General features: G+C 59.3%; 56 protein-coding genes, 1 other RNA gene, 1 pseudogene and 1 riboswitch (2 of these 59 running past the window's edge). Of the genes and pseudogenes, 21 read left to right on the top strand and 37 right to left on the bottom strand.

Going from position 1 to position 55,806, the window contains the following annotated elements:
- The 7 genes from CQ009_RS22950 to rsmI all read right to left on the bottom strand — a co-directional run.
- On the bottom strand, positions 1-1,091 hold the 5' portion of the coding sequence (locus CQ009_RS22950; RefSeq protein ID WP_105708797.1) for a UDP-N-acetylmuramoyl-L-alanyl-D-glutamate--2,6-diaminopimelate ligase. The gene continues 373 nt to the left of window position 1, outside the view; 1,091 of the gene's 1,464 nt are visible here — the first part of the coding sequence; the start codon lies at positions 1,089-1,091; its stop codon lies off the left edge, out of view.
- The gene (locus CQ009_RS22945; protein WP_177330985.1) at positions 1,091-2,830 is read right to left on the bottom strand and encodes a penicillin-binding protein 2; all 1,740 of its coding nucleotides are present in this window, start codon (positions 2,828-2,830) and stop codon (positions 1,091-1,093) included. The genes CQ009_RS22950 and CQ009_RS22945 overlap by 1 nt, the downstream gene beginning before the upstream one ends.
- Positions 2,830-3,123, bottom strand: coding sequence for a cell division protein FtsL (ftsL, locus tag CQ009_RS22940; RefSeq protein WP_007917008.1), 294 nt, complete (start codon positions 3,121-3,123; stop codon positions 2,830-2,832). Before ftsL ends, CQ009_RS22945 begins: the two co-directional genes overlap by 1 nt.
- A complete protein-coding gene (gene rsmH, locus CQ009_RS22935; protein WP_163024099.1) occupies positions 3,120-4,067 on the bottom strand; it encodes a 16S rRNA (cytosine(1402)-N(4))-methyltransferase RsmH in 948 nt (315 codons plus the stop codon). The genes ftsL and rsmH overlap by 4 nt, the downstream gene beginning before the upstream one ends.
- Positions 4,064-4,519 carry a division/cell wall cluster transcriptional repressor MraZ gene (gene mraZ / locus CQ009_RS22930; RefSeq protein ID WP_007917012.1) on the bottom strand — a complete coding sequence of 152 codons (456 nt, stop codon included), beginning with the start codon at positions 4,517-4,519 and terminating at the stop codon, positions 4,064-4,066. Before mraZ ends, rsmH begins: the two co-directional genes overlap by 4 nt.
- Before the next feature lie 402 nt (positions 4,520-4,921).
- Positions 4,922-5,275: RNase P RNA component class A (gene rnpB, locus CQ009_RS22925), an RNA gene on the bottom strand.
- A 73-nt stretch (positions 5,276-5,348) separates the two neighbouring features.
- A complete protein-coding gene (gene rsmI, locus CQ009_RS22920) occupies positions 5,349-6,254 on the bottom strand; it encodes a 16S rRNA (cytidine(1402)-2'-O)-methyltransferase (RefSeq protein WP_064392869.1) in 906 nt (301 codons plus the stop codon).
- Between the two features lie 177 nt (positions 6,255-6,431).
- Here rsmI and CQ009_RS22915 point away from each other — a divergent pair, with 177 nt between their 5' ends.
- The 4 genes from CQ009_RS22915 (at position 6,432) to CQ009_RS22900 (ending at position 9,878) form a co-directional block, all read left to right on the top strand.
- Positions 6,432-8,243, top strand: a complete 1,812-nt coding sequence (locus CQ009_RS22915; RefSeq protein ID WP_105708796.1) for a penicillin-binding protein activator — start codon at positions 6,432-6,434, stop codon at positions 8,241-8,243.
- Positions 8,243-8,605, top strand: a complete 363-nt coding sequence (locus CQ009_RS22910) for a YraN family protein (protein WP_105708795.1) — start codon at positions 8,243-8,245, stop codon at positions 8,603-8,605. Before CQ009_RS22915 ends, CQ009_RS22910 begins: the two co-directional genes overlap by 1 nt.
- Before the next feature lie 104 nt (positions 8,606-8,709).
- Positions 8,710-9,303 (top strand): phosphoheptose isomerase, encoded by a 594-nt coding sequence (locus CQ009_RS22905; protein ID WP_008082788.1) that lies wholly within the window; start codon positions 8,710-8,712, stop codon positions 9,301-9,303.
- The gene (locus tag CQ009_RS22900) at positions 9,300-9,878 is read left to right on the top strand and encodes a BON domain-containing protein (protein WP_007917023.1); all 579 of its coding nucleotides are present in this window, start codon (positions 9,300-9,302) and stop codon (positions 9,876-9,878) included. The genes CQ009_RS22905 and CQ009_RS22900 overlap by 4 nt, the downstream gene beginning before the upstream one ends.
- 104 nt (positions 9,879-9,982) lie before the next feature.
- Here the strand turns inward: CQ009_RS22900 and CQ009_RS22895 are convergent, their stop codons facing one another.
- From CQ009_RS22895 to rplM, 7 genes are all read right to left on the bottom strand, one after another.
- Complete coding sequence (locus tag CQ009_RS22895) at positions 9,983-10,396, bottom strand: ClpXP protease specificity-enhancing factor (protein WP_064392872.1); 414 nt, start codon at positions 10,394-10,396, stop codon at positions 9,983-9,985.
- Between the two features lie 16 nt (positions 10,397-10,412).
- A complete protein-coding gene (locus tag CQ009_RS22890) occupies positions 10,413-11,030 on the bottom strand; it encodes a glutathione S-transferase N-terminal domain-containing protein (RefSeq protein ID WP_007961620.1) in 618 nt (205 codons plus the stop codon).
- Positions 11,031-11,175: 145 nt separating this feature from the next.
- Complete coding sequence (locus CQ009_RS22885; RefSeq protein WP_064392873.1) at positions 11,176-11,958, bottom strand: cytochrome c1; 783 nt, start codon at positions 11,956-11,958, stop codon at positions 11,176-11,178.
- Complete coding sequence (locus CQ009_RS22880) at positions 11,958-13,169, bottom strand: cytochrome bc complex cytochrome b subunit (RefSeq protein WP_064392874.1); 1,212 nt, start codon at positions 13,167-13,169, stop codon at positions 11,958-11,960. Before CQ009_RS22880 ends, CQ009_RS22885 begins: the two co-directional genes overlap by 1 nt.
- Positions 13,169-13,762, bottom strand: a complete 594-nt coding sequence (gene petA / locus CQ009_RS22875) for a ubiquinol-cytochrome c reductase iron-sulfur subunit (protein ID WP_007917031.1) — start codon at positions 13,760-13,762, stop codon at positions 13,169-13,171. The genes CQ009_RS22880 and petA overlap by 1 nt, the downstream gene beginning before the upstream one ends.
- 270 nt (positions 13,763-14,032) lie before the next feature.
- A complete protein-coding gene (gene rpsI, locus CQ009_RS22870) occupies positions 14,033-14,425 on the bottom strand; it encodes a 30S ribosomal protein S9 (protein WP_008080273.1) in 393 nt (130 codons plus the stop codon).
- 14 nt (positions 14,426-14,439) lie between these two features.
- Positions 14,440-14,868, bottom strand: coding sequence for a 50S ribosomal protein L13 (gene rplM, locus CQ009_RS22865; RefSeq protein ID WP_007917032.1), 429 nt, complete (start codon positions 14,866-14,868; stop codon positions 14,440-14,442).
- 245 nt (positions 14,869-15,113) lie between these two features.
- Here rplM and CQ009_RS22860 point away from each other — a divergent pair, with 245 nt between their 5' ends.
- The gene (locus tag CQ009_RS22860; protein ID WP_064392875.1) at positions 15,114-16,154 is read left to right on the top strand and encodes an NADP(H)-dependent aldo-keto reductase; all 1,041 of its coding nucleotides are present in this window, start codon (positions 15,114-15,116) and stop codon (positions 16,152-16,154) included.
- 105 nt (positions 16,155-16,259) lie between these two features.
- On the opposite strand, the gene CQ009_RS22855 is transcribed toward CQ009_RS22860, so the two are convergent.
- Complete coding sequence (locus CQ009_RS22855) at positions 16,260-17,396, bottom strand: acyl-CoA dehydrogenase family protein (protein ID WP_064392876.1); 1,137 nt, start codon at positions 17,394-17,396, stop codon at positions 16,260-16,262.
- Between the two features lie 250 nt (positions 17,397-17,646).
- Between CQ009_RS22855 and CQ009_RS22850 the strand changes: the two genes are divergently transcribed.
- Positions 17,647-18,543, top strand: a complete 897-nt coding sequence (locus CQ009_RS22850; protein WP_177330986.1) for a GlxA family transcriptional regulator — start codon at positions 17,647-17,649, stop codon at positions 18,541-18,543.
- Positions 18,544-18,754: 211 nt separating this feature from the next.
- Here CQ009_RS22850 and zapE read toward each other — a convergent pair whose 3' ends face one another.
- The 3 genes from zapE to CQ009_RS22835 form a co-directional block, all read right to left on the bottom strand.
- Positions 18,755-19,849: a cell division protein ZapE gene (zapE, locus tag CQ009_RS22845; RefSeq protein WP_038361044.1), complete on the bottom strand. Its 1,095-nt coding sequence runs from the start codon at positions 19,847-19,849 to the stop codon at positions 18,755-18,757.
- Positions 19,850-19,939: 90 nt separating this feature from the next.
- Positions 19,940-21,295 (bottom strand): tryptophan--tRNA ligase, encoded by a 1,356-nt coding sequence (locus tag CQ009_RS22840; protein ID WP_034156484.1) that lies wholly within the window; start codon positions 21,293-21,295, stop codon positions 19,940-19,942.
- Between the two features lie 24 nt (positions 21,296-21,319).
- Complete coding sequence (locus CQ009_RS22835; protein ID WP_105708805.1) at positions 21,320-21,949, bottom strand: alpha/beta hydrolase; 630 nt, start codon at positions 21,947-21,949, stop codon at positions 21,320-21,322.
- Between the two features lie 144 nt (positions 21,950-22,093).
- Between CQ009_RS22835 and CQ009_RS22830 the strand changes: the two genes are divergently transcribed.
- Positions 22,094-22,528, top strand: a complete 435-nt coding sequence (locus tag CQ009_RS22830; protein ID WP_064392879.1) for a YhcB family protein — start codon at positions 22,094-22,096, stop codon at positions 22,526-22,528.
- 226 nt (positions 22,529-22,754) lie between these two features.
- Here the strand turns inward: CQ009_RS22830 and CQ009_RS22825 are convergent, their stop codons facing one another.
- The 7 genes from CQ009_RS22825 to CQ009_RS22790 all read right to left on the bottom strand — a co-directional run bounded on the left by CQ009_RS22825 (position 22,755) and on the right by CQ009_RS22790 (position 34,008).
- On the bottom strand, positions 22,755-23,489 hold the full coding sequence (locus tag CQ009_RS22825; protein WP_064392880.1) for an OmpA family protein: 735 nt from the start codon (positions 23,487-23,489) through the stop codon (positions 22,755-22,757).
- Between the two features lie 111 nt (positions 23,490-23,600).
- Positions 23,601-24,245, bottom strand: a complete 645-nt coding sequence (locus tag CQ009_RS22820) for an MBL fold metallo-hydrolase (protein WP_105708794.1) — start codon at positions 24,243-24,245, stop codon at positions 23,601-23,603.
- A 51-nt stretch (positions 24,246-24,296) separates the two neighbouring features.
- Positions 24,297-27,032 carry a LuxR C-terminal-related transcriptional regulator gene (locus CQ009_RS22815; protein ID WP_105708793.1) on the bottom strand — a complete coding sequence of 912 codons (2,736 nt, stop codon included), beginning with the start codon at positions 27,030-27,032 and terminating at the stop codon, positions 24,297-24,299.
- A gap of 344 nt (positions 27,033-27,376) precedes the next feature.
- Positions 27,377-28,741, bottom strand: coding sequence for a DUF1329 domain-containing protein (locus CQ009_RS22810; RefSeq protein ID WP_095050635.1), 1,365 nt, complete (start codon positions 28,739-28,741; stop codon positions 27,377-27,379).
- Positions 28,742-28,768: 27 nt separating this feature from the next.
- Positions 28,769-30,658, bottom strand: a complete 1,890-nt coding sequence (locus CQ009_RS22805; protein WP_064392884.1) for a DUF1302 domain-containing protein — start codon at positions 30,656-30,658, stop codon at positions 28,769-28,771.
- Positions 30,659-30,994: 336 nt separating this feature from the next.
- Complete coding sequence (locus CQ009_RS22795) at positions 30,995-32,677, bottom strand: fatty acid--CoA ligase (protein ID WP_064392886.1); 1,683 nt, start codon at positions 32,675-32,677, stop codon at positions 30,995-30,997.
- Between the two features lie 146 nt (positions 32,678-32,823).
- On the bottom strand, positions 32,824-34,008 hold the full coding sequence (locus tag CQ009_RS22790) for an MFS transporter (protein ID WP_105708792.1): 1,185 nt from the start codon (positions 34,006-34,008) through the stop codon (positions 32,824-32,826).
- Between the two features lie 85 nt (positions 34,009-34,093).
- Here CQ009_RS22790 and CQ009_RS22785 point away from each other — a divergent pair, with 85 nt between their 5' ends.
- Positions 34,094-34,858: a helix-turn-helix domain-containing protein gene (locus tag CQ009_RS22785; protein ID WP_064392899.1), complete on the top strand. Its 765-nt coding sequence runs from the start codon at positions 34,094-34,096 to the stop codon at positions 34,856-34,858.
- A 96-nt stretch (positions 34,859-34,954) separates the two neighbouring features.
- Here the strand turns inward: CQ009_RS22785 and CQ009_RS22780 are convergent, their stop codons facing one another.
- Entirely contained in the window at positions 34,955-35,584 is a 630-nt protein-coding gene (locus tag CQ009_RS22780) for a LysE family translocator (RefSeq protein WP_007912807.1), read from the bottom strand.
- Positions 35,585-35,675: 91 nt separating this feature from the next.
- Here CQ009_RS22780 and CQ009_RS22775 point away from each other — a divergent pair, with 91 nt between their 5' ends.
- The 3 genes from CQ009_RS22775 (at position 35,676) to CQ009_RS22765 (ending at position 38,508) form a co-directional block, all read left to right on the top strand.
- A complete protein-coding gene (locus CQ009_RS22775) occupies positions 35,676-36,641 on the top strand; it encodes a 2-hydroxyacid dehydrogenase (protein WP_064392888.1) in 966 nt (321 codons plus the stop codon).
- A 32-nt stretch (positions 36,642-36,673) separates the two neighbouring features.
- A complete protein-coding gene (locus CQ009_RS22770) occupies positions 36,674-37,672 on the top strand; it encodes a class I SAM-dependent methyltransferase (RefSeq protein ID WP_105708791.1) in 999 nt (332 codons plus the stop codon).
- A gap of 40 nt (positions 37,673-37,712) precedes the next feature.
- A riboswitch (yybP-ykoY riboswitch) is annotated at positions 37,713-37,835 on the top strand.
- An 88-nt stretch (positions 37,836-37,923) separates the two neighbouring features.
- Complete coding sequence (locus CQ009_RS22765; RefSeq protein ID WP_007912813.1) at positions 37,924-38,508, top strand: TMEM165/GDT1 family protein; 585 nt, start codon at positions 37,924-37,926, stop codon at positions 38,506-38,508.
- Between the two features lie 125 nt (positions 38,509-38,633).
- Here the strand turns inward: CQ009_RS22765 and CQ009_RS22760 are convergent, their stop codons facing one another.
- Positions 38,634-39,449 (bottom strand): M48 family metallopeptidase, encoded by an 816-nt coding sequence (locus tag CQ009_RS22760; protein ID WP_105708790.1) that lies wholly within the window; start codon positions 39,447-39,449, stop codon positions 38,634-38,636.
- 104 nt (positions 39,450-39,553) lie between these two features.
- Here CQ009_RS22760 and CQ009_RS30530 point away from each other — a divergent pair.
- Positions 39,554-40,948: pseudogene (locus CQ009_RS30530) on the top strand (HAMP domain-containing protein); the annotation flags it as partial.
- A gap of 12 nt (positions 40,949-40,960) precedes the next feature.
- Positions 40,961-41,803: a methyl-accepting chemotaxis protein gene (locus CQ009_RS30525; protein ID WP_371850969.1), complete on the top strand. Its 843-nt coding sequence runs from the start codon at positions 40,961-40,963 to the stop codon at positions 41,801-41,803.
- A 206-nt stretch (positions 41,804-42,009) separates the two neighbouring features.
- On the opposite strand, the gene CQ009_RS22750 is transcribed toward CQ009_RS30525, so the two are convergent.
- From CQ009_RS22750 to CQ009_RS22740, 3 genes are read right to left on the bottom strand one after another with little or no spacing between them, the layout of a single operon-like run.
- On the bottom strand, positions 42,010-42,633 hold the full coding sequence (locus tag CQ009_RS22750; protein ID WP_105708788.1) for an SOS response-associated peptidase: 624 nt from the start codon (positions 42,631-42,633) through the stop codon (positions 42,010-42,012).
- 36 nt (positions 42,634-42,669) lie between these two features.
- Positions 42,670-42,930, bottom strand: a complete 261-nt coding sequence (locus CQ009_RS22745; protein WP_105708787.1) for a putative signal transducing protein — start codon at positions 42,928-42,930, stop codon at positions 42,670-42,672.
- Between the two features lie 9 nt (positions 42,931-42,939).
- Positions 42,940-43,122 carry a CPXCG motif-containing cysteine-rich protein gene (locus CQ009_RS22740; RefSeq protein WP_064392893.1) on the bottom strand — a complete coding sequence of 61 codons (183 nt, stop codon included), beginning with the start codon at positions 43,120-43,122 and terminating at the stop codon, positions 42,940-42,942.
- A 142-nt stretch (positions 43,123-43,264) separates the two neighbouring features.
- On the opposite strand from CQ009_RS22740, the gene CQ009_RS22735 reads away from it, so the two are divergent.
- A complete protein-coding gene (locus CQ009_RS22735; protein WP_176470129.1) occupies positions 43,265-44,428 on the top strand; it encodes a 1-acyl-sn-glycerol-3-phosphate acyltransferase in 1,164 nt (387 codons plus the stop codon).
- A 90-nt stretch (positions 44,429-44,518) separates the two neighbouring features.
- On the opposite strand, the gene CQ009_RS22730 is transcribed toward CQ009_RS22735, so the two are convergent.
- Entirely contained in the window at positions 44,519-44,797 is a 279-nt protein-coding gene (locus CQ009_RS22730; RefSeq protein WP_105708786.1) for a hypothetical protein, read from the bottom strand.
- Between the two features lie 193 nt (positions 44,798-44,990).
- Here CQ009_RS22730 and CQ009_RS22725 point away from each other — a divergent pair, with 193 nt between their 5' ends.
- A complete protein-coding gene (locus CQ009_RS22725) occupies positions 44,991-45,197 on the top strand; it encodes a hypothetical protein (RefSeq protein ID WP_008083982.1) in 207 nt (68 codons plus the stop codon).
- A 266-nt stretch (positions 45,198-45,463) separates the two neighbouring features.
- On the opposite strand, the gene CQ009_RS22720 is transcribed toward CQ009_RS22725, so the two are convergent.
- Positions 45,464-46,048, bottom strand: a complete 585-nt coding sequence (locus CQ009_RS22720; protein WP_007912832.1) for a YajG family lipoprotein — start codon at positions 46,046-46,048, stop codon at positions 45,464-45,466.
- Between the two features lie 205 nt (positions 46,049-46,253).
- On the opposite strand from CQ009_RS22720, the gene CQ009_RS22715 reads away from it, so the two are divergent.
- Positions 46,254-46,487: a hypothetical protein gene (locus tag CQ009_RS22715; protein ID WP_007912834.1), complete on the top strand. Its 234-nt coding sequence runs from the start codon at positions 46,254-46,256 to the stop codon at positions 46,485-46,487.
- A 709-nt stretch (positions 46,488-47,196) separates the two neighbouring features.
- Positions 47,197-48,705 (top strand): malate dehydrogenase (quinone), encoded by a 1,509-nt coding sequence (mqo, locus tag CQ009_RS22710; RefSeq protein ID WP_105708785.1) that lies wholly within the window; start codon positions 47,197-47,199, stop codon positions 48,703-48,705.
- Between the two features lie 125 nt (positions 48,706-48,830).
- On the opposite strand, the gene CQ009_RS22705 is transcribed toward mqo, so the two are convergent.
- The 3 genes from CQ009_RS22705 to CQ009_RS22695 all read right to left on the bottom strand — a co-directional run bounded on the left by CQ009_RS22705 (position 48,831) and on the right by CQ009_RS22695 (position 50,380).
- Positions 48,831-49,118, bottom strand: coding sequence for a PA4642 family protein (locus tag CQ009_RS22705; RefSeq protein WP_064387623.1), 288 nt, complete (start codon positions 49,116-49,118; stop codon positions 48,831-48,833).
- Positions 49,119-49,181: 63 nt separating this feature from the next.
- Entirely contained in the window at positions 49,182-49,661 is a 480-nt protein-coding gene (locus CQ009_RS22700; protein WP_064387624.1) for a hypothetical protein, read from the bottom strand.
- 161 nt (positions 49,662-49,822) lie between these two features.
- Positions 49,823-50,380 carry a hypoxanthine-guanine phosphoribosyltransferase gene (locus CQ009_RS22695; RefSeq protein ID WP_064387625.1) on the bottom strand — a complete coding sequence of 186 codons (558 nt, stop codon included), beginning with the start codon at positions 50,378-50,380 and terminating at the stop codon, positions 49,823-49,825.
- Positions 50,381-50,543: 163 nt separating this feature from the next.
- Between CQ009_RS22695 and upp the strand changes: the two genes are divergently transcribed.
- Both upp and CQ009_RS22685 read left to right on the top strand, forming a co-directional pair.
- A complete protein-coding gene (upp, locus tag CQ009_RS22690; RefSeq protein WP_007912842.1) occupies positions 50,544-51,182 on the top strand; it encodes a uracil phosphoribosyltransferase in 639 nt (212 codons plus the stop codon).
- A gap of 2 nt (positions 51,183-51,184) precedes the next feature.
- Positions 51,185-52,459, top strand: a complete 1,275-nt coding sequence (locus CQ009_RS22685) for a uracil-xanthine permease family protein (protein WP_105708784.1) — start codon at positions 51,185-51,187, stop codon at positions 52,457-52,459.
- A gap of 102 nt (positions 52,460-52,561) precedes the next feature.
- On the opposite strand, the gene hemH is transcribed toward CQ009_RS22685, so the two are convergent.
- Positions 52,562-53,587 (bottom strand): ferrochelatase, encoded by a 1,026-nt coding sequence (hemH, locus tag CQ009_RS22680; protein ID WP_105708783.1) that lies wholly within the window; start codon positions 53,585-53,587, stop codon positions 52,562-52,564.
- Between the two features lie 13 nt (positions 53,588-53,600).
- Positions 53,601-54,503 (bottom strand): TIGR01777 family oxidoreductase, encoded by a 903-nt coding sequence (locus tag CQ009_RS22675; RefSeq protein WP_105708782.1) that lies wholly within the window; start codon positions 54,501-54,503, stop codon positions 53,601-53,603.
- Positions 54,504-54,700: 197 nt separating this feature from the next.
- On the opposite strand from CQ009_RS22675, the gene CQ009_RS22670 reads away from it, so the two are divergent.
- Both CQ009_RS22670 and CQ009_RS22665 read left to right on the top strand, forming a co-directional pair.
- A complete protein-coding gene (locus tag CQ009_RS22670; RefSeq protein ID WP_064387629.1) occupies positions 54,701-55,687 on the top strand; it encodes an NAD(P)/FAD-dependent oxidoreductase in 987 nt (328 codons plus the stop codon).
- Positions 55,684-55,806: the 5' portion of a TIGR02450 family Trp-rich protein gene (locus tag CQ009_RS22665; protein ID WP_105708781.1), read on the top strand. 93 nt of this gene lie beyond the right edge of the window; only the first 123 of its 216 coding nucleotides appear in the window; the start codon lies at positions 55,684-55,686; its stop codon lies beyond the right edge, outside the window. The genes CQ009_RS22670 and CQ009_RS22665 overlap by 4 nt, the downstream gene beginning before the upstream one ends.

The following is a 55,806-nucleotide window of genomic DNA, read 5'->3' as shown; positions in this document are numbered from 1 at the left end:
ACGTGCGGGCGCAACGCGGTCAGGACTTTTTCCAGCGCGTCCGGAGTGTGGGCGTAATCGACCACCACCAACGGCTGCGTGCCGCCACCGAGACGCTGCATGCGACCGGCCGGGCCTTCGAGTTTCGGCAGCACCTTTAGAATTTCGTCGAGCGCGTAGTCCAGACCCAGCAAGGCGCCGACCGCAGCCAGGACGTTGCTCAGGTTGAAACGGCCGAGCAGAGTGCTGCGCACGAGGTGTTCGCCCTGCGGCGTGACCAGCGTGGCGCGCACGCCGTGGTCGTCGAACTGCGCTTCGCGGCAATACAGATAGGCGCTGTTGTCGAGCAGGCTATAAGTGATCAAGCGCGACTCACGTTTTTCCGCGGCCAGTTGTCGGCCGAAATCGTCGTCAAGGTTGACCACGCGGCACTTCAGGTCATTCCAGGCGAACAGCTTGGCCTTGGCCTCGGCGTACGCCTCCATGCTGCCGTGATAATCCAGGTGATCGCGGGACAGGTTGGTCATCACCGCCACGTCGAACGCCAGCGCCGTGACGCGACCCTGATCCAGACCGTGGGACGAGACTTCCATGGCCACGGCTTTGGCGCCGGCCTTTTTCAGGTCACCCAGGGTCGCTTGCACGGCGATCGGATTCGGCGTGGTGTGCAGACCGCTTTCCAGCGCGCCATAGAAGCCGGAACCGAGGGTGCCGACGATGCCGCAATGCTGACCGAGCAGATCCAGCGCCTGCGCAACCAATTGGGTCACGCTGGTCTTGCCGTTGGTGCCGGTCACGCCGATCAGGTTCAAGTGATGGCTCGGCTCGCCGTAAAAACGCCCGGCGATGTCCGACAGCTGTGCCGCCAGACCTTTGACCGGAATCAGCGGCACGTCAGTGATCGGCAGCACGGTGGCGCCTTCCACTTCATAAGCTACAGCCGCCGCACCGCGTTGCAGTGCGTCGGCAATGTGCGCACGGCCATCGAATTTGCCGCCAGGCACGGCGAGGAACAGATCGCCTGCGCGCACGTTACGGCTGTCCAGCGCCAATTCACGGATCAACAGATCGTGGCCGGCGTGGGGGAATATCTTGTTCAGACTTAATGACATCAGCCGCGCCCTCCATTGGCTTTCAGCGGAACGACCGGGGTAGCGTTGGCCTGTTGCGTGGTCGGCAGGTTGTCCGGGGTCACGTTCATCAGGCGCAGGGTGCCGGACATCACGCGGCTGAACACCGGCGCCGATACCAGACCACCGAAGTAGCCGGCCTTGGACGGCTCATCGATCACCACAACAATCGCGTAACGCGGATCGCTCATCGGGCCGAAACCGGCGAACAGCGAGCGGTACGAGTTTTCCGCGTAGCCCTTGGTGCCCACCGATGTTTTACGTGCAGTACCCGACTTGCCCGCCACGTGATACGCCGGCACTTGCGCACGGAACACTCCGCGCGGTGCTTCGATCACTTGGGTCAGCATGCCTTGCATGGTTTTCGCCACGGCTTCCGGCAGCACTTGGGTGGTCTGCGGCATCTTGTCGGTTTTGATCAGCGTCAGCGGCGCGAGACGACCGTTGTTGGCCAGTGCAGAGAACGCGTGCACCAGCTGGATCGCGGTCACGGAAATACCGTAGCCGTAGGACAGCGTCGCGGTTTCGGCCTTGCGCCACTCGCGATAGTTCGGCAGGTTACCGACACGTTCGCCCGGGAAACCGAGGCCGGTGTCCTGGCCAAGTCCGACTTTCTGCGCGAGGCGGAAAATGGTTTCGCCGCCGATATCGAAGGCGACCTTACTCATACCAACGTTACTGGAATTGATCAGAATGCCGGTCAGGTCGAGCACCGGGCCTTCAGTCCTGGATACGTCTTTGATCGTGTATTTGCCGATCTGCAGGGAACCCGGATACACCTCGACGGTGTCGCTCGGTTTCCAGCGGCCGGTTTCGATCGCGGCGCTCATCGAGATGGCTTTCATGGTCGAACCTGGCTCGAACACGTCGATCATCGCGCGGTTGCGCATCATCGCCGGTTGCAGGTTGCGACGGTTGTTCGGGTTGTAGGTCGGCTGGTTGACCATGGCCAGAATCTCGCCGGTCTTGACGTCCATGATCACCAGACTGCCGGCCTTCGCGCCGTTCTCGATGATCGCGTTACGCAGTTCGCGGTTGGCCAGATATTGCAGACGCAGGTCAATGGACAACGCCAAGGGCTTGCCGGCCTTGGCGTTTTTGGTGACCTGGACATCCTTGATCAGCCGTCCGCGCCGATCCTTGATGACCTGTCGTTTGCCCGGCACCCCGGCGAGCCACTCGTCATAGGCCAGCTCGACACCTTCACGACCGTGGTCGTCGATATCGGTAAACCCGACCATGTGCGCGGTGACCTCACCGGCCGGATAGAAGCGGCGGAATTCCTCGATGCCGTAGACGCCCGGCACTTTCAGGTCGAGCACAGCCTGGCCCTGCTCGGGAGTCAACCCGCGCACCAGATAAATGAATTCTTTGTTGGCCTGAGCCTCGAGGCGTTCGGTCAGTGCTTTCGGATCCTGACCCAGCGCGGCGGCGAGTGCCGGCCACTTCTCTTTCGCCGTTTGCATTTCCTTGGCGTTGGCCCACAGCGTGGTCACCGGGGTACTCACGGCCAAAGGCTCGCCGTTACGGTCGGTGATCAGACCACGGTGAGCCGGAATCGGAATGTGACGCAGACTGCGCGCGTCGCCCTGACCTTTGAGGAAGTCACGGTCAACCACTTGCAGGTCAATGATGCGCCAGCAGATCGCCGCGACCATGATGCCAAGCAGCGCCACCATCAGGCGGAAGCGCCATGGGAACAGTGCGCCTTCGAGTTTCATCATGGCGCCACCATCTTCACGTCAGCCGCGCCAGGAATATGCATTTTCAGTTGTTCGGTGGCCAGCACTTCGATGCGGCTGTGCGCGGTCCACGTGCTCTGTTCGAGAATCAGACGACCCCACTCGGCCTGCGCCTTGTCGCGCACGCTGAGTTCGTTATAAAGGGTGTTGAGCAACTGACGGTTCCAGTGCGCGCTGTACGACACGGCAATGGCCGACACGAGCACGCCGATGAACAGCAGCAGCATCAGAAAGCTGCCGCCGGGCAGTGGCTTGGCGAAAAGCTTGCTCACCGCAGCTTCTCCGCGACGCGCATGACGGCGCTACGGGAACGTGGGTTGGCTTTGAGTTCGGCGTCGGAGGCCGTCTGCGCTTTGCCATGGATTTTGATTTTCGGTTCGAACGCGACGTGGCGAACCGGCAGGTTGCGCGGCAGGTTGTCGGCTTCGCCTTTCACCAGCTTGCGCATGAACAGTTTGACGATGCGGTCTTCCAGCGAGTGGAAGCTGATCACCACCAGGCGGCCGCCGATTTCCAGAGCGTCCAGCGCGGCTTCGAGGCCGGCTTCCAGATCACCCAGTTCGTTGTTGACGTGAATACGCAAACCCTGGAAGGCACGGGTGGCCGGGTTCTTGCCCTTCTCCCAGGCCGGGTTGGCGACTTTCAATACTTCGGCCAGATCGGCGGTGCGCTCGAACGGCTTGATATCGCGACGCTCGGCGACGGCACGAGCCATGCGACCGGAGAAACGTTCTTCACCGTATTCCTTGAACACCCGGGCGATTTCCTCAGCCGGCGCGGTGTTGACGAATTCGGCAGCGCTGATGCCACGGGACGGATCCATGCGCATGTCCAGCGGGCCGTCATTGAGGAAACTGAAGCCGCGTTCAGCGTCGTCGAGCTGCGGCGACGACACGCCGAGATCGAGCAGGATGCCGCTGACCTTGCCGCTCAGGCCTTGCTCGGCAACCACCGAACCCAGCTCGGCAAAGCTGCGCTGCACAACGACAAAGCGGCCGTCTTCGGCCGCTAGCGCTTGCCCGGTGGCAATCGCTTGTGGGTCTTTGTCGAATCCGATGAGCCGACCGTCCGTGCCGAGCTGGCTGAGGATCAACCGGCTGTGTCCGCCGCGCCCGAACGTACCGTCCAGATAGCAGCCATCAGGACGTACGGCGAGAGCCTCGACGGCTTCGTCAAGCAGTACGGTGATGTGGTTAAAGCCGCTATCAATAGTCACAGGATCAAATCACGCAGTTCATCAGGCATCGCGCCCGGTTGTTGAATGGCAGCAAGGTCAGCGGCAGAAACCGCGTTCCATGCATCCTCGTCCCACAATTGGAACTTGTTCAGTTGGCCTACCAGCATTGCGCGCTTATCGAGCTTGGCGTACTCGCGCAGACGCGGTGGAACCAGAAAACGGCCACTGCCGTCGAGTTCGAGGTCTACGGCGTTGCCAATCAATAAACGCTGCAAGCGACGGTTCTCTTCGCGAAGCGAAGGGAGTGCGCGCAACTTGGTTTCAATAATTTCCCACTCGTCGAGCGGATAGACACACAGACACGGATCAACGGCATCAATGGTCACGATCAATTGGCCGGAACTGCGCGAATCGAGCTCGTCACGGTACCGGCTCGGCATGGCGAGACGGCCCTTTGCATCGAGACTGATAGCGTTAGCTCCGCGAAACACGTCTGCGTTTCTCCAATTTTTATCGTTTTGAGCTCAAAAAACCCACTTCATGCCACTTTCCGCCACTTGCGCACACTATAGGAATGCGCCCACCACACCGTCAAGGCGCGGATTAAAGGAAAACCCTTACAGAACGGAGATTTAGGAGCATAAAAGGAGGCGTAACGACAATCTGGCGCAGACTTTCGACCCATAACTTGATGCAGCACTGACAGCTGCGCTCGAAAGTTAAAGTAATTTGTTAAGAGTAAGATTTTTTCGGTATTACAAAAGCGCTTCTGCTGTTGATTGAAGCAAGGTGGGAAATGGCTATTACTGCGTTTGCCGCTGCCGAACTTTCAGGGCAGGCCTGCTGATATTACACAGCCCTGTTGCCTTTGATTCAAGCAGGGAAAGAAAAAGGTGGAGAGTCGATCTGTAAGCCGGGTTCTGTCTTGAACAGTCATTCGTCTACGATGGCCATCACTGGACATCTTTAGCAACCTACCCGGTCCCAGCGCGGGCCACGCCTTGGGACCCTATTTGGTCTTGCTCCAAGTGGGGTTTACCTAGCCACGAACTGTTGCCAGACGTGCGGTGCGCTCTTACCGCACCTTTTCACCCTTACCGGCGCCGAAGCGCTTAGGCGGTTATTTTCTGTGGCACTTTCCGTAGGCTCACGCCTCCCAGGCATTACCTGGCACTTCGCCCTATGGAGCCCGGACTTTCCTCCCCCCCCTAATTTTCATAGAGGGCAGCGACTGTCCGATCGACTCTCCGCCGCGAAGGTTAACGGCAGAGCGGCCGAAGAACAAGCGCTAATAGCCGCAAAACCTGTCTGCGCGACGGGTTACTCGCCCTTCTGTTTATCCAGCGCGACCTGATACAGCACGTTTTTGCGCTCGCCAGTGATCTGCGCAGCCAAGGCAGCAGCACGCTTGAGCGGCATCTCTTCGAGCAACAGATCGAGCACCCGCATCGCCTCGCTGCTGACGGTGTCTTCAGACTCCGGCGCGGTCCAGCCCGCCACCAGCACGACGCATTCGCCGCGCTGCTGATTACTGTCGGATTCAACAAATGCGCGCAGCTCAGCCAACGGCAAGCCCTTGAGCGTCTCGAAGGTTTTAGTGATTTCACGGGCAAGCAATGCCTGACGCTCACCACCAAACACTTCTTCCATATCCTGCAGACATTCAAGAATGCGGTGCGGGGCTTCATAGAAAATCAAAGTCCGCGGTTCTTCTTTAACAGCTGCCAGCCGCGCCTTGCGTCCGACCGACTTGGCTGGCAAGAAGCCTTCAAAGATAAAACGATCGGACGGCAGCCCCGCCGCTGATAGCGCAGCAATCAATGCACAAGCACCCGGCACCGGCACAACATTGATCCCGGCAGCACGGGCCTGCCGTACCAAGTGATAACCCGGATCGGAAATCAGCGGCGTGCCGGCATCGGAGATCAGCGCAACGTTGTCGCCCGCCAGCAAACGGGTAATAAAGCGACTACCTTCATCTCGTTCGTTATGTTCGTGACACGCAGCCAGCGGCGTGGCAATCCCGAAGTGCTGCATCAGGCGCGCCGAGTGACGAGTGTCTTCAGCAGCGATCAATGCCACTTCACGGAGGATTTTCAGGGCCCGGGCGCTGATGTCGTCCAGGTTGCCGATGGGCGTCGCCACCACATAAAGCGAGCCAGCAGCGGAATTCAGGGAACCTGGAGCAGTCAAAGCGCACACCTCGTGATCGGTAAAAGCGGCCATTGTAGCGCGACACGAGGCTTGCGACGCGCTTCGACCCACCACGGTTTTCCTCGTGGTTACGCACCATCGCAACATTTACTACAGCTAAATCGTTCGTTTCACGCCACTAACATCGCGCCCCGGCCAGTGCTTGGGTACAATTCGACGCTAATTTGATCGAGTATCAGGAACACTTACATGATCGTTTGCCTGCGGCTGTTCACTGCCCTCTGCCTCGCTGCCCTGTTGGCGGCTTGCGCCAGCTCCCCTTCCTCCAGCCTTGGCGAACTTCCACGGACCCCGGATGCCAGCATCGAGCAACTGCTCGAACAGGCGACCCAGGCGAAAACCCCGGAAAAAGCCGCCCTGTTGCGCCTCAGCGCGGCGGATCTGGCTTATCGCCAAGGCAACGCCGGACAGTCCGCGCAAATCCTGCAACAAGTGCCGATGGAGCAACTGAAGCCAGGCCAGCAGATTTTCGCCAGCACGCTGAATGCTGAGCTGGCCATGACCCGCAATCAGCCGAAAGCCGCGCTGACTGCCCTGAGCCATCCAAGCCTGCAACACTTGGGCGAGATGCCTGAAGAGCAGCAAGTGCGCACCGGCACCGTTCACGCCCGCGCCCTTGAAGCCGACGGTCAGACGCTCGCAGCCGCTCGCGAGCGCGTGTTCATCGCGCCGATGCTGCAAGGCGAAGCCGCGAGCAAGAACCACGAAGCGATCTGGACCCTGATTGGCTCGCTGCCGTCCGACCAACTGCAACCGAACACCACCGACGATCTCGGCGGCTGGATGGGCCTGGCGCTGGCAGTGAAATCCGCCGGTACGCTGGAACAGCAGCAAGCCGCGATCGACACCTGGCGGGCGCAGAATCCAAAGCACCCGGCCGCGATCAACCTGCCGCTGCCGCTGACCAAACTCAAGGAGCTGGCCAGCCAGCCTCTGAGCAAAATCGCCCTGCTGCTGCCGCAGGACGGCCAACTGGCCGCCGTTGGCAAGGCGCTGCGTGAAGGTTTCATGGCTGCGCACTATCAGGCACAACAGGCCGGGCAGAAGCCACCAGCGATCGAGTTCTACGACAGCTCGAAGCTGACTTCGATGGACGAGTTCTACCGCAAGGCTCAGGCTGACGGCGTGCAACTGGTCGTTGGCCCACTGGAAAAACCACTGGTCAAACAACTGAGCACTCGCCCGCAACTGCCGATCACCACCCTCGCGCTGAACTACAGCGAAGGCGATCAGGGCCCGGCGCAGCTGTTCCAGTTTGGTCTGGCCGCTGAAGACGAAGCCCGCGAAGTGTCGCGCCGCGCTCGTGCCGATGGCTTGCACCGCGCCGCGATCATGGTGCCGAAAGGCGAATGGGGCGACCGTGTACTGCGTGCCTTCAGCCAGGACTGGCAAGCCAACGGCGGCAGCATTGTTGCCACCGAACGCGTCGATCAGCCGGTGCAACTGGCCCAGCAGATCGCTGACATGTTCCAGCTGCGTCAGAGCGAAGCCCGCGCCAAGAGCCTGCAGAACGCCGCCGGCACCAACGTAGCCGCGCAGCCGTCGCGTCGTCAGGACATCGAGTTCATCTTCCTTGCTGCCACGCCGCAACAGGCACAACAGATCAAGCCGACCCTGAACTTCCAGTACGCCGGTGACGTTCCGGTTTACGCGACCTCGCACGTTTACAGCGCTAGCGGCGACGTCAATCAGTACAACGATATGAACGGCATTCGCTTCTGCGAAACCCCGTGGCTGCTGGACTCCAGCGATCCACTGCGTCAGCAAGTGGTTGCACAGTGGCCGCAAGCCGCCGGCAGCCTCGGCCGCCTGTACGCAATGGGCGTGGATGCCTATCGCCTGGCACCGCGCCTGGGCCAACTCAAAGCCCTGCCGGACAGCCGCATCGACGGTGAATCGGGCAGCCTCGGCATGACCCAGACCCAACGCGTTGTGCGTCAATTGCCTTGGGCGCAGTTCGTCAGCGGCCAGGTTCAGCGCCTGCCGGACACCCCGCGCTAATGCCTGACAGGTCACGCTCGCAGAGCGGCAAGGATGCCGAGCGCCAGGCGCTCGAGCATCTGCAAAACCAGGGGTTGCAGCTGCTTGCACAGAACTGGTTATGTAAACGCGGCGAGCTTGATCTGGTCATGCTTGATGGCGATACAGTAGTATTCGTTGAAGTTCGCTACAGAAAAAACACTCAATGGGGTGGCGCGCTCGCTAGCATCGACGGGCGCAAGCAGCAGAAACTGATTTTCGCTGCGCAGTATTTTCTTCAACGCGAATCGCGTTGGGCCAATTCCCCTTGCCGCTTCGACGTGGTGGCGATCGACTGCCATCCGGATCAGCTGAACTGGTTGCAGAATGCTTTCGACAGTTGATCGCCGGCGTTGCTACCCGGACAATCCCACCGACAAATTTTGCTCTTTGCTTTGCGGGCTGCACATTCATGTGCCGAATAGCCGCGCTACTTAAGGTCACACAGATGGACATGCAATCCCGAATTCGCCAGCTTTTCCAGGCCAGTATCGACACCAAGCAACAGGCGATGGACGTACTTGCACCGCACATCGAGCAAGCCAGCCAGATCATGGTCAACGCCCTGCTCAACGAAGGCAAAATGCTCTCGTGCGGCAACGGCGGCTCGGCCGGCGACGCGCAGCACTTCTCGTCCGAGCTGCTCAACCGCTTCGAGCGCGAGCGCCCGAGTCTGCCGGCTATCGCTCTGACTACCGACACGTCGACGATTACCTCGATCGCCAACGACTACAGCTACAACGAAGTGTTCTCCAAACAGATCCGCGCGCTCGGTCAGCCAGGCGATGTCCTGCTGGCGATTTCGACCAGCGGCAACTCGGCGAACATTATTCAAGCGATCCAGGCCGCACATGATCGCGAAATGATTGTCGTAGCTTTGACCGGACGCGATGGCGGCGGCATGGCGTCGCTGCTGTTGCCCGAGGACGTCGAGATTCGCGTACCGGCCAATGTCACTGCACGTATTCAAGAAGTCCACTTGCTGGCGATCCATTGCCTCTGCGATCTGATCGACAGCCAACTGTTCGGGAGTGAAGAATGACCCCTAATCGCCTTGGCCTTCTGGCCTTGACCCTGTGCCTCGGCATCAGCGGTTGCACCTCGGTGGTGAACGCCAGCCGTGAAGCACCGATCGATGACGATCGTGGCACCCGCACCTTCGGCAGCAAGATCGACGACTCGTTGATCGAAACCAAAGTGGGCGTAAACGTGGCCAAAGCCGACCCGGCCCTGGACAACGATTCGCACATCGTCGTCACCAGTTTCAACGGTGTTGTCTTGCTGGCCGGTCAAACGCCTCGCGCAGACTTGAAAGCCAAGGCCGAGCAAGCGGCAGCCGCCGTCCAACGGGTAAAAACCGTTCATAACGAACTGCAAGTCATACCGCCGTCCGGCTTCCTGGCGCGCCAGAACGACACCTGGCTGACCTCCAAGATCAAGACACAGATGCTCACCGACGCCAGCATCCCTGGCTCGCGCATCAAGGTCGTGACCGAGAACGGCATCGTCTACCTGCTGGGCCTGCTGACCAAACAGGAAGCCACTCAGGCGACCAACCTGGTTCAGGGGGTTTCCGGGGTGCAGAAGATCGTCAAACTCTTCGAATACATCGACTGACACACAACGCTGTGCAGGAGCTGCCGCAGGCTCCTACAGTTTGGCGATGCGCATGCAGTTTTGAGACGCGCATGAAAAAGGCGATCCATCCGGATCGCCTTTTTTTATTTCACCACTTTCAGACTTGGCCGGCCGCTTGGACGCGGTGGCTCACTGTCCGGTGGCGGCTGCTCGTCACCCAGCTCGATGTCGTCTTCGTCATCCATCGGTGATTCGAGATCGAACACCATGCCTTGACCGTTCTCCCGGGCATAGATGCCCAGAATCGCGCTGATCGGCACATACAAGCTGTGTGGAACGCCACCGAAGCGACCTTCAAAGGTCACCACGTCGTTGTCCATGTGCAGATGACGCACGGCGCTCGGCGAGATGTTCAGGACAATCTGCCCGTCACTGGCAAAACCCTGCGGCACCTGCACCGCCGGGTATTCGGAATTGACCAGCATGTGCGGGGTGCAATCGTTATCAACAATCCACTCGTAGAGCGCGCGGACCAGATAAGGTCGACTGGAGTTCATAGCGGCTCCTTAAGCCTTAGCGCATATCGCGTTCGACGCCAGACAGACTCGCCTGGAAAGCCTCACGCGCAAACTGGCGCTCCATGTAATCAAGCAGCGGCTTGGCTGGCCGCGGCAGTTCAATACCCAGAATCGGCAAACGCCAGAGTATTGGCAATAGGCAGCAATCCACCAGACTTTGTTCCTCACTGAGGAAAAATGGCTTGTCGGCGAACAGCGGCGACACGCCCGTCAGGCTTTCTCGCAATTCCTTGCGCGCCACGACTCGCGCGGCCTCCTTGCTTTTCGGATCCAGGATCAGATCCACCAGACCACACCAGTCTCGCTGAATACGGTGAATCAGCAGACGGCTGTTGGCACGCGCTACCGGATAAACCGGCATCAATGGCGGGTGCGGGTAACGCTCATCCAGATATTCCATCACCACGGTCGACTCCCACAACGCCAGGTCACGATCGACCAGCGTCGGCAGACTGCCGTAAGGGTTCACCTCAATCAGTTTAGGCGGCTGACGACCAGCTTCCACATAAATGATTTCGGCGCTGACACCCTTCTCTGCAAGCACGATGCGCACTCGGTGGGAATAGTGGTCGGCGGGGTCGGAGTAACAGGCCAACCGATTGGTCACGCCCATGGCGATCCTCCTCGCTTGTTGAATTTGTCGGAACCGGAAAAACGCGCGCGCCCAGAGGGCGCCTCCCACAACACCTGGCGAACCAGATCTTGTGTACCGGAGGCGCCCTTGGGCGCGCGCGATTAACAGCAATGCTTGAAGCGTATCAGTGCACGTCTTTCCAGTATTCACGCTTGAGCAGGTAGGCGAACACAAAGAAGAACGCCAGGTACAGCAAGACATAAGTACCGATGCGCTGATGTTGCAGCTTAACCGGGTTAGCCGAGTAAGCCAGGAAGGTTACCAGATTCTTGACCGTCTCATCGAACTGCTCTGCATTCTGAGTACCGGTCTTCGGCACGATGGTCAGCTGATCACACGCTTCATGGGTCAAAGGCGTGCCGGTCAGCGGATCGTATTGCTTTTTGCCATCCTCGACGATCTGCACCTGTTTGCAACCCACGACCTGACGACCTTGCAGGCCGACCAGTACGTTAGGCATGCCGACGTTCGGGAAGACCTTGTTGTTCACGCCCCATGGACGCGCAGGATCTTCGTAGAACGAATGCAGATAACCGTAGAGCCAGTCGGTGCCGCGCACGCGTGCCACCAGCGTCAGGTCCGGTGGCGCCGCGCCAAACCAGGTCTTGGCGTCGGCTGGCTGCATGCCAATGTTCATGTGATCGCCGATTTTCGCGCCGGTGAACACCAGTTTTTCCAGCATCAGTTCGTGAGGGATACCGAGGTCATCGGCAACCCGCTCGTAACGCTGGAACTTGGCACTGTGGCAACCCATGCAATAGTTGGCAAAGGTACGCGCACCATCCTGCAAGGCAGCCTTGTCGGAGACGTCAATGTCGACCTTTTCCAGCTCCGGACCACCGTGTTCAGCGGCAAAAGACAAGACAGGCAGAGCAGCAAAAATCAGAGCAAAAAATAACTTTTTCATCAGCCAGTCACCCTTTCCGGAACCGGTTTGGTCTTCTCGAGCCGGGTGTAGAACGGCATCAGAATGAAGTAGGCGAAGTACAGGAAGGTGCAGACCTGCGACAGCAAGGTTCGTCCCGGAGTCGGCGCAAGAACGCCAAGAATGCCGAGAATAACGAACGAAATGCAGAACACCACCAGCCAGATTTTGCTCATCCAGCCTTTGTAGCGCATCGATTTCACCGGGCTGCGATCGAGCCACGGCAGCACGAACAGCAAGGCAATCGAGGCGCCCATGGCGATAACACCCATGAGTTTGTCCGGAATCGCACGCAGGATGGCGTAGAACGGCGTGAAGTACCAAACCGGGGCAATGTGCTCAGGCGTCTTGAACGGGTTAGCTTGCTCGAAGTTTGGTTTTTCGAGGAAGTAGCCGCCCATTTCCGGGAAAAAGAACACAATAAAGCAGAAGATAAACAAGAACACCACAACACCGACAATGTCCTTCACGGTGTAGTACGGGTGGAAGGCAATGCCGTCCAGCGGGATGCCGTTTTCGTCTTTGTGCTTCTTGATATCGACGCCGTCAGGGTTGTTCGAACCCACTTCGTGCAACGCCAGAATGTGCAACACCACCAGACCGAGAATCACGATTGGCAGCGCGACAACGTGCAAGGCGAAGAAGCGGTTCAAGGTGATTCCGGAGATCAGATAGTCACCACGGATCCACTGCGTCAGGTCGTTACCGATGACGGGAATCGCACCGAACAGCGAGATGATCACCTGGGCACCCCAGTACGACATCTGGCCCCACGGCAGTAGATAACCCATGAAGGCTTCGGCCATCAGCGCCAGGTAAATCAGCATGCCGAACACCCAGACCAGCTCGCGCGGTTTCTGGTACGAACCGTAAAGCAGACCACGGAACATGTGCAGATACACCACGATGAAGAACATCGAAGCGCCGACAGCGTGCAGCAGGCGCAAGATCGAACCGTGATTGACGTCACGCATGATGCCTTCGACGGACGCAAAAGCCTCTTCTGCCGATGGCGTGTAGCTCATCGTCAGCCAGACACCGGTGACGAGCTGGTTTACCAGCACCAGCAGCGCCAGGGAGCCGAAGAAGTAGAAAAAGTTGAAGTTTTTTGGAGCGTAATACTTGCTGAGATGGTCTTCCCACATTTTGGTCGCAGGAAAGCGCGCATCAACCCAATCCATGAATTTGCTCATCACGCTTTCTCCGTATCGACGCCAATGACAATCAGGTCATCGGTCTCATAGGAATGCGGGGGAACTGGCAGGTTCAAAGGCGCAGGTTGCGACTTGTAGACGCGGCCAGCCAGATCGTAGTGGGAGCCGTGGCAAGGGCAGAAATAACCACCGACCCAGTCTTTACCCAGATCCGCAGGTGCCACTTCGGGACGGAAGGTTGGCGAGCAACCCAAGTGTGTGCAGATCCCGATCAGCAACAGAATTTCCGGCTTGATCGAGCGCACCTCAGGGTCGACATAGGTGGGTTGCGTGGAGTTTTTGGAAGTCGGATCGGAGAGCTGGCCCTCGATCTTCTTGAGATTCCCCAGAATTTCCTCGGTACGGCGGACAATGAACACCGGCTGGCCGCGCCACTCAGCAATCATCTGCTGTCCTGGCTCGATTTTGCTGACATTCACTTTCACCGGTGCACCAGCGGCTTTCGCCTTGGCACTGGGAAACCATGACCCCACGAACGGGACCGCAGCCCCCACCGCTCCTGCAGCACCCACCACGGATGTGGCTGCTACCAAGAAGCGACGCCGGCCTGCATTCACGCCGTCATTGCTCATTCAGTCCTCTCCCATCAGCTTTTGTGGCCTGTTAAATCAGGCATCTACTAAATAAATCAATGTTACTTATAAAAATTTTGCCGAGATGGTAATGAAAAGCCCCAATTCTGACAAGGGAATTACCCGGAGCTCATACCCTCAAGCCTTGCAGTATAGGGGGTCTACAGAAGTGGCAAGTTGTCGCAGCGCAATTCTTTGATAAATCGCAGGCATAAAAAAACGCCCGCTTCCGTGAGGAGGCGGGCGTTCTTTTTGAACGCGAAAGCGGAATTAACGCTTCGAGTACTGCGGACGCTTACGCGCTTTACGCAGACCAACTTTCTTACGTTCAACTTCACGGGCGTCGCGAGTAACGAAGCCAGCTTTGCGCAGAGCGCCACGCAGGGTTTCGTCGTAGTCCATCAGAGCGCGAGTGATACCGTGGCGGATTGCGCCAGCTTGACCACTTACACCACCGCCGATCACGGTGACGTAGATGTCGAACTTCTCGACAGTCTCAGTCAGCTCCAGCGGCTGGCGAACTACCATGCGGGCAGTTTCACGGCCGAAGAAGTTTTCCAGCGAACGGTTGTTGATGGAGATGTTACCAGTACCCGGACGCAGGAAAACGCGTGCGGTTGCGGTCTTGCGACGGCCAGTGCCGTAATTTTGAGTCGCCGACATAATGTACTATTCCGTTAAAACTTCAGTTCTTGGGGCTGCTGAGCAGTATGTGGGTGTGCAGCGCCCGCATAGACTTTCAGCTTACGGTACATGTCGCGACCCAGTGGGTTTTTAGGCAGCATGCCTTTAACCGCGGTCTCGATCACGCGCTCAGGGGCTTTAGCGATCAGCTTTTCAAAGTTGATCGACTTGATGCCGCCCGGGAAACCGGAGTGGGAGTAGTACATTTTGTCAGTGGTTTTAGCACCGGTAACACGAATCTGCTCAGCGTTGATTACGACGATGTAGTCGCCGGTGTCAACGTGAGGAGTGTACTCAGGCTTGTGCTTGCCACGCAGACGGCTCGCGATTTCGGTGGCCAGACGACCCAGGGTCTGACCAGCAGCGTCGACGACAAACCAGTCGCGCTTTACTGTTTCCGGTTTAGCAGTAAAAGTTTTCATTCTTTATAGCCTCAGGGGCCGCCCTGTAAATTAGACGGCGGATCTTACTGAATAGTGCGTACTTTGACAAGTCAAAGGCAGCCGGATACAGACGCTTTCGGGGGCTCGGGTCGGCGCGTCCGTTCAACGGCAAGATTCTTCGGCGGCGGCGCATCACTTCCACTGCAGAAAGAGGTCGGCAATTATGCAGATTGCGAAAAATATTTCAACCTGCTTTTATGATTGTTTTGCCCAAGGAGCACCCGATGGACTATCGCCAGCTAGGCCGTACCGACCTGAACGTGAGTGCAATCTGCCTCGGCACCATGACCTGGGGCGAGCAAAACACTGAAGCTGAAGCCTTCGCCCAGATCGAACGGGCCAAGCAAGCCGGGATCAATTTCATCGACACCGCCGAGATGTACCCGGTGCCGCCAAAAGCCGAAACCTACGCCACCACCGAGCGCTACATCGGCAATTACTTCAAAAGTCGCGGCGACCGCGCCGACTGGATTCTCGCCAGCAAGATCGCAGGTCCGGGCAACACCATCGACTACATCCGCGACAAGAACCTGCGCCACAACCGTCAGCACATCACTGAAGCCGTCGATGCCAGCCTCAAGCGCCTGCAGACCGATTACATCGACCTGTACCAATTGCACTGGCCAGAGCGCAGCACCAATTTTTTCGGACAGCTGGGCTACAAACACAAGATCGAAGCGAACCTGACCCCGCTCGAAGACACCCTCGAAGCACTCGACGAGCAGGTAAAGGCCGGCAAGATCCGCCACATCGGCCTGTCCAACGAAACACCGTGGGGCACCATGCGTTTTCTGGCCCTCGCCGAAGCCCGTGGCTGGCCGCGCGCGGTGTCGATCCAGAACCCGTACAACCTGCTCAACCGCAGTTTTGAAGTGGGTCTGGCGGAAATCGCCATCCGCGAACAGTGCGGCCTCCTCGCCTATTCGCCGCTGGCGTTCGGTTTCCTGTCAGGCAAGTACGAAGGTGGCGCTCGTCCACCGAAGGGCCGCCTGAGCCTCTACAGCCGCTTCAGTCGCTATTTCAATGCGCAATCGGAAGCAGCGTGCAGCCGTTATGTGGCGCTGGCCCGTGAACACGGTCTGGATCCGGCGCAAATGGCATTGGCGTTCGTGACGCAGCAACCGTTCGTCACCAGCAACATCATTGGGGCGACGACGCTTGAGCAACTGGACAGCAACATCGCCAGCTTCGACCTGAAGCTGTCGGATGAAGTGCTGGAAGGGATTGAGGCGATTCACAAGGATCATCCGAATCCTGCGCCTTGATTGATTCATAGACCCAATCGCGAGCAGGCTCACGCCTACAAGGGAACGCATTCCAAATGTAGGAGTGAGCCTGCTCGCGATAGCGGTCTGACAGTCACCAGAATTTCAAAGCGACCGCGCAATGATCTCCTTCATGATTTCATTGGTGCCGGCATAGATCCGTTGCACCCGCGCATCCGCCCACGCCCGGGCCACCGGGTATTCCCACATGAAGCCGTAGCCACCATGCAATTGCACGCACTCGTCGAGCACCTTGCATTGCAGGTCGGTGCCCCAGTATTTCGCCATCGCCGCCGTCGGTACGTCGAGCTTGCCTTGCAGGTGCAGCTCCAGACACTTATCGACGAAGACCCGACCGATCTGAATCTCCGTGGCCATCTCAGCCAATTTGAATCGGGTGTTCTGAAAGTCGGCAATCGCCTTGCCAAAGGCTTTGCGATCACGGGTGTAATCCAGCGTCCACTGCAATGCCGCTTCGGCTGAAGCCAGCCCACCGATCGCCACGGTCAGGCGCTCCTGCGGCAATTCCTGCATCAGATAAGCGAATCCGGCCCCAGCCTGACCCAAGAGGTTTTCCTTCGGCACACGCACGTCCTGGAAGAACAATTCCGACGTATCCTGGGCCTTCATTCCGACCTTCTCCAGGCGTTTGCCCTTCTCGAAGCCCGGCGTGTTCGCTTCGACCAGAAACAGGCTGGTGCCCTTGGCGCCGGCCTTGGGATCAGTCTTGGCGACAACGATCACCAGGTCTGCGAGAAAACCGTTGGTGATAAAGGTTTTCGAGCCGTTGATCACATACTCGTCACCGTCCAGCACAGCGGTGGTTTTCACGCCTTGCAGATCGGAACCCGCGCCCGGCTCGGTCATGGCGATGGCCGTGACCATCTCGCCCGAAACCAGTTTCGGCAGGTATTTGTGCTTCAGCGCTTCGCTGCCGTAATGCAGGATGTAAGGCGCGACGATGTCGGAATGCAACGAGAAGCCGATGCCGGTCAGGCCCAGCCGACCGACCTCTTCGATCACCACGGCGCTGTAGAGAAAGTCCGCGCCCAGCCCGCCGTACTCCTCCGGAAGGTGCGAGCAAAGCATCCCCGCCTCCCCTGCCTTGTTCCACAGCTTGCGGTCGATATGGCCTTGTTTCTCCCATTGCGCGTGATACGGCACGGCCTCTTTCTCAAGGAACGTTCGTACGCTGTCGCGAAACAATTCGTGCTCGGAGCTGAACAAGGTTCTGGGGATCATGCGGCACCTTACTTTCTTGTTGGAGGATTATGGCCTTCAGAGACTAAGCCTCCCCTCTGACACAGGACACTGGACACATCCGACAAAAAATAAGACGATCCAGCCGTCTGGTGACCACTTTCCCTTATAAAAACAAAACAAAAGTTGAATTATGTCCAAGCAAGTCTCCACGCCCTTGCGGCGCGTCAGCATCCTGGCAATCGACCGGGTTTTCGCTTACACCCTCATGCAGGCCAAGGATTTTTTCCATGTGGCCAGCCTCCGTTACGGCAAACAACTGGGCCACGGCCTGACGCCGGCGTTTGAAACACGAATCGTCAGCCCCGATGGCAAACCGGTGAAAAGCTTCAGCGATGTCGTCATGCCGGTGGATGGTGGTCTGGAAAACACCGATATCATCATCCTCCCGGCGTTCTGGGATGATTTCGAGACCTTGTGCAGCCGTTATCCACAGATCCTGCCTTGGCTGCGCGAGCAACATGCCCGCGGCGCTGTGCTGTGCGGCGAAGCCACTGGCGTGTTCTGGCTGGCCGAAGCCGGGTTGCTCGATGGCAAGGAAGCGACGACCTACTGGCGTTTCTTCAATGCCTTTGCCGAACGCTTTCCGAAGGTCTACCTCAATCAGGACAAGCACCTGACCGACGCCGATAACCTTTACTGCGCCGGCGGCACCACATCGGCCTGCGACCTCTATATCTACCTGATCGAGCGTTTCTGCGGTGCCAACGTGGCGCAAGCCGTGGCCCGCGACATTCTCTATGAGGTGCAGCGCAGCTATGCGCCGGGGCGTATCGGTTTCGGCGGGCAGAAGCTGCATCAGGACGTGATCATCCTGCAGATTCAGCACTGGCTCGAAGAGCATTTCGCCGACAAGTTCCGCTTCGAAGACGTCGCCCGCGAGCATGGCATGAGCATCCGCAATTTCATGCGGCGCTTCCAGACCGCCACCGGCGACAAGCCGCTGCACTACCTGCAACGCCTGCGCATCGAGACGGCCAAGGGCTTGTTGTCCGGCAGCCGCAAGAGCATCAAGACCATCAGTTATGAGGTCGGTTACGACGACGCGAGCTTCTTTGCGCGGTTGTTCCGCCAGCACACTGAGCTGTCGCCGAATCAGTATCGGCAGCAGTTCCAACAGGCTGCGTAGCCCTCTGCCCATACACAAACCCATTGATCGTTCCCACGCTCTGCGTGGGAATGCTGCCAATGGACGCTCCGCGTCCGCCCCGGAATGTGACGCAGAGCGTCACGGTATGCATTCCCACGCGGAGCGTGGGAACGATCAGTGTGCGCGGGCCGGTGAATTCGAGATAAAAAAGGGCCTGCAATCGCAGGCCCTTTTACTTTGCCGATTCTGTTTAAGGCTTGTGCGCCCGCGACAGGAACTCGTGCGATTGCATCTCCAGCAATCGGCTCAACGTGCGCTGGAACTCGAAGTTCAAACGTCCGCCGGTGTACAGATCCTTCAGCTCGACTTCAGCAGAAATGATCAGCTTGACGTTACGGTCGTAGAACTCGTCGACCATGTTGATGAAGCGGCGAGCGATGTCGTCGGTGGTGACGCTCATCTGCTCGACACCGCTGAGCAGCACGGCGTGGAAGATCTTGCCCAGTTCGATGTAGTCGTTCTGGCTACGCGGGCCGTCGCACAGTTCGCGGAAGTCGAACCACGCCACGTCATCGCAAGTACGCAGGGCGCGGATCTCGCGGTTTTCGATGATCAGTACATCGTTCTCGACCGCGGCAGTGCATTCCGGCGTCAGTGCCTTGAAGCTCTTGCGCAGGCTTTCGTGAGCGGCTTCATCGAGCGGATAGTGGAACAGCTCCGCTTGTTCGAGGTGACGCAGACGATAGTCGACGCCGCTGTCGACGTTGACGATCTCGGTGTTCTGCTTGATCAGCGCAATGGCTGGCAAGAAGCGCGCACGCTGCAGACCGTCCTTGTACAGGCCGTCCGGGACGATGTTCGAGGTCGCGACCAGGGTCACGCCATTCTTGAACAGCTCTTCCATCAGCGTGCCGAGGATCATCGCATCGGTGATGTCAGACACGAAGAACTCATCGAAGCAGATTACCCGCGACTCAGTCGCGAAGCGCTTGGCGATGATGGTCAGCGGGTTTTTCTCGCCGCCAAGGGTTTTCATCTCTTCGTGCACGCGCTTCATGAAGCGGTGGAAGTGGGTGCGGGTCTTTTCCTTGAACGGCAGCGCTTCGAAGAAGGTGTCGACCAGGTAAGTCTTGCCGCGACCTACGCCGCCCCAGAAATACAGGCCCTTGACCGGCGTCTGATCCTTTTTGCCGAACAGCTTGCTCAGCAGACCCGGCTTGTTCTGATCGGCGGCGATCAGATCCTCGTACAAACGCTGCAAATGACGCACAGCAGTTTCCTGCGCGGCGTCATGGAAGAAGTCCGGGCGTTTCAGATCAGCTTGGTATCGTTCTAGGGGCGTCATAATTCGTTAGCAAGGCAACAAAAACGGGCCGTCACTGTAGCGACGGCCCGTAGGAATGGCAATCGGCCCTTGGTCGGGTCGTGCCGCCGATTAGTCCTGAACCGGGGTCAGCGCGACGCGCAAAGCCTCGATGGCCGCGTCCCGCGCAGCAGCGTCGGCGAACGCCGGGCTGTCACCAACGCACTCGCCTTCCAGCCAGACGCTGAAGCTCAGGTCTTCGCTGCGCACGTCCAGCGGCTGGCCGGATTGCAGTTGCTTGGTCACCTGGCCTGCGGTTTTGCCGTCGGCGAAGTTGCGCGACAGCAGCAGTTGCTCGCCATCGGCTGCCAGCAGACGGAAACGGAAGCTGCCGTCGTCTTCGCGGAAGCTGACGAAACGCGCGGCTTTCGCGGCTTTCTTCTTGGTGGTCGCAGCAACCTGAACCTGATTGACGAAGGAGCGCAGGCCAACGGCTTCGCGCAGTTCGTTGAGGAACGGCGTTGCCACGGCGCGGGCCTTCTTGGCACCGATCTGCAGAATGTCTTCCAGATCCGCCGGGCGCTCGATCAACTGGTGATACTTGTCGCGCGCTTCGCCGAGATCGTTGTCGAGCAACTGGAACAGACGGTTCTTCGCCTCGCCCCAACCCAGACCGCCCAACAGTTCGCTGCGGAATTCGTCAGCCTGCGCCGGCGTGGCGAAAGCCTGGAACAGGGTGAACAGGTGCGAATTGTCCGGATCCTTGGCTTCGCCTGGCGCTTTGGAGTCGGTGACGATCCGCGAGATCGCGTCCTTCATCTCTTTGGCGCTGGAGAACAACGGGATGGTGTTGTCGTAGCTCTTCGACATCTTGCGACCGTCGAGGCCTGGCAACGTCGCCACGCTTTCTTCGATCAGCGCTTCGGGCATGGTGAAGAATTCTTTGCCCTGACCGAACAAGTGGTTGAAACGTTGGCCGATGTCGCGGGCCATTTCCACGTGCTGGATCTGGTCACGACCGACCGGCACCTTGTGCGCGTTGAACATCAAAATGTCCGCAGCCATCAGCACTGGATAGCTGTAGAGGCCCATGGTGATGCCGGCGTCCGGGTCTTCACCGGTTTCGACGTTTTTGTCCACCGACGCCTTGTAGGCGTGCGCGCGGTTGAGCAGGCCCTTGGCCGCGACGCAGGTCAGCAGCCAGGTCAGCTCAGGGATTTCCGGGATGTCGGACTGACGGTAGAAGGTCACGCGGTCGACATCGAGGCCACCGGCCAGCCAGGTCGCGGCGATTTCCAGACGCGAGCGCTGGATGCGCAGCGGGTCATCGCATTTGATCAGGGCGTGGTAGTCGGCAAGAAAGTAGAACGAGTCGGCATTGCTGTCGCGGCTGGCAAGGATCGCCGGGCGGATGGCGCCGGCATAGTTGCCCAGGTGCGGCGTGCCGGTGGTGGTGATGCCGGTGAGGATACGGGTACGGTTCGTCATGGGTAATCGCTTGTCAGACTGCAATCAATTCGAGAGACGCGGCAGGATCAGATCCTTGAGATCGGTCAGCTTGCCATGAAAAAAGTGTCCGCATTCTGCCACTTTCAGCAGCTCATGGGGGCGCTGGAGTTTTTCCGACCAGTCGTAAACCAGTTGCGGATCGATGACTTCGTCGGTTTCCGGCTGAATCACCGTGAGTTCGCCGTGTTGCGGCAGTTGATCCTGCTCGCCAAGACGCATCACCGCCGGCGCGACCATGAACAGGTGCTTGAGCTGCACGCCTTGCGCTTCGAGACGGCCACCGAGACTTGCTGCAACAAATCCGCCGAAGGAGAAACCGAACAGGGTCAGCGGCAGATCCGGGTGTTTCTCGCGCAACCACTTGGCGGCTGCCTGGGCATCGTCGACTTCACCGGTGCCCATGTCGTGGGAACCTTCACTGGCACCCACGCCGCGATAGTTGAAGCGCAAGGTGATCAGGCCGGCGTCGCGCGCGGTGCGCTGCAGGGTCGAGACGACCTTGTTGAGCATGGTGCCGCCCTGCACCGGGTTCGGATGGCAGATCAGCGCGATGCCGATTGGTTGCTCGTTATCCAGGTACAACGCTTCGATTTGGCCGACGGGGCCGGCAATCACTACAGGGGTTTCACGCATCAGCAAGGAAGGAACTCCGTGACCTCGAATCGGGTCGACTCGTCTAGCAAATTGTCTGTGCCAATCTATTGCGAGTGAATCGCGGTATACAGCGCAGGTTCGAGCCGTTAACGTAAAGCAAAGCCGTTTATAGAGGAAGGACTCGTGGAACACTCGCTCTTAGTTTGGTTGTTACCGACTCTTGCCCTGGTTGTGGGTGTCGCCATTGGATTCCTGATCGCGCGCGTTGCGCCGAACGCCGCGCCGAGCCGTACGCAGCGTCAACTGGATGATATCCAGGAGCGTTTCGACAGTTATCAAAACGAGGTGGTCACCCACTTCAACAGCACCGCGATGCTGGTCAAGAAGCTGACCCAGAGCTATCAGGAAGTGCAGGATCATCTCGCCGAGGGTGCCAATCGTCTGGCCCTGGACGAGCAGACCCGCCAGCGCCTGATCGCTGCCCTGCACGCTGACGCGGCGCAGGCGCCACGTGAACGCCTGACGCCACCGCGCGATCAGGAGCCGCCACGCGACTACGCACCGAAGACGCCGAACTCACCGGGCATGCTCGATGAGCACTATGGCTTGAAGAAGTAATCAGTCTTCGCTGACAAACAAAAAGCCCCCGGACAGTGATGTCCGAGGGCTTTTTTGTGCCTGATGGTTTTGTGGTACCGATTTGATCGCCATCGCGAGCAGGCTCACTCCTACATTTTGAATTGCATTCCCCTGTAGGAGTGAGCCTGCTCGCGAAGGGGCCAGAACTGACCACAAAAAAAATGCCCGATCACCGGATCGGGCATTTCTTCATTCAGGCAAGCGCTTATGGATACTGCTGAACAGTGCCCGGCTGTTGCTGCTGACCACCATATTGCTGGCCCGGAATCGCCTTCAGATTGACTTCAACCCGACGGTTCTGCGCCCGGCCATTGACGTCGCCGTTGCTGGCAATCGGATTATCCGGACCGGCACCACGGGCCGTCAGGTTGGCACCGCTGACGCCTTGCGAGGTCAGGTAGGTCGCCACGCTCTGCGCACGACGCTGGGACAGGTCCATGTTGTGCTGGCGGCTGCCGGTGCTGTCGGTGTAACCGACGATCTCGATCTGATTCTGGTTGAACTCTTTCAGCGAGTTGGCCAGATTGTTCAGCGGTTGATAGAAGCTGGACGCGATGTTCGCCGAGTCGGTCGCGAAGGTGATATTGCCTGGCATGATCAGCTTGATCTGATCGCCCTGACGCTGCACTTCAACCCCGGTGTTGGCCATGCTCGCGCGTAGCTTGGCTTCCTGCTTGTCAGCGTAATAACCGTAACCGGCCGCCGAAGCCCCCACCACCGCCGCGCCGATCAAGGCACCTTTGCCGCGATTGTTATGGTCGATGGCAGCACCGGCCAAAGCACCGGCCAGCGCACCGAGACCACCGTACTTGGCGGTTTTGCTCATGCCTTGAGAGCCACCATCGGCCTGGCCCTGATTGTCATACGGATTAGGCGAGGCGCAGCCGGACAGCAAGGCCACGGCGGTAGCGACAATAATCAAACGACGCTTGGTGAACATGGAGAGCTCCTACTTTTGCATTCTATGACGGCCATTTTTGGCAATGGACCTGTGCGGGCGTTGGATCATGACAATGCACAAAAATTCCGCCGGGCACTCGTGACAAAATATTTAGGCCCGCACAAAAGGGTTCTCGCGCATTTCATCGCCCAACCGTGTATCCGGACCGTGCCCGGTCACCACTGTTGCGTCTTCGTCCAGGGTATACAGCCGCTGTTTGATCGAACGCACGATGGTCGCCTGATCGCCGCCCCACAAATCCGTACGTCCTACGCCACGACGAAACAGCGTGTCGCCGGCAATCAACAGCTTAGCCTCGGAAAACCAAAAGCTCATGGAACCGGGGGTATGTCCCGGCGTATGCAGGGCCACGCCGCAACCACAGGCCAGTTCTTCATCATCGCTTAACCAGCGATCTGGCGATGGCACCGGAGTGTATGGCACACCGAACATCTGGCACTGCATCTCGAGGTTGTCCCAAAGAAACTGGTCTTCCTTGTGCAAATGCAGGGTCGCGCCGGTTTTTTCCTTCATCTGCCCGGAAGCAAGGAAATGATCGAGGTGCGCGTGGGTGTGGATGATGCTGACCACTTTCAGGCCATGCGCATCGAGGCGCGCCATGATCAGGTCAGGGTTGCCGCCCGGGTCGACGACAATGGCTTTTTTGGTCAGCGGGTCGCCGATGATCGTGCAATTGCACTGCAACGGGCCAACAGGGAAGGTTTCGCGGATCAGCGCTGGTTTTGCAACAGTCATGGGCAATCCTGAGCCAAGGTTCGAAGCGGCAGATCGGCGATTTTACCGCCGTTAGATCATTAACCCCAGCTCCTTGGCGCGCGCCACGGCTTGGGTGCGCCGCTCGACACCCAGCTTGCTGTTGATGTGGCTCGCATGGGTTTTCACCGTGTGCAGTGAAATGAACAACTGCTCGCTGATCTCCTGGTTGGAACAACCTTGGGCGATCAGTCGCAGCACCGCCAGCTCACGACTGCTGAGCTGTTCTGCTGCCGGACACTCGGGCACCGGACGGGTGGTAGACGGGGCAATGTGTTCGAGCAATTGCTGGCCAACCGGGTTCGACACGTTAGCCGCCAATTGCCCGCGCACCCAGTCCGGATGTTCCTTGAGCAAGCCATCGAAGGGTTGCAGCACACCGCCCGCTGCGGCATCCAGCGCCAGGCTCAAAGTCTTGCGCGCTTCCGGCTCGCGACCACCGGCCAGCAGCAACGCCACTTTCTGCGTCAACGCCATCACACTGAGCAACTGGCGGCCGGTTTGCTGGCCGTTTTCATGCAACACGTTCAACCGCCCTTCGGCGAGCATCGGTTGCCCTTGAATCATGTCGAGCAGTGCCTGTTGCAGCTCGACATGCAAGGGCAACTGCGGATGAAATTCCGGTGGCGCGGCAGCACGTTCGCCGGTGTAGGTCTGGCCCAGTCGCGCCAGCCAGGCTTCGGCCAGATCGGTGCGGCCCTGTGCCAGCCACAGTTCGCATTTGACCAGCGTGATCATCGCCAGATAGTAGATCGGCGGCACGTCCCAGATATGCATCAGCCGTTCGGCTTCGGCCAATTCCGCAAAAGCACCGGCGAACTCGCCTTTGGCGCCATCCAGCCGGGCGATCACACAATGGCCGATCAACACGCTGATATCGCGACAGGCGCGCGCCTCTGCGATCCCGGTCAGCAGGCGCCCGCGCGCGGCCTGGGGTTGCAGGCGCATCGCCAGCAGAAAGCCCTCGTATAACGTCAGACGCGCACGTACGGCGTACAAACGTTGCGCCGACAACCCGCGCAAGCGCTCCAGCCCTTGGTGTACTTCCGTGAGCGCACGGAGAATTTCACCTCGCGATTGCAGAACCCGCGCCCGGTCGTAATGCGCCAATGCTTCAAACAAGGGATTGCCGACCCGCTGCGCCAGCTCAAGGGATTCGCGGTTCAAGCCCCGCGCGCGCCACAGATCGCCATCGGCAATGGCCAGATTCGACAAGGTCGACAAGCACATCAACCGCTGACCGTAGCGCTTGGCCGGCAGGCTTTCGAGCGCTTCGCTGCAATAGCGCAGCGTCAACTCTCGATGCCCGCGTCCGCGAGCAATGATTCCGCTGAGTGCCAGCCATTGCGCCAGCATCGACTTTTGCGCGGTGGCCGAAGGCGCCGGCAGGAAACGGCTCAGATGACTGGACAATTCTTCGGCGGCATCGAGCTGACAGGCCAGCCCCAGCGCCCAGCTGTAGAGCACGATCAAGCGTGGCGTGCTGATCAGCAGACTGTCGGGCAAATCCATTTTCCAGCGCAGCAACATGCCGATGTTTTGCTCGGCAAGCAGTTGTTCTTCGGAGAGGTTCTGCACCAGATTCGCTGCCACGTCGAGATGGCCGGCGCGCAAGGCCTGCTCCACCGCTTCGTCGAGCAGCCCCTGCGCGTTGAACCAGCGGCAGGCGCGCAGATGCAGGGTCGCCGGCGGCACCATCGCCTGCGCGATCGGACGACTGCGCAGCAAGTCGGAAAATAAATGGTGATAGCGATACCAGTGGCCATGTTCGTCCAGTGGCACCAGAAAGACTTGGTGTGCGAGCAGGAAACGCAGGATTTCGGCACTGTCATGGGCTTCGCGCACGGCATCGCAGAGTTCGCTGCAAAAGCGCTCCTGTGGCGCCGTGTCGTAGAGAAATGCCTGCACTTCGGCCGGCAAACAATCGATGACCTCTTCCAGCAGATAGTCGCGGATCAGCCCTTCCCCGCCGTTCAACGCTTGCGGCAACACCGCATCGCTGCCGGCCTCGGCCACCGCCAGCAGCCAGAAACGCAAACCCGCGACCCAGCCTTCGCTGCGCTGAATCAGGCTTTCCAGGGCTTCACCGCGCAGAGACGTGCTGTGCCGATCGAGCAGGCTCAGTGCTTCGTCGTGGGTCAGGCGCAAATCCTGTTCATGCAATTCGAGCAACTGTCGCGACAGGCGCAAGCGCGCCAGATGCCAGTCCGGTCGCTGCCGGCTGGTAACCATGACCAGCAGGCCATCGGGCAAATGATTGAGGAAGAATTGCAGGCAACGGTCAAGAACCGGGCCTTGAGCGAGATGGTAATCGTCGAGCAACAGCAGCAACGGCGCCGCCGGATCAAGTTGCAGCGCCAGTTCGTCGAGCAAGCCATCGAGCCATTCCTCGAAGGCAAATGGCTGATGCCGTTGGCGCATTTTCAGCAGGCCCAACGCGCGGCTGCCCAACTGTGGAAAGTAGTCCTGCAGGCCTTCGAGCAAGCGTTCGAGAAACCGCCCCGGGTCGCTGTCCCGTGGGCTCAGACCCAGCCATAAACTTTGCCAATGCGCTGGCAGGCTCTGACAAAACTCCACTGCCAGCGAACTCTTGCCAAACCCGGCCGGGGCGCTGACCAGCAACAGTCGCCCACCGAGCCCGGCTTGCAGGCGCTCGCAAAGTCGTGGTCGCAGCACGTATCCGTCGGGGAGTGGCGGGCGAAAAAAACGCCCGTCCAATGCCGTGACGGCAACACTTGCGGGACCCGGAAGTGGGGACAGATCAGTCATGGCCGGCTCTTGTTCGAATTGCTGTTGGCGGCGTTGCAGATGTCCGCAGACTAGCCTTAAACGAAGAGGGAATGAAGGTTGCTGCTACAAATGGCTACAAAAAAGCTACACAGCGCCGACAAAAACCGGCATCACCGCTGCATCGCGCGCCCCGATGAACCCCTGTAGGAGCTGCCGCAGGCTGCGATTTTTTGACGTTGTTTTGCCCCCCCTCAAAAAAAGCAGGATCGAAAGATCGCAGCCTGCGGCAGCTCCTGCACAAGCAGGGAAATCTGATCGAAAAAAAACGCCCCGAACCAGTCGGGGCGTTTTTCACGAGGATGCGGCCTCGGGTTTACAGCGGTTTAGCGGACGCCATCCTGCCGCAGAGCGGCCGGGGTGAAGTCACTGGTGGTGGCGGTGAAGCCGAAGTCATACGCACTCTTCTCTTCGTTCTTCATGCCCAGAGCCAGATAACGGCCGGACTGTAGGTCGTAGAGGGTTTCCAGGGCGTACCACGGCACTTGCTTGTCGTAGTAGTTCTCGGCATGCGCCTCGGCCACACGCCACAGCTGGCCACGACCATCGTAATGGTCGATCACCGCGGCTTGCCAGGTGTCTTCGTCAATGTAGAAGTCACGCTTGGCGTAGATGTGGCGCTGACCTTCCTTCAGGGTCGCGACCACATGCCAGACGCGGCGCAGCTCGTAACGCGCCAGATCCTGGTTGATGTGACCGGCCTTGATGATGTCAGCGTATTTCAGCTTCGGATCGTCGAGCTTGTAGCTGTCGGAGGCGATGTACATCTCTTTCTTGCCTTCGAGCTTCCAGTCGTAGCGATCCGGTGCACCGTTGAACATGTCGAGGTTGTCGGAAGTACGCAGGCCATCCGCCGCGGTACCCGGGCCGTCATAGGACACTTGTGGCGCGCGACGCACGCGGCGCTGACCGGCGTTGTAGACCCACGCTGAGCGCGGTTCCTTCACTTGGTCGAGAGTCTCGTGCACCAGCAGCACGCCACCGGCCAGACGTGCCGGCGCGGTCACTTTCTGCTTGAAGTAGAACAGGATGTTGCCCGGATTCGCCGGATCGTAGTCCTTCATCTTGTCGCGGAACACGAACTGATCCTGGAAGTACACCAGGCTGTACGAGCCGTTCGGTTGCGGCGTGGCCTGAGTCACCAGACGGGTCACGCTGCCGCCGCGATAGCGGGTGATGTGGTTCCAGATGACTTCTACACCGGTTTTCGGAATCGGGAACGGCACGGCGGTATCGAAGTTTTCCAGACCGTTGCCGCCGGACACCAGATTGGTGGTGGTGGCGTTTTTCTTGATGGCGGCGAACACGTCATCCGGCACGGTCGCACCGCGATGGGACGGATACACCGGCATCTTGAAGGTGTCCGGGTAACGCTTGAACATCGCGTACTGCCCCGGCGCGAGTTTGTCCTTGTACTTGTCGACGTCTTTCGCCGTGATGGTGAACAGCGGTTGCTCACTGGCGTATGGATTGGACAGGAAACCCTTGCTGTCGACCGAGCCGGCATTCTTCGGCAGTGGCTTCCAGGCAGGAATGGAACCATCGGCATTACCAGCCATTTCGGCGCCCATCGGCGTCAGGCTCTTGCCCAGTTTGTCGGCTTCGGCGGCAGGTACCGCGGCCATGACACCGGTCGCCAGCAGCGACAGACCCAGAACACCGGCGTGGAACAGACTCTTTGTTATTTTCATATGTGTGTTCGTCCTGAAATGCAGTGCTTAGAAGTTCACGCCGAAGCTGAGCGCAACGAAGTCGCGATCATCCACGGTGGTGTACTTGCCATCGAAGAAGTTGGTGTAAGCCAGGCTCGCGGTGTAGGTGTTCTGGTATTCCGCGTCGACACCGAGGCTGACAGCCTTGCGACCTTCCTCGAAGTTGCCGCCAGGGCCAGGCGAGTAACCGCTGACGTCGTGGGACCAGGCCACGTTCGGCTTGAGGTTCACACCGGCGAACACGTCGTTGTATTCCCAGATGGCACGACCGCGATAGCCCCAGGAAACCGATGTGGTGAAGCCGTCATTGTCGCAATTGCGGCTGCGGTTGTTTTGCGGCGACCCAGGCCCTGCACCGTTGATGGTGCTGGCGTTGAGAATGTTGGAGCAGGTATTGATACCGCCAGTGGCCGGCAACTCACCCGGGCCATACACGGGATCGCGGCCATAACGCATGTCGGAACGGCTTTCCAGCCCGCCGACATAGGTCGCACCGACTTCACCGACCAGGGTCAGACGGCTGGCGCCCATGACCTGATCGAAGAAGTGCGTGAAGGTGGTCTGGATCTGGGTGATTTCCTTGCGTTCGTAACCGTGCAGATCCTGACCCGGCACGCCGTTGAGCAGCGAAGCGTTGGTCAGTGCACCGCCCAGTGGACGTACACCGGCAAACAGGATGTCGGTGGAGTTCAGTTGCACCGGCGCGTTCGGACGGTAGCTGATCTCACCGCTCCACGCAGTGCCCGTAGGCAGGGTGGTGGAGAAGCTCAGACCGTAGAGACGAATGTCTTCAGGGTATTCAATGAAGTATTGCGAGTTGCCCGCGACCAATAGGGGTGCGAGTGCGGCAAAAGGCCCCGGCAGCCCGCGCGCCGTGTTGTAGACAGATTGCGGCGCACCGGTGGCACTGAAGATCGGCGCACGGCTGTGGTAGTTCATGAAGTAGGCACCGAACTCGGTGTCCAGCGGTTCGTACATGTACTTGAAGGATGCGCCCCACTGGCCGCTGTCACGGGCATCGCGATCGCCGCCACGGCGTACCAGAACACCTTCTTCGTTGACGTTGACGCCGTTGGCGGCCAACGGCCCCAAGGCGACGGCCGGAATTTGCGAACGTTTGTTCAGCACGCGCAGGTTGTCGTTGCAACCGTCGGCAACGATGTCCGGCTGCGAGAAGAACGTGCCGCAGTTGTCGACGACGGTCTGGTCCCATTCCAGTTGATAGAACGCTTCGGCCGAGAGGTTCTCGGTGAGACTCTGGGACACATAGAACATGTTGACCGGGATCAGGCCTTCCTTGATCTCGGCGCCCGGACGACGGAACGCCGACACGTCGATCGGGTTGATCGAGTTGATGCCGCCGCCGATGAAGGTACTTTCACCCCAGCTCACGACCTGCTTGCCCAGACGCACCGAGCCCGGCTGATCGGCAACCGAATAGTTGTGATAGACGAAGGCATCGAGGATCTGCCCGCCGGACGACTTGGCGCCTTCCTTGCGGTTGCTGTCACTGATGTCCTTGAACTGTCGGCTTTCGTCCTTGAGCTCGAAGTCGTACCAGTATTTGCCACGGACGAACACACCGGTGTCGCCGTATTTCAGTTCAAGGTCATGGATGCCCTTGAAGATTTTCGAGAAGGTCTCGCCGCTCTTGAAGTTGGCGTGGCCGTCATCGGAGGTCTGCGACAGGCCATGGCCGCCGTTGTTGACGCCGATGAGGTTCTTGTTCGGGCTCTGAGTAGACCAACTGGCACCGATCGACAGAGAAGAGTCGAACTGGCCTTCGATTTCACCGACGTTGAAACTGACGCCGAATGCGGGCCCGGCGAGCGAAGAGGCAATGCTGACCGCCAGAGGCAGTTTTGCCCGGCGCCAGAACTGGTTTACTGAGGTCATCGACGCTACTCCATGTGCATTATTGTTATGGCAGTGAGTACTTTTAAAAACGCTGTGGAAGACCGGGCGCCAGGGCTGCCCGAAATCATTCCAAAGTTGCTCGCCCCGTTCAGTGCGTGTGCTCCGTTCTTAAAAATCCTTGAGCGGACTATAGCCAGCAGGTGGTACTGCTTGATCCCTCTAAAGTGTGATTTGCAGCTGCCGGCCACTCTGGAACAGTCCTTTCGCCAGTCCGACACGTGTCGGCACGGCAAGGATGGCTGAATTTTTCGATTTCACAAGGCAAGCGCTTGCTTGGTGGGCCTGGCGCGCCGTTTTCGGCGCGCCGGCAGACACTTAAAGTGTCGAGAGGAAGGTACTGTTGTTAGCCTGCCATTCGGTGATGTCGAGGCGGATGCGCTTCTTGTCGAGCTTGCCGACGCTGGTCTTGGGAATTTCGGTAACAAGGGCGATCTGACTCGGAATCGCCCACTTGCTCAGGTGCCCCAATTCCACAAATGGCTTGAGGTGTTCCTTGAGCTCGCGCGCCCCGATCACGTGCCCTTCGCGGATCACCAGCAGGGCAAACGGCCGCTCGCCCCACTGCGGATCGGCAATGCCCACCACTGCTACTTCGCGTACCGCGACGTGTCGGCTGATCAGGTCTTCGAGGTCCAGCGAGGAAATCCATTCGCCGCCGGTCTTGATCACGTCCTTGATCCGGTCGCGGATGTCGATCACGCCCATGCTGTCGAGCGTGGCGACGTCGCCGGTGTGCAGCCAGCCGCCGGCCCAGAGCTCGGCGCCCTTCTGCGGTTCGTTGAAATAACCTTCGGTCAGCCAGGGTGCGCGCAGCACCAGTTCGCCCTGGGTTTCCCCATCTGCCGGGAGAAAATTACCTTCAGTGTCGACGATCGCCGCTTCCACCAACGGCCCAGGCACACCGGCCTTGATCCTGTAGGTGGTGCGTTCATCTTCTGTGCCGGCCATCAGTTCGTCGTTGAGGTGAGCACAGGACACCAGCGGGCCGGTTTCCGACATGCCGTAGGCGGCGGTGAGCTGAATACCACGGGCCTTGGCGGTTTCATACAAGGTGCGGTTGAGTGCGCTACCGCCGATGACGATTTTCCAGCCACCGAAATCGGTGCTCTGCGCGCCTTTGGCGTTGAGCAGCATTTGCAGGATGGTCGGCACGCAGTGAGAGAAGGTGACCTTTTCCTTGCGCCACAACTCCACGAGAAACTCCGGATCGTAGCGCCCCGGATAAACCTGTTTGAGCCCGAGCATGGTCGCCACATACGGCAGACCCCAGGCGTGGACGTGGAACATCGGGGTGATCGGCATGTACACATCGTTGGTGCCAAGCAGGCGTACGCTGTCGATCGAGCCCATGATCGTCGACACGCCCATGGTGTGCAGCACCAGTTGCCGATGGGTGAAGTACACGCCTTTCGGGTTGCCGGTGGTGCCGGTGGTGTAGAACGTGGTGGCGACGGAATTTTCGTCGAAGTCCTGGAAATCGTACTGCGCACTAGCGGCGGCCAACAGTTGCTCGTACTCGCCGACCAGATTCGGCAAGTCGGCAGTTTTCTCCGGCAGATCGGTCAGCAGCAGGGTTTTCTCGACCGTGGTCAGGTGCGGTGCGATCGCTTGGTACAGGCCAACAAACTCGCTGTTGACCAGCACAAAGCGGTCCTCGGCGTGGTTCATGGTGTAGAGGATCTGTTCCGGCGACAGACGCACGTTGATCGTGTGAATCACTGCGCCAATCATCGGAATCGCAAACATGCATTCCAGATAACGGTGGCTGTCCCAATCCATGACCGCCACCGTGTCACCGGCCTTCACACCGGCCGCCGTGAGCACATTGGCCAGGCGTGCCACCCGTTCGATCAGCGTCGGGTAGCTGTAGCGCAACTGGTCACGGTAGATGATCTCGCGGGTTTTCTCGTAACGGGCGCCGGACATGAGCAGCCGTTTGATCAGCAATGGATACTGGTAGGCCCCATCGGCCGGGGGAATGACGCGAGTCTGCAACATAAGAATCCCTTTTCTGACTGCACGGTGTTGGCGTAGAGATTGGTACTCTAGAACCCTTATACGCCAGCCAAATCAGCCAAAGGAATGATTTGCAAAGCCGTACAAATGCTAGCTTTGCGCCAGCATTTGACGGTTTTCATCATTTGTCAGGCGGTTTGTCCTACAGCCTCTTCAGAAGGCGTGCGTGGGAAAACCACCGCAGCGAGGAAGGTCAATGCGCCGAAGCCCGCGAGAATCAAATACAGGCCTACGAAACCTTGGCGCGGTTCGACATAGGAAATCAGCGGAATCGCCGTGGCGCTGGCGCCGAACGATAAACAGTAACGCAGGGCAAAGATTCGCGATTGCCATTGCGGGGCGACGAAGTTGGCAACCATCGCATCGTTCACTGTTACCTGACCAAACACCACGAACATGAACGCTGCACCCAGCGCGATCACTGCCCAGCCGTCGGCGTATGCCAGTGCAAACAACAGCGGCGCCTGACACAGGGTCAGAACAATGAACGGCCATTTCAGGCTGAGGCGGTGCAGCACTCGGCCGATGCTCAACTGCGCGACCGCACCAAAGGCATAGGCCAGGCTGACCACCACGCCAAGGGTTTGCGGCGAAGCGAACAATTCATGCAGACGTTCCTGGAACAATTTCGGATAGGTCATGGTGGTGGCGTTGAACACTACGCCGCCAGTGGCCGTGGCCAGCGCCAGCACGCCGAACACCATGACCATCGAAATGCGCTGACCGGCGGCGCCTTTGAGCGGCGTGTGCGGGCGTTTCGGGATCGGTTCTTCTCGCACCTGCAAGGCGAAACCGACGCCCAACACAATCGCCACCGCGCCCGGTAACAGAAATGCCGAACGCCAGCCGAGCTGCGCCACCAGCAAGCCGGTGATCAGCGCCGAAAACGCCACGCCCAGATTGCCCCACATGCCGTTGATGCCGATTTCACGGCCACGGTTTTGTGCATAAGCGACCAACATCGCCGTGCCGACCGGGTGATAAATCGCCGCAAAAATACCGATCAGGGTCAGGCCGATCACCAGCATGGTCGGGCTGTTACTCAGGCCAGTGAAAATCGCCGAGGCGCCGATGCCGAAGAAAAACACCAGCATCATCTGCCGCCGGCTCCAGTGATCGCCCAGCCAACCGGCGGGTAGCGAGCAGGCCCCGAAAGCGATGAAGCCGCCCAGCGACAGGCCTATCAGCGCGGCATAGTCGAGGCCAAAGGCCTGGGTCATGCCGAGCACGGCGGCGGGGAAAATCAGCATGAACATGTGATCGATCACATGGGCGGCGTTGATATAGCGAATGACGTTTCTGGATTGATTCATGGCGGCACGCTTCACGTTGTTGTGTGGCGCTTATGCTAAGTTGGCCGTAAAGCGCATTTCTGCCAAGCAAGTCATCGGATCAGACATGTTGATCAGCCATTTCGAACACGGCCCGGTGAGCGCCTATCCCCGGGATTATCTGGACGGCGCGCACCAGCCGTTGCACCTGCATCGCGAGGCGCAATTGTTGTATGCCGTCAGCGGGATCATGCGCGTGGTCACGCAATCGGGTGCGTGGGTGATTCCGCCCAGCCGTGCAGTGTGGATTCCGCCCGAGGTGGCGCACGAGATTTTCATGAGCGGCGATGTGCAGATGCGCTCGCTGTTCATCGCGCCTGCGCTGTCGCCCGCCAGCCTGCAACAATGCTGCGTACTGGCCGTGACGCCACTGCTGCGCGAGCTGATCCTGCGTGCCGTGCAAGGGCCGCCGCATGCCGACAATCCCTTGATCCAGCAACTGATGCTCGAGGAGCTCGCCAGTCTGGAAAACCTGCCGCTGCACATTCCGATGCCGACCGATCGGCGCCTGCAGAACATTTGTCTGGCGCTGCTGCACACCCCGGATCACCCGAACACGCTGGAAGACTGGGCACAGCAGGTCGGCGCCAGTTCACGCACGTTGGCGCGGCTGTTTCAGCAACAAGTGCAGATGAGCTTCAACGCCTGGCGCCAGCAATTGCGCCTGATGGAAGCCTTGCCGCGCCTGCTCGCCGGGGACAGCGTGCAGCGTGTGGCGCGGGATTTGGGTTACGGCAGCGCACGGGCGTTCAGCGCGATGTTTCGCCGCTTGCTCGGGGAAAATCCCCGCGAATACCTCAATCACCTGAGCAAGCTCAGCGAGCTTGTGTAGGAGCTGTCGAGTGCAACGAGGCTGCGATCTTTTGACTTTGTTTTTTAAGATCAAGATCAAAAGATCGCAGCCTTCGGCAGCTCCTACACAGTAGGATCAATGCATCTCGGTAAACGCGATTTTCACGCCGAGAGCGATCAGCACCGCGCCCATGGTGCGGTCGAACCAGTGGCCCATGCGGGCGAAACCGGCACGTACACGTTGCTGGCTGAACAGCATTGCCACCAGACAGAACCAAATCGCAGTCGCGACCGCCAGGTAAATACCGTAACCGGCCTGCACCGCCAGCGGCGTATGCGGGTTGATCACTACCGTGAACAGCGACAGGAAGAACAGCGTGGCTTTCGGATTCAGACCGTTGGTCACAAAGCCCGAGGTGAACGCGCCGCGAGCCGTGCGTACGCCGGCCTCCTTGTGCAGATCGTCAGTTACGGTTTTCGCCGGCTGCGCACGCAAGGCCTTGAAGCCGATGTACAGCAGATAAGCCGCAGCGGCCCACTTCAAGGCGTTGAACAGCACGATCGACTGCGACACGATCAGGCCGATACCGAGCAGCGAATAACCGACGTGCAGGAAAATTGCCGTGCCCACGCCCAGTGCGGTCCAGGTGCCGGCGCGGCGACCGTGGGTCACGCTCTCGCGCACCACCACGGCAAAGTCCGGGCCGGGGCTGGCCACGGCCAACAGATGGATCAGTGCAACGGTCAAGAACTCGGTCCAGTACATGGGGGCTCCTTTCGGCCAAGCGTATCAATTTGTTTCATCTGGTAGGCTCGGCAGATTACGCCCTACGCTCAAAGCCTAAAAGGTACAGTTGATGACGAACACGCGCCGTGCGGTATTCCTTGATCACCCTTCGCTGGATCTCGGCGATCTGGACCTCAGTCCGTTGCGTGATTGTTTCAGCGATCTGCAATTGTTCGCCCAGACCTTGCCCGAGCAAGTCGCCGAGCGTTTGCAAGGCGCCACCGTGGCGATCAGTAACAAGATCCTGATCGACGCCGCCGCCATGGCCGCCAACCCTGATCTGAAACTGATCCTGATCACCGCCACCGGTACCAACAACGTCGACCTCGCCGCCGCCCGCGCCCACGGCATTACCGTGTGCAACTGCCAGGGTTACGGCACGCCGTCGGTGGCGCAACACACGATCATGCTGCTGCTCAACCTCGCCACACGCCTGGCCGATTATCAAAAAGCTGTGGGTGAAGGCCGCTGGCAGCAGGCCAGACAGTTCTGCCTGCTCGACTATCCGATCGTTGAGCTGGAAGGCAAAACTCTCGGGCTGCTCGGTCATGGCGAACTCGGCGGTGCCGTGGCGCGACTGGCCGAGGCGTTCGGCATGCGCGTGTTGCTGGGGCAGATTCCGGGGCGCCCTGCTCGCCCGGATCGCTTGCCGCTGGAGGAGCTGCTGCCGCAAATCGATGCCCTCACCCTGCACTGCCCGCTCAACGAGCACACCCGCCACTTCATCGGCGCCCGCGAACTGGCCTCGATGAAACCCGGCGCCTTCGTGGTCAACACGGCACGCGGCGGGCTGATCGATGAGCAGGCGCTGGCCGATGCGTTGCGCAACGGCCACCTCGGTGGCGCCGCGACAGATGTGTTGAGCGTCGAGCCGCCAACCAATGGCAATCCGCTGCTGGCCGCGGACATCCCGCGCCTCATTGTCACGCCGCACAACGCCTGGGGCAGTCGCGAAGCACGCCAGCGTATCGTTGGCCAATTGACCGAAAACGCCCAGGCATATTTCAGCGGTAAGGCGCTGCGGGTCGTCAGTTGATAAACTGCGGCACTTTTTTTTGAGGAGCAGTTATGGATCCGCGCAGTGAAGTACTGCTTCGTCAGCCCGAGTTGTTTCAAGGTTCGTTGTTGCTGGCCGGGTTGCCTGCCGATGATTTGCTCGGCCGTCTGCCCGACGCGTTCGGCTGGTGCTGGCATGCCGGCGATCAAGCCGCACTGGACGCCCGTTTCGAAGGCCGCAGCCTTTTCGGCGTGAACGTTCCGGAGCGTGAGTTCGACAGTGCCGTGGTGTTCCTGCCCAAGTCCAAGGACCTGACCGATTACATCCTCAACGCGGTGGCATCGCGTCTGGCCGGTCGCGAAGTGTTTCTGGTCGGCGAAAAACGCAGCGGCATCGAAGGCGCGTCCAAGCAGCTCAACCCGTTCGGCAAACCGCGCAAGCTCGACAGCGCGCGTCACTGCCAACTCTGGCAAGTGACCGTGGCCAATGCCCCGGAAGCGAAATCCCTGGAAAGCCTGGCGCAGACCTATGAATTGCCGCTGGCTGAAGGCCCGTTGAAGGTCATCAGCCTGCCAGGCGTGTTCAGCCACGGTCGCCTGGATCGCGGCAGCGCCCTGTTGCTGGAGCATCTGGACAAATTGCCGAGCGGTCATCTGCTCGACTTCGGTTGCGGCGCAGGTGTGTTGGGCGCTGCGGTCAAACGTCGCTACCCGCACAATCAGGTCACGTTGCTCGATGTGGATGCGTTTGCCGCTGCCAGCAGCCGTCTGACGCTGGCGGCCAACGGTCTGGAAGCTGAAGTGCTGACGGGGGATGGTATCGATGCTGCGCCGATGGGTTTGAATGCGATTCTGAGCAACCCGCCGTTCCATGTCGGCGTACACACCGATTATTTCGCCACCGAGAACTTGCTGCGAAAAGCTGCCAAACATCTGAAAAACGGCGGCGAACTGCGCTTGGTAGCGAACAGCTTTCTCAAGTATCAACCGCTGATCGAGGAGCATCTTGGCGTGTGTGCGATCAAGGCTGAAGGCAATGGTTTCCGCATTTACCGGGCCAAGCGCGGCTGAAAATTTGTTCTTGCCCAAACGGATTTGCCTAGGCAGAATCCGCTCCGTCCTAGGGGAGTAGTCTCCCACGAGCGCCAAGCTCGTCCGGCATACGTCAACATACTTGATCCTCAGATCATGGCGTATGCGACCCAAGCGTCCGCAGCAGACGGATCGCAGGGTTTGACAAGACCTATGACACGCACACCTTACCCGGGGCGGGAAGGCTGTACGTGTCATAGCCGTGTCGACCCGCCCCTTAGGAAATCCTGATGCTGGACTCGTTACTCGTTCCCACCGCAATCGTTGCCTTGGCCGAAATCGGCGACAAGACGCAACTGCTCGCGCTGATTCTCGCCGCTCGCTTCCGCAAACCCTGGCCGATCATTGCCGGCATTGTCGCTGCGACCCTGGCCAACCACGCAGCAGCCGGTGCGGTAGGCGCCTGGTTCGGCAGTTTCTTTTCGAATGCGACGCTGCACTGGATCCTCGCCGCGAGCTTCACGGCAACAGCGCTGTGGACGTTGGTTCCGGACAAAATGGACGACGATGAAACCAGCACTGCGCGCAAGTTCGGGCCGTTCCTGACCACGCTGATTGCGTTCTTCCTGGCGGAAATGGGTGACAAGACTCAGGTCGCCACGGTGATGCTCGCCGCGCAATACCCGGATCTGTGGCTGGTGATTATCGGTACGACAGCGGGCATGTTGATTGCCAACGTGCCGGTGGTTCTGGCGGGTAATTTCGCTGCGGACAAATTGCCGCTAACGCTGATCCGTCGCCTCGCGGCTTCGGCATTCATGATTCTGGCGATCGTTGCGGTGTACAAGGCGATGCAGAGCAGTGGCTGGGTTTAACCCTGAGAGAAAGATCGTTCCCACGCTCCGCGTGGGAACGCAGCCGGGGAGGTTCTGCGTCCCCGCCTGGAACGCGGAGCGTCCCTTGAGGCATTCCCACGCAGAGCGTGAGAACGATCACCGACTCAGGACTTCGGGGCTTGTTCGTACAGCGGCATAACCTTCGGAATCGCTGCCTGCAACGCAGCAGTGCGACTATTTGAAGACGGGTGAGTACTGAGGAATTCCGGCGGAGCACCTTCGCTGGCCTTGCTCATTTTCTCCCACAGCGTAATGGCCGCATTGGGGTTGTAACCGGCCCGGGCGGCGAGCTCCAGACCGATCAGGTCAGCCTCGTTTTCATTGGTGCGGCTGTTAGGCAGCGTCATCAACAGATTCACACCATTGTTTCCCACCTCCACCAAGGCGGGTGGCGCACCCGCCGCTATCGCCATCTGTTGCGCCATTTGCACGCCATAAGACTTCGACAAGGCCTCGCGACCATGCTCGCGCAAGGCATGGGCAATTTCATGGCCCATTACCGCAGCCGTCTCATCGTCGGTCAGTTGCAGTTTGTCGAGCAGACCGGTGTAAACGATGATCTTGCCGCCAGGACCACAGTTGGCATTGAGCTCATCGCTCTTGATCAGATTGACTTCCCATTTCCATTGCGCAGAATCCGGCCTGAACGTCGGCGCCTGGGCAATCAATCGATCGGCGATCGCCTGAATGCGTTTCGCATCAGCGCTGGTTTTGTCGAGCACATTCTTGCTGCTCGCATCACCCAGGGTCTGCTGGTAGTCCTGGGCATACGCTTGATTGACCTGCTCGCTCGACACCAGACTGAACATCCGCTGCTGACGAACCACCCCCACCTCACCGGCACTGGTGGTGTTCACCGTCTCACAACCGTTGAGCAACAGCACCGAGCCCAGTACACCCGCTATCAGCGACTTGTTCATCCCATCACTCCTGATATCCGCACTCTGCGACAGGCAGACTGTAGTAGGAAAAAATTCATACTGAACTGACTGCCTTGCCGGACAAAGGTTCTGCACCTGTCTGAATGCGACACGGACACATCCAAAACGGTCAATTCAGCCCCTTTTGCTCATGTCCATTAGCTCCCCTGCCGATACATCACCGCAGACGTCCTCTTGCGTGCGGAGCTCCCATGAAGTTCAAGTCGATCCAGTTTTCCGTCGCCGCCCTGGCCGGCGCCATCGTCCTCAGCGTGGTCGCCGCGCTGGTGCTGTACGCGCTGTTTTCCGGCGCGCGTACGCAAGAGATGGTGCAACAGCGCACCCAGGCGCAGTTCGAGCAGGTCATCGAACAGCGCCTGACCTCGCTGGCGCAAACCCAGGTCAGCCAGATCCAGCGCGAGCTCGAAGCGCCGCTGCTGATTGCCGGCGGGCTGGTGCGGGTCAACGCCCTGCTTGGCATGCCGGATGCCGACGGCCAGCCGCGCCTGAGCGTCAGCCGCGAACAACTGATCAGCCTGATCAAAGAGAACGTCGAAAAGAACCCGAAGATTCTCGGCACCTATATCGGTTGGGAAAAAAACGCACTGGATCACAATGACGCGGCCTACGTCGGCACCAGCGTAGTCGGTATCGATGCGGCCAACGGGCGCTTCCTGCCGTGGTGGTTCCGCAATGATGATGGCACCCTCGGTCTGGACAAGCTGGTCGACGTCGACGATCAGAAAACCCTGTCCACCGGCGTGCGCGCCAGCGAGTACTACCTGTGCTCGAAGGAAACCAGAAAAGCCTGCGTGATCGATCCGGCGCCTTACAAAGTCGGCGACAAGATCGTCATGCTCGCCTCGTTCATTGAACCGATCATGCTCAACGGCACGTTCCAGGGCATTGTCGGCGCCGACCTGTCGGTGAACTTCATTCAGGAAATGCTCCTCGCCGCCAACCAGAAACTCTATGGCGGCGCCGGACAAATGGCCCTGATCGGCGGCAACAGCCGCATCGTGGCCTACACCCAGGACCCGAGCAAATTCGGCGAGAAAGTCAGCGACATCCTCGACGCCGAACAGACGGCCAACATGGCCAATCTCAAGCGCGGTGAAGTGACTTACTCGGTCAACAAGGACAAGGGCCGCATCGAGTTGTACCTGCCGTTCGGCATCGGCCAGACCGACGCGCGCTGGACATTGATGCTGCAATTGCCTTTGAACGCGGTAATGGCGGATTTGCAAAAGCTGCAGGGCGATCTGGATACCCAGCGCAAGTCCGACACGTTCGGCATGGCCATGGTCGGTCTGCTCATTGCCGGCCTCGGCTTGCTGGTGATCTGGCTGGTTGGCCACGGCATCGCCAGACCGCTGAAACAGATGGTCGCGATGCTCAATGACATCGCTCAGGGCGAAGGTGATCTGACCCGACGCCTGAGCAGTGATCGCAGCGACGAACTCGGCTCGATCGCCAAAGGCTTCAACACCTTCCTCGCCAAATTGCAGGCGATGATCACCCAAGTGGTGACATCGGTGCAGAGCGTCAGCGATTCTTCGGAGCACACTGCCGACATTGCGATTCGCACCAACATCGGTATCCAGAAACAAATGGCCGAGATTGATCAGGTCGCCACGGCAGTGCAGGAAATGACCGCCACCGCGCAGGACGTCGCACGTAACGCGACGCAGGCGGCACAAGCGGCCAGTCATGCTGATCAAGCGGCCAGCCAGGGCATGCAGATTGTCCGTGACACCTCGAACTCGATTGGTGTGCTGGCGGTGGAAATCGGTAAGGCGGTAGACGTGGTGCAGACGCTGGCCAAGGACAGCGAAAACATCAACGCGATTCTCACGGCGATTCGCGGGATTGCCGAGCAGACCAATTTGCTGGCGCTGAACGCGGCAATTGAAGCGGCACGTGCCGGTGAGCAAGGTCGCGGTTTTGCCGTGGTGGCCGACGAGGTGCGTAATCTGGCGCAGAAAACGCAGAAGGCCACCGAAGAAATCCAGAGCATGATCCAGCAATTGCAACAGGGCACCCGCGATGTCGTGCGGGTCATGGAAGACAGCCAGAACCGCACTGATGAAAGCGTGCAACACGCGGCGAAAGCGGCGGAGGCGCTGGAGACGATCACGCAGGCGGTGTCGGTGATCAACGACATGAACACGCAGATTGCCAGTGCGGCGGAAGAGCAGAGCGCGGTGGCCGATGACATCAATCGCAATGTGATCAACATTGGGCAAGTGGCCAATGAAGTCGCGGGCGGTGCGGATGAGTCGAGTTCGGCGAGTGCTGATTTAACCAAGCTGGCAGAGCAGCAGCGGCGGTTGATCAACCAGTTCAAGGTCTGAAAAGCGAAAGGCACCCTCACCCTAACCCTCTCCCAAAGGGAGAGGGGACTGATTGGGGGATATTTCAGAATGACACCGACCTGAAAGATCTTCACTGAATCCATAATCGACTCGATGCATCAGGTCGCTGAATCGCTCAAGACAACTCGGTCGGCTCCCTCTCCCTCTGGGAGAGGGCTAGGGTGAGGGGCTTTGACCTTCAGGCTTTAACCCGGAGTCAAACACTCCGGCCCGTTGAGCTTCGGATCATTGATCAGATTCGCCAGCACTCGCTCGCGCAACGCCGCCGGTTCACTCGCCAGCAAGCCCTGCAACACATGCAGCGGCGTCTCGGGATCGAGCCACGCCGCCTGCCCCGCCTCATCGAGAATCAACGGCCGCCGCTGACTCGACGCCGGCTGAGTAATCACCGCCGTGCTCAACCACACCTGTTCCTGCACCGGATAAGCCTCCCAGATCGCCGCAAAAAACAATGACGAGCCCTCCCCCGGCGTCAGCCAGAACGGGCGTTTGCGCTGGGTGCCGCGCCATTCGTAGAAACCATTCGCCGGCAGCAGGCAGCGGCGCTGGCGCAGCGCCTCACGAAACATCGGCTGCTCGGCCACGGTTTCCGCACGAGCATGCGCCGGGGTCTTCGACAGATCGGTCAGCCACGGCGGCGTCAGCCCCCAACGCGCGCGAGCCAGGGTGCGCTCGCCCTCTTCACCGGCACGCAGCATCAACACCGAATCATTGGGGGAGATGTTCCACTGCGCCTGCTGATCGGCGGGAAAACCTGGCAGGGCCGCGAAATCGCGGTTCCAGCGAAACAGGGCATAACGTCCACACATGGGGCAACACGACTCTGAAGTAAAACGAAGCTCAGCCTAACAGACCAGCGTCCCGGGGAAGCTCTCCGGTTCATCGCCGGGCAGCGGCAGCGCGGCATTGTACGCGGTGATCAGCTCGCGGGCGTATTCGGCCTGGTCGTTCTCGACGGACAGTCCCAGCAGACCGAAAATCGGTAACTCGCCCGTGCCACCGAGCAAATCGCGGCCGATCAAGTGCGCTTCTATGCCTTCACTGGCGAGCATGCCCTTGAGCATTTCACCTTCCATCAGGTTTTCCGGCTCGTAGATTCGCTGCATGGGCGCGCCTCACTCGTTTTCGCTGAAGACTTCCAGAAACCAGTCCTCTCCGTGGACCTGCAAGACAAACGTGATTGGCCGGCAACACACCTGACAGTCTTCGATATAGGTCTGATCCCCGCCGGACAAGTCCACCGTCGTCTCAACAACCTCCCCACAATAAGGACAATCATACTGAGCAGTTTCCAGCATCGCGGTCTCCCAAGTGACTTGTGCGTATAATCGCCGGTCTATTTGCAGGGCTATTTTTGTCTGGCTACTTTTTCAGACCGTGCCCCGCGGGTTTTCGATCAAAACCTTTACTTACCCTAGCCGTTTCCAACAAGAGAGCATGATGGGCGAATTCGATGCCATCCGACCTTACGACGACAGCGAAGTACCTGTGGTACTGGCACGACTGCTCGGCGACAAGGCGTTTCTAGATATCCTCACCCACTTCCGCTTCCCGCGTTTTGCCGGTGCTTTCGGCTGGATGCTCAAACCACTTATAGCCCATCGGCTGCGTCGTGAGTTCGCCGACGTGACATCGGTGGCGACGTTGCAGGACAAGGTCGAGTCCTACGTCGACCACACCATCGAGCGCGCCACTGACGGCGTGACCTACACCGGTGTCGAACAATTCAAGTCCGGCAGCGCCTATCTGTTCATCGCCAACCACCGCGACATCGTGATGGATCCGGCCTTCGTCAACTACGCCGTGTACCACGCCGGCCTGCCGACGCCGCGCATCGCGATTGGCGACAACCTGCTGCAGAAGCCGTTTGTCAGCGACCTGATGCGCCTGAACAAGAGCTTCATCGTTCATCGCTCGATCACCGGTCGTCGCGAGAAAATGGCTGCGTATCAACTGTTGTCGGCGTACATCAACCATTCGATCCGCAACGATTGCGCGTCGATCTGGATCGCTCAGGCTGAGGGACGGGCGAAGGATGGCGACGACCGCACCGAGTCGGCGATCCTCAAGATGTTCCACATGAGCCGCAAGGACGAGCCGTTCGGCGAAGTCATTCGCTCGCTGAACGTCACCCCGGTGTCGATCAGCTACGAATACGACCCGTGCGACCAGGCCAAGGCTCGCGAGTTGTACATCCGCGCCACCACCGGCACCTACGCGAAAGCGCCGGGCGAGGATGACGTGAGCATTGCCAAGGGCATCACCGGCTACAAGGGCCGGGTGCACGTGAATTTCGCTGCGCCGATCACCGAGCTGTTCGAAGACACCAAGCAATTGGCGGTCGAAATGGACAAGCAGATTCTCGGCGGTTACCGGTTGTTCCCGGTGCATTACCTGGCGTATGCGCAGTGGGCCGATGCCGATCCGCAGTTGAATGTGCCGAAAGCTGCCGAGGTGTTCCCGGCGGATGAGTTGGCCAAGGCGCAGGAAGAATGGCAGAGCCGACTGGATGCTTGCCCTGCAGAGCATCGTCCGTATCTAGTGCTGCAATATGCGACGCCGGTGCGCAATCAGTACCGCGTGAAGGCTGGGTTGCCGCTTTAAATTTTCAGAGCAAGAGCAAAAGATCGCAGCCTTCGGCAGCTCCTACAGTGGATTCATGCAGGAGCTGCCGAAGGCTGCGATCTTTTGCTTTTAGTAACGCGTGCTGATCCACGAAACGATCAGGGCCAGAGCGAGACAGGCGAAACCGAAACGATAGAAAAACCGGTTCATGCGCAGCGTCGCCCAATCCAGCAACGGCTCGGCATTTGGCTGTGCCTGGCGCTGGGCAGCGATGCTGGCCATCGCGCGCTGCTCACGACGACGGGTCGCGTGCAGCAGCCAACTGCCGGGAAACGCCAGGAGCAGCGCCAGCAGGTTGATCAATTTGGCGGGATGGGCGGTAAACAGCGTCATCAAGTGCAGCGACATCACAGACCTCTATCTAAACCGGTATGGCAGACGCCAGATCGACGACCGCGGCGCGGATTCTACCGAAACCCGAGTGCCCTGCCCCAGCCTTTGCGACAAATTACATGACAATCGACCGATGGCTGTCCCATGTCACGGCATCGTCATGTGGATACACCAAGATGCGCGCCTCGAAACGCACATGGAACGCGACATGCTTCACGCTGAAAACCAGGATCGCCTTTATCTCATTACCCCTTACGACGAACAGCAAAGCCTCGTCGGCAGCCTCGCCTTCAATGTTCAGGATCGCCATTGGCTGGTGTATTGCGCGCTGGGCGGGCATCAACATGCGGATTTGCCGGAGACTGATTTACTGACGGGTGTCAGCGTTCTCGACTTTTACTCCCAAGCTGCTTGAAAAAGCAAAAGCACCCTCACCCTAGCCCTCTCCCGGAGGGAGAGGGAACCGACCGAGTTGCTTGGTCGAGGTACATCGACCTGAAACATCCAGCCGAACTCCGGTTCTGAAAAGCCCCCGATCGGCTCCCTTCCCCCTCGCCCCCTTGGGGAGAGGGCTGGGGTGAGGGGGATCGATTTCCCATACGCCACAAGTCCCGAACCTGACACCCACAAAAAAGCCCGAAACCATCACTGGCCCCGGGCTTTTTCACATCCGCCGAAAACTTACTCAGCCAAAACCTGACCCACAGTCGGATCCTTGAACAGACGCGTCAGCGCATCACTCAACACATCGCTGACCAGTTTGGTGTTGGTTTCCTGGTTCGGCGCCATGCCGAAACGCTGGTCCAGCGACGCGCCGTAACGGCCGCTGTAACGGCGGTTGGCGTTCTGCACGTCGGAGCGGAACGTCGCGCCGATGGTCGCCTCGGTTACGTACATGCCTTCTTTCGGCGACTGATACTTCAGCTCGGCCAGGGTCACGGTCAGCTGTGGCGCGTTCGGCGCGTTGTTGGTCGGGGTGAAACCGAGCAGACGCACGGCGGCTTCAGCCTGAGCCTGCAGCTTCGGCAGGATCTGCTCGCGCTGCACGGTGATGGCGCTGGTTTCCGGGTACAGGCCGCCACGGGTACCGAGGGTTGGCGACGGGCGACCGTCGACCACACGCACGACGACTGGCTGGCCACGGCCGACCGCTGGCAGCTGGGTGGTCAGCTTCGGCTCCGGGCTCAGTTGTTGCGGGCTGTGGGCGCAGCCGGCCAGGGTCAAACCGGCCACAGTGATCAAACCGAACAACAGGCGTTGCAACATGCTCTTCTCTCCAGAATCAGGCACAAACAGGCCGGCAGTATAGCGGTGGGCCACTGCGGGTAACCAGCGCCCGGCAGCGAATACTGAAATGTCTGACAAACCCCGTTGAAGGCGGTTCCTGTCACAGATTGTTCACCGGCCATACACGTTCGCGTCACGGCGTGTTGCCAACCTTCACACAAGTCCTCCAGCAAGGTACTCAGCCATGCGTTATCTGATCTCGTTGTTCGCCCCACGCCCGCTGCATCGCAGCTTTGCCCTGCTCGACCGCAACGGCCATTGCCAGGCATTCAAGCAGTGCAGCCTGCAACCGATGGGCGACGGTTGGGTGGAAATCGAAGAAATCCGCCTCAACTGGTTACACCAGCCATTGCCCGCCAGCGCCCGCGTCATAGCGTCGCAGCCTCGCGCACGGGTGCAAGCGATGTTGAGCATCTGACCGGATGCCTAATAAAAGTCATTAAACACGAGCAACACCGCGCATTTCTTCGATACAATCTCCCCCCGATTATAAGGACGTCTCCTGATCGGGCCCCGCAACAGCGTCAATGCGCATGCATCGACACCCAAAATCGCCCACAGAGAGCCGCCCACACAGATCGAGTGAAGTTGGCGCGCTTGCCTGTTCTTCCGGCAAAAACCCGCTTTTCGCGAATCTGCAGAGCTGTCATGACGCTCGGCCACCGCGTTGTTTTGCCTTTGCGGGCAAGGTGCCAGGCCTGGACAGCCCTTTTTTGAGGTTCACGTCTTCAAAAGAGCGTGAAAAAAACGGGTTTTCACAACTTCACAAGAGTGTGGCGAGCAAATGAAAAGTTTTGCGTCTGAACATGCACCATTAGCGTCTGAAACAGCCCAACGACACAGGACCGGGTATACCTCGAATATCGGAGCCTGAAGCCTGTCCGCTACGGATTTGGTTGCACAAAAACGGATGTCTCGACCATAAGTCGAATTGCCAGCTGCGTGCTGAAATGAGTTCATGGAGCTCTTGAAAGCCAAGCCGCATACATCCGTCGAAGTTGCGAAAAATTGCGAAGATTCGGACATGGCGAACCTGACCACGGATAGCCCGGACACTACTGACCTGTCCCGGAATGCCTGGCAGCCATGCCGACAATTTGGTGCTGCAGATTTTGGAGACGCGTTAAATGGCGCATAACGAAGCAGTCGACGTAGTTCTGGTTGGGGCCGGCATCATGAGTGCCACCCTTGCCGTGCTGCTCAAAGAGCTCGACCCCGCGATCAAGCTGGAAGTCGTCGAGCTGATGGATTCCGGTGCCGCCGAGAGTTCCAATCCCTGGAACAACGCCGGTACCGGCCACGCCGGCCTGTGCGAGCTGAACTACACGCCGCAAGCCGCCGATGGCACCGTCGACATCAAGAAAGCCGTGCACATCAACACCCAGTTCGAGGTGTCGAAGCAGTTCTGGTCGTACCTGACCAAGCAAGGCACGTTCGGCTCGTGCAAATCCTTCATCAGCCCGGTGCCGCACCTGAGTTTCGTCCAGGGTGACAGCGGCGTGTCTTTCCTCAAATCGCGCTTCGACGTGTTGAGCAAGCACCACGCCTTCGCTGACATGGAGTACACCGAAGACAAGGCCAAGATGGCCGAGTGGATGCCGTTGATGATGCCGGGCCGCTCGCCGGACGAAGTCCTCGCCGCGACCCGCGTGATGAACGGTACCGACGTCAACTTCGGCGCCCTGACCAATCAGTTGCTCAAGCACCTGACCAGCGCTCCGGACACTCAAGTCAAATACTGCAAGCGCGTGACCGGCCTCAAGCGTAACGGCAGCGGCTGGACCGTCAGCATCAAGGACGTCAACAACGGCAACACCCGTGAAGTCGACGCGAAGTTCGTCTTCCTCGGCGCCGGTGGCGCGGCCCTGCCGTTGCTGCAGGCCTCGGGTATCGAAGAAAGCAAAGGTTTCGGCGGCTTCCCGATCAGCGGCCAGTGGCTGCGTTGCGATAATCCGGAAGTGGTCAAGCAGCACCAGGCCAAGGTTTACAGCCAGGCCGCTGTAGGTTCGCCACCGATGTCGGTGCCGCACCTCGACACCCGCGTGGTCGATGGCAAGAAGTCCCTGCTGTTCGGACCATACGCCGGTTTCACCACCAAGTTCCTCAAGCACGGCTCCTTCATGGACCTGCCGCTGTCGGTTCGCGCCGGCAACATCGGGCCGATGCTGGCGGTAGCGAAAAACAACATGGACCTGACCAAGTACCTGGTCAGCGAAGTGATGCAGTCGATGGAACAGCGTCTGGATTCCCTGCGCCGTTTCTACCCGGAAGCGAAAGCCGAAGACTGGCGCCTGGAAGTGGCCGGCCAACGGGTACAGATCATCAAGAAAGACCCGAAAAAGGGCGGCATCCTGCAGTTCGGTACGGAACTGGTGTCGGCCAAGGACGGTTCCCTTGCCGCACTGCTTGGCGCTTCGCCGGGTGCGTCGGTGACCGTTTCGATCATGCTGGAACTGATCGAGAAGTGCTTTCCGGCCAAGGCCAAGGGTGAGTGGGCTGGCAAACTGGCGGAAATCTTCCCGGCCCGTGAAAAAGTGCTGGAAACCGATGCTGCGCTGTATCGCAAGATCAACACGCAGAACAACATCGCGCTGGAGCTGGTTGAAGAAAGCAGCGAGACCCCAAGCTACGCTTGATCTTGCCGCATAAAAAACGCCCCGATCGGGGCGTTTTTTTATGCCTGTCAAAAGCAAAAGATCGCAGCCTTCGGCAGCTCCTACATGACCGTGTAGGAGCTGCCGAAGGCTGCGATCTTTTGATCTTAAGCGCGGGACTTTTCGATCAGCTCGATGTATTCCGGGGCGTTGCGCTGATCGGCGATCAGCTCAACGAAGGTCTTGCCCTGCTCGTCCTTGCCATCGACGTCGTAGCCAGCTGCAACGAAGAAACCCAGAAAGCGCTCGAAGTCATCGATGCGCAAACCACGGTAAGCCTTGATCAGTTTGTGCAGCGACGGCGAAGTGGCGTCGACCGGTTCAAAATCGAGGAACAGCTTGATCTGCTCATCGCCGATCTCGTCACCAATCACTTGTTTCTTATCTTTACGCATTGCCGACTCCAGCTCGCAGACATTACACGGGGCGGGCAGTTTACCCCTGCCCGACCGCCAGGCTCAACGCGAACGCACCGCCCCGGTGTGCAAATCGGCCCAGATGTGGCCGTTGGCGTAACTGAGGAACTGCACATACACGGTGTCATTGCGCAGCAGATCGATGATCACGCGGTATTGGGCCTGTGGATAAAACAACGTCAGGGTTTTGCTCTTGTCGTCGTAGATCGGCTTTTTCAGGCTTTTGCTCTCGCCGTCGAAATTGACCAGCACCTGAGTAATGCTCGCGCCTTTGTTCAGGGACTTGCCCTTGAGGCGAATCATCAATGGCGAGGTGACCGGAATCGGCTGCTGATTGGACTGGCGTTGCGCGCCCACAACTACGGAATAGTCGGTGACCTGCATGAGTTGCTGCTGCTCAGGCTCGGCATCGCGCAGGGTCAGATCGTCCGGCGGCAGGAACTGGCTGTGCATCGGCGCGGCGGACAGCGGCAGGCTGACGGCCAGCAACAGGGCGGCAAAGCTGCGGATCAAGAGGCGCATGACAGGCTCCGGAGGGCGGGGCCGAGCACTCTAGCATGGGTATCATGCAAACAAATGTAGGAGTGAGCCTGCTCGCGATAGCGGTCTGTCAGCAACGTAGATGTTGACTGATACGACGCTATCGCGAGCAGGCTCACTCCTACGGGCATGGTGCAGGGTTCTTACATGCCTTTAACGGCAAAGATCCCGTTGGCGTTACGCCAGTAGCCTTTGTAGTCCATGCCGTAACCGAAGATGTAGCGGTCGATGCACGGCAGGCCGACGAAATCCGCTTTCAGGTCAGGACGCGCCTTGCGGTCGTGATCCTTGTCGATCAGCACGGCGGTGTGCACTTTGCGCGCGCCGGCGTGTTTGCAGAAGTCGATGATCGCGCCGAGGGTGTGACCTTCATCGAGAATGTCGTCGATGATCAGCACGTCGCGGTCGATGAACGAAACTTCCGGCTTGGCTTTCCAGAACAGGTCGCCGCCGCTGGTTTCGTTGCGATAACGGGTCGCGTGCAGGTAGGACGCTTCCAGCGGGAAGTGCAGATGGGTCAGCAGCTTGCCCGAGAAGATCAGGCCGCCGTTCATCACGCAGAACACCACCGGGTTGCTGTCAGCCAGTTGTTCGTTGATTTGTGCACCGACACGGGCGATGGCCGCCTCGACTTCAGCTTCGGTGTACAGGCAGTCAGCCTCTCGCATGATTTGACGGATATGCTCGAGATCAGCGGACATGGCGCTCTCCAGGGGGGGATGTTTTCGGAAAAGCGGGCAAAGGTACGCATCCATTGAGGCCGAATCAAGCCTTTATGGACTAACGTACAGAATGTCCTATAGGACATCACCCTCGGATAGATTAATCTAGGCCGGTTTTTTTGCCCGCCGCCGGAGTTTTTCCATGCCCATCCTCGAGATCCGCCATCCGCTGATCCGTCATAAACTCGGCCTGATGCGCCGCGCCGATATCAGCACCAAGAACTTCCGTGAGCTCGCTCAGGAAGTCGGCGCCCTGTTGACCTATGAAGCTACAAAAGATTTGCCGCTGGAGTCCTACGATATTGCAGGCTGGTGCGGCACCGTGTCGGTCGAGAAGATCGCCGGCAAGAAGATCACCGTCGTGCCGATCCTGCGCGCCGGCATCGGCATGCTTGAAGGCGTGCTGAGCCTGATCCCGGGTGCAAAAGTCTCCGCTGTGGGCGTCGCCCGCAACGAAGAAACCCTGCAAGCGCACACTTATCTGGAAAAGCTGGTTCCGGAAATCGACGAACGGTTGGCGATGATCATCGACCCGATGCTCGCCACCGGCAGCTCGATGGTTGCGACCATTGATCTGTTGAAGAAAGCCGGCTGCAAAGACATCCGCGCCATGGTGCTGGTGGCCGCGCCGGAAGGTATTGCAGCAGTCGAAAAAGCTCACCCGGACGTGACCATCTACACCGCGTCCATCGATGAGCGCTTGAACGAGCACGGTTACATCATCCCTGGACTTGGCGACGCCGGTGACAAGATCTTCGGCACCAAGCAGAAGGACGCGTAACCATGCAGCAAGAGTTCAACGATCCGCTCTGGCGCACGGTGCTGTCCGGCGCCCAGATGCTGTTCGTGGCTTTCGGCGCCTTGGTGCTGATGCCGCTGATCACGGGCCTGGACCCGAACGTGGCACTGTTTACCGCAGGTCTGGGAACGATCCTGTTCCAGATCGTCACCGGGCGTCAGGTGCCGGTGTTTCTGGCGTCGAGCTTCGCTTTCATCACCCCGATCATTCTCGCCAAGGGCCAGTTCGGCCTCGCCGCGACCATGGGCGGCGTGATGGCGGCCGGTTTCGTCTACACCTTCCTCGGCCTGGCCGTGAAGATCAAAGGCACCGGTTTCATTGACCGTTTGCTGCCGCCGGTGGTGATTGGTCCGGTGATCATTTCCATCGGTCTGGCCATGGCGCCGATTGCCGCGAACATGGCGATGGGCAAGGCTGGCGACGGTTCGGAACTGATCCACTACCAGACCGCAATGATGATCTCGATGCCGGCACTGCTGACCACGTTGATCGTGGCGGTGTTCGGCAAAGGCATCTTCCGTCTGGTGCCGATCATTTCCGGTGTGCTGGTCGGTTTTGCCATGGCGTTCTATTTCGGCGTGGTCGACACAGCGAAGATTGCCGCAGCACCATGGTTTGCGATCCCCCATTTCACCGCGCCGGAGTTCAACTGGCAGGCGATTCTGTTCATTGTTCCGGTGGCATTGGCCCCGGCCATTGAACACATCGGCGGCGTGATTGCTGTGGGTAGCGTGACCGGTCGCGATTACCTGAAGAAACCGGGCCTGCATCGCACCCTGCTCGGTGACGGCATTGCCACCACCGCTGCCGGGATGTTCGGTGGCCCGCCGAACACCACCTACGCCGAAGTGACTGGCGCCGTGATGCTGACCAAGAACTACAACCCGAAAATCATGACGTGGGCGGCGATTTTCGCCATCAGCCTGGCGTTCATCGGCAAATTCGGCGCGCTGCTGCAGAGCATTCCGGTACCGGTGATGGGCGGGATTCTGTGTCTATTGTTCGGTTCGATCGCGGCGGTGGGCATGAACACCCTGATCCGTCACAAGATCGATCTGGGCGAAGCGCGCAATCTGGTGATTGTTTCGGTGACGTTGGTATTCGGGATTGGCGGTGTGCTGGTCGGCACTGGCACCGGTCCGGACGACTTCGGCCTCAAAGGCATCGCGCTGTGCGCGGTGGTGGCGATTGCGCTGAACCTGATTCTGCCAGGCAATGACGGCTGGAAAAACAAGAAGGCGGATGAGCCACTGATCTGAACCTTTAGATCTTCATCGCCTGACAGATAGCTATCGCGAGCAGGCTCACTCCTACAAGGTCAACGCAATACCTGTAGGAGTGAGCCTGCTCGCGATTCGCTTTCAGAGCGCCAGCGGCGCTCGTTCGCAAAGAGTTGCCAACGCCTTCGCCCAATGCGTGTCGTCGTTCAGACAAGGCACCAGCACCAACTCCTCGCCCCCCGCTTCGCGGAACTGTTCCTTGCCGCGATCACCAATCTCTTCCAGCGTCTCGATGCAATCGGCGACAAACGCCGGGCACATCACCAGAATTTTCTTCACGCCGCTTTTCGCCAGTTCATCCAGGCGCGCTTCGGTGTACGGCTCGATCCACTTCGCCCGCCCCAGACGCGACTGAAACGACACCGACCATTTGCCATCAGGCAGGCCCATGCGCTGAGCAAACAACGCCGCTGTACGCAGGCATTGCGCGCGATAACAGGTCGCCATGACCGCAGGAGAGGCGTTCTTGCAGCAGTCGTCATTCTTGAAGCAATGATTGCCGGTCGGATCGAGTTTGGTCAGATGCCGTTCCGGCAATCCATGGAAGCTCAGCAGCAAGTGATCGTAATCCTGCTGCAAATGCGGTCTGGCGCTTTCGACCAGCGCATCCAGATATTCCGGCTGATCGTAGAACGGTTGCAGCACTGACAATTTCACATCGAGCTTTTTCTCGCGGATCACCCGCTTGGCTTCCTCGATCACTGTGGTCGTGGTGCTGTCGGCGAACTGTGGATACAGCGGCGCCAGCGTGATGCGCTTGTGCCCCGCCGCGACCAGTTTCAGCAGGCCGGTTTCAATCGACGGCTCACCGTATCGCATCGCCAGCTCTACCGGCCCCTGCTTCCATTGCGCCTTCATCTGCTGTTGCAGGCGACGGCTGAGCACCACCAGCGGCGAACCCTCCTCCCACCAAATCGAGGCGTAGGCATGGGCCGATTGTTCCGGACGCTTGATCAGGATCAGCGACACCAGCAGACGCCGCACCGGCCATGGCAGGTCGATCACGTACGGGTCCATCAGGAATTGATTGAGGTAGCTGCGTACATCGGCCACCGAAGTGGAGGCCGGGGAACCCAGGTTGACCAGAAGCAAGGCGTGATCGGTCATGCAACGTCCTATTTCAGAGGCGGCTGGAAAGATCGTCCAGAGCCGCGCGTAAATCCGTGAACTGGAAAGTGAAACCCGCTTCCAGCAAGCGTGCTGGCAAGGCCTTCTGGCCACCGAGCAACAACAAAGACATCTCGCCGAGGCCGACCTTCAGCGCCAGGGTCGGCATCGGCATGAACGCCGGGCGGTGCAGAACGCTGCCCAGCGTCTTGGCAAATTCGCGATTGCGCACAGGTTGCGGCGCGCAGGCATTATAAGGACCACTGGCCTGATCGCGGTGCAGAAGAAAATCAATCAGGGCGATTTGATCGTCGATATGAATCCACGGCATCCACTGCCGCCCATTGCCCAAAGGCCCGCCGAGCCCGAGTTTGAACGGCAGCAACAGCCGCGACAAAAAGCCGCCCTCGGCCGACAGCACCAAGCCCGTTCGCACCATTACCACGCGGATGCCTTGTGCCTCGGCACGCTGTGCGGTTTCCTCCCAGGCAATGCACAACTGGCTGGCGAAATCGTCGATCACCGGCGGTGAATCTTCCGTCAACTCGCGTTCACCACCGTCGCCATACCAGCCTATCGCCGAACCGGAAATCAGCAATGCCGGTTTCTGCGCGCGGGTTTCGAGCCACGCCAACAATGTTTCCGTCAGCTTGATGCGGCTGCTCCACAACAACGCCTTGCGGCGATGGGTCCACGGCCGATCGGCAATCGGCGCTCCGGCCAGATTGATGATCGCGTCCACAGGCTCCTCGCCGAGGTCTTCCAGGCGCGCGATGCCACGCACCTGCGCGCCGCAGATCTTCGCGACCTTCTCCGGTTTACGGCTCCACACCGTCAGGCGATGGCCCTGCTGCGACCAGTGCCGGCAAAGCTGACGTCCGATCAAACCAGTACCGCCGGTCAGCAATATGTGCATGACATCTTCCTCGCGTGGCGTTTTACCCTGATCACTAGTCTATTTTTATAAACAGGGATCTTTTCTATCGGGCAGGCTCTATTGTTTAACCATAGGCCAAGCTGTCAGAACGAGAACGCTAGAAGTTATACCAAAAAACAAAATTGTACAGGTTTCATCCACGGCGTAGTCTGTACAGAAAGGTAAACGAGGCCCCTATGACTGTACCTATCGCAATCATCGGCACCGGCATCGCCGGACTCTCCGCCGCCCAGGCTCTGACAGAGACCGGGCATACCGTTCAATTATTCGACAAAAGTCGCGGCAGCGGCGGGCGCATGTCGAGCAAGCGCAGCGACGCTGGCTCACTGGACATGGGTGCGCAATATTTCACCGCACGTGACCGCCGCTTCGTCACCGAAGTGCAGCGCTGGCAAAGCCAGGGCTGGGTCGCCGAGTGGACGCCGCAGCTCTATACCTGCCAGGGTGGCCAACTGAACCTGTCGCCGGACGAACAGACCCGCTGGGTTGGTGCGCCGCGCATGAGCGCCATCACCCGTGGTTTGCTCGACGGTCTGGAAGTGCATTTCGCCTGCCGGATTACCGAGGTTTTTCGCGGTGAAGAACACTGGCATTTGCAAGACGCCGAAGGCTTCACCCACGGCCCGTTCAGCCACGTGGTGATTGCCACGCCGGCACCGCAAGCGACCGCGCTATTGGCCGCTGCACCGAAACTCGCCGGCGCCGCTGCGGGGGTGAAGATGGATCCGACCTGGGCCGTCGCCCTCGCCTTCGACACGCCACTGGATACGCCAATTGAAGGCTGCTTTGTGCAGGACAGTCCGCTCGACTGGCTGGCGCGCAACCGCAGCAAACCGGGGCGCGACAACACCCTCGACACTTGGGTACTGCATGCCACCAGTGCATGGAGTCGGCAACACATCGATTTGTCCAAGGAAGCAGTGATCGAGCAACTGCACGGCGCCTTTGCCGAGTTGCTGCACAGCGCCATGCCCGCGCCGACCTTCAGCCTCGCCCACCGCTGGCTCTATGCTCGCCCTGCGACAGGTCACGAATGGGGCACCTTGGCCGATGCCGATCTGGGCCTGTATGCCTGCGGCGACTGGTGCCTTTCTGGCCGCGTCGAAGGGGCCTGGCTGAGCGGTCAGGAGGCTGCACGTCGCTTGCATGAGCACCTGCAGTGAAGCGCATCAATCCGCAAAAATTGCTGCTGTCGAAATGGACAGCAGCCCATCCGCAGAACCGTGAAAAACACTTTCTGGTGACCGAGTTGTTCCTTGATGAGGAAGGCAAAGTGCTGGAA

This window comes from Pseudomonas sp. MYb2, assembly GCF_002979955.1.
Classification (GTDB): domain Bacteria; phylum Pseudomonadota; class Gammaproteobacteria; order Pseudomonadales; family Pseudomonadaceae; genus Aquipseudomonas.
The sequence above is the reverse complement of the archived record's forward strand: the minus strand, read 5'-3'. Positions and strand labels throughout refer to the sequence as shown.

Coding starts and splice junctions, on each gene's coding strand:
- CQ009_RS22730 (WP_105708786.1), bottom strand. CDS start 44,797: ATGTCGCTGCACTTGATGACGCTGTTTACCGCCCATCCCGCCAAATTG.
- rplM (WP_007917032.1), bottom strand. CDS start 14,868: ATGAAAACTTTTACTGCTAAACCGGAAACAGTAAAGCGCGACTGGTTT.
- CQ009_RS22780 (WP_007912807.1), bottom strand. CDS start 35,584: ATGTACTGGACCGAGTTCTTGACCGTTGCACTGATCCATCTGTTGGCC.
- CQ009_RS22945 (WP_177330985.1), bottom strand. CDS start 2,830: ATGAAACTCGAAGGCGCACTGTTCCCATGGCGCTTCCGCCTGATGGTG.
- CQ009_RS22915 (WP_105708796.1), top strand. CDS start 6,432: ATGATCGTTTGCCTGCGGCTGTTCACTGCCCTCTGCCTCGCTGCCCTG.
- CQ009_RS22750 (WP_105708788.1), bottom strand. CDS start 42,633: ATGTGTGGACGTTATGCCCTGTTTCGCTGGAACCGCGATTTCGCGGCC.
- CQ009_RS22860 (WP_064392875.1), top strand. CDS start 15,114: ATGGACTATCGCCAGCTAGGCCGTACCGACCTGAACGTGAGTGCAATC.
- CQ009_RS22775 (WP_064392888.1), top strand. CDS start 35,676: ATGACGAACACGCGCCGTGCGGTATTCCTTGATCACCCTTCGCTGGAT.
- rpsI (WP_008080273.1), bottom strand. CDS start 14,425: ATGTCGGCGACTCAAAATTACGGCACTGGCCGTCGCAAGACCGCAACC.
- CQ009_RS22760 (WP_105708790.1), bottom strand. CDS start 39,449: ATGAACAAGTCGCTGATAGCGGGTGTACTGGGCTCGGTGCTGTTGCTC.
- mqo (WP_105708785.1), top strand. CDS start 47,197: ATGGCGCATAACGAAGCAGTCGACGTAGTTCTGGTTGGGGCCGGCATC.
- CQ009_RS22805 (WP_064392884.1), bottom strand. CDS start 30,658: ATGACCTCAGTAAACCAGTTCTGGCGCCGGGCAAAACTGCCTCTGGCG.
- CQ009_RS22695 (WP_064387625.1), bottom strand. CDS start 50,380: ATGTCCGCTGATCTCGAGCATATCCGTCAAATCATGCGAGAGGCTGAC.
- CQ009_RS22735 (WP_176470129.1), top strand. CDS start 43,265: ATGGGCGAATTCGATGCCATCCGACCTTACGACGACAGCGAAGTACCT.
- CQ009_RS30525 (WP_371850969.1), top strand. CDS start 40,961: ATGATCACCCAAGTGGTGACATCGGTGCAGAGCGTCAGCGATTCTTCG.
- CQ009_RS22820 (WP_105708794.1), bottom strand. CDS start 24,245: ATGACTGTTGCAAAACCAGCGCTGATCCGCGAAACCTTCCCTGTTGGC.
- CQ009_RS22825 (WP_064392880.1), bottom strand. CDS start 23,489: ATGTTCACCAAGCGTCGTTTGATTATTGTCGCTACCGCCGTGGCCTTG.
- CQ009_RS22840 (WP_034156484.1), bottom strand. CDS start 21,295: ATGACGAACCGTACCCGTATCCTCACCGGCATCACCACCACCGGCACG.
- CQ009_RS22770 (WP_105708791.1), top strand. CDS start 36,674: ATGGATCCGCGCAGTGAAGTACTGCTTCGTCAGCCCGAGTTGTTTCAA.
- CQ009_RS22880 (WP_064392874.1), bottom strand. CDS start 13,169: ATGAGCAAATTCATGGATTGGGTTGATGCGCGCTTTCCTGCGACCAAA.
- rsmI (WP_064392869.1), bottom strand. CDS start 6,254: ATGGCCGCTTTTACCGATCACGAGGTGTGCGCTTTGACTGCTCCAGGT.
- CQ009_RS22900 (WP_007917023.1), top strand. CDS start 9,300: ATGACCCCTAATCGCCTTGGCCTTCTGGCCTTGACCCTGTGCCTCGGC.
- CQ009_RS22855 (WP_064392876.1), bottom strand. CDS start 17,396: ATGATCCCCAGAACCTTGTTCAGCTCCGAGCACGAATTGTTTCGCGAC.
- CQ009_RS22670 (WP_064387629.1), top strand. CDS start 54,701: ATGACTGTACCTATCGCAATCATCGGCACCGGCATCGCCGGACTCTCC.
- CQ009_RS22675 (WP_105708782.1), bottom strand. CDS start 54,503: ATGCACATATTGCTGACCGGCGGTACTGGTTTGATCGGACGTCAGCTT.
- CQ009_RS22910 (WP_105708795.1), top strand. CDS start 8,243: ATGCCTGACAGGTCACGCTCGCAGAGCGGCAAGGATGCCGAGCGCCAG.
- CQ009_RS22895 (WP_064392872.1), bottom strand. CDS start 10,396: ATGAACTCCAGTCGACCTTATCTGGTCCGCGCGCTCTACGAGTGGATT.
- CQ009_RS22765 (WP_007912813.1), top strand. CDS start 37,924: ATGCTGGACTCGTTACTCGTTCCCACCGCAATCGTTGCCTTGGCCGAA.
- CQ009_RS22835 (WP_105708805.1), bottom strand. CDS start 21,949: ATGCGTGAAACCCCTGTAGTGATTGCCGGCCCCGTCGGCCAAATCGAA.
- CQ009_RS22885 (WP_064392873.1), bottom strand. CDS start 11,958: ATGAAAAAGTTATTTTTTGCTCTGATTTTTGCTGCTCTGCCTGTCTTG.
- CQ009_RS22715 (WP_007912834.1), top strand. CDS start 46,254: ATGCGTTATCTGATCTCGTTGTTCGCCCCACGCCCGCTGCATCGCAGC.
- upp (WP_007912842.1), top strand. CDS start 50,544: ATGCCCATCCTCGAGATCCGCCATCCGCTGATCCGTCATAAACTCGGC.
- CQ009_RS22685 (WP_105708784.1), top strand. CDS start 51,185: ATGCAGCAAGAGTTCAACGATCCGCTCTGGCGCACGGTGCTGTCCGGC.
- CQ009_RS22810 (WP_095050635.1), bottom strand. CDS start 28,741: ATGAAAATAACAAAGAGTCTGTTCCACGCCGGTGTTCTGGGTCTGTCG.
- CQ009_RS22700 (WP_064387624.1), bottom strand. CDS start 49,661: ATGCGCCTCTTGATCCGCAGCTTTGCCGCCCTGTTGCTGGCCGTCAGC.
- CQ009_RS22720 (WP_007912832.1), bottom strand. CDS start 46,048: ATGTTGCAACGCCTGTTGTTCGGTTTGATCACTGTGGCCGGTTTGACC.
- CQ009_RS22725 (WP_008083982.1), top strand. CDS start 44,991: ATGCTTCACGCTGAAAACCAGGATCGCCTTTATCTCATTACCCCTTAC.
- CQ009_RS22815 (WP_105708793.1), bottom strand. CDS start 27,032: ATGACTGATCTGTCCCCACTTCCGGGTCCCGCAAGTGTTGCCGTCACG.
- CQ009_RS22740 (WP_064392893.1), bottom strand. CDS start 43,122: ATGCTGGAAACTGCTCAGTATGATTGTCCTTATTGTGGGGAGGTTGTT.
- CQ009_RS22790 (WP_105708792.1), bottom strand. CDS start 34,008: ATGAATCAATCCAGAAACGTCATTCGCTATATCAACGCCGCCCATGTG.
- CQ009_RS22905 (WP_008082788.1), top strand. CDS start 8,710: ATGGACATGCAATCCCGAATTCGCCAGCTTTTCCAGGCCAGTATCGAC.
- zapE (WP_038361044.1), bottom strand. CDS start 19,849: ATGACGCCCCTAGAACGATACCAAGCTGATCTGAAACGCCCGGACTTC.
- CQ009_RS22890 (WP_007961620.1), bottom strand. CDS start 11,030: ATGGGCGTGACCAATCGGTTGGCCTGTTACTCCGACCCCGCCGACCAC.
- CQ009_RS22705 (WP_064387623.1), bottom strand. CDS start 49,118: ATGCGTAAAGATAAGAAACAAGTGATTGGTGACGAGATCGGCGATGAG.
- petA (WP_007917031.1), bottom strand. CDS start 13,762: ATGAGCAATGACGGCGTGAATGCAGGCCGGCGTCGCTTCTTGGTAGCA.
- CQ009_RS22745 (WP_105708787.1), bottom strand. CDS start 42,930: ATGCAGCGAATCTACGAGCCGGAAAACCTGATGGAAGGTGAAATGCTC.
- hemH (WP_105708783.1), bottom strand. CDS start 53,587: ATGACCGATCACGCCTTGCTTCTGGTCAACCTGGGTTCCCCGGCCTCC.
- CQ009_RS22785 (WP_064392899.1), top strand. CDS start 34,094: ATGTTGATCAGCCATTTCGAACACGGCCCGGTGAGCGCCTATCCCCGG.
- CQ009_RS22795 (WP_064392886.1), bottom strand. CDS start 32,677: ATGTTGCAGACTCGCGTCATTCCCCCGGCCGATGGGGCCTACCAGTAT.